Genomic DNA, 57,097 nt, shown 5'->3' with positions numbered 1-57,097 from the left:
GTACGGAAGAACATGTCACCATCGATGCCGTCGAACTGGATGCTCAGGCCGCAGAGCAGGCGAGTGACAACATGGCCGAATCTCCCTGGGCTGCCCGAATGAAGGTGGAATGCGCAGATGTGCTGGCCTGGGCACCTGAACAAACCGCGCGTTACGATCTGATCGTCAGTAACCCTCCCTACTACGAGCCCGGCGTTGAGTGCGGGACACCCGAGCGTGAACAGGCGCGTTATACCGGCTCCCTCGATCATAAAGCGCTGCTCACCAGTGCGGCGGAACTCATCTCCGAAGAAGGTTTTTTCTGCGTGGTCCTGCCTGAGAGTACCGGCAACACGTTCATCGGTATCGCGCAGGAGATCGGCTGGACGTTACGTCTGCGTACCGATATTTCGGATACGGAAGGACGACTGCCGCACCGCGTGCTGCTGGCGCTCTCGCCAAAAGAGGGTGAATGCTTTAATGACCGAATGGTGATCCGTGGGCCAGACCAGCGTTATTCCGAAGATTACACTGCTCTGACCCAGGCGTTTTATCTGTTTATGTAAACCTGAGGGGCAAGGATCGAGGGGCCGGATTCAGCAAGCTGATCCGGGTAGTCCAGCGTATAGTGCAGTCCACGGCTCTCTTTACGCATCATCGCGCAGCGAACGATCAGCTCGGCAACCTGCACCAGATTGCGCAGCTCCAGCAGGTTATTGGATACGCGGAAATTGGCATAATATTCATCAATTTCCTGCTGCAGCATGGTGATGCGGCGCAAGGCGCGCTCCAGGCGTTTCGTGGTGCGCACAATCCCCACGTAGTCCCACATAAACAGCCGTAGCTCATGCCAGTTGTGCTGGATCACGACCAGCTCGTCCGGATTATCCACGCGGCTTTCATCCCAGGCAGGCAGATGCTCTGTTTCACGGGCATAAGGCATGCGCTTCGCGATGTCTTCCGCTGCTGACCAGCCGTACACCAGGCACTCAAGCAGTGAGTTAGAGGCCATACGGTTCGCGCCGTGTAGCCCGGTATAGCTGACCTCACCGATAGCATACAGACCATCCACATCGGTACGCCCATGATCGTCAACCATGACCCCACCGCAGGTATAGTGGGCCGCCGGCACAATCGGCACCGGATCGCGCGTTAAATCAATGCCAAGATTGAGCAGCTTTTCGTAGATCATCGGGAAATGCTGACGAATGAACTCTGCTGGCTTATGGCTGATATCGAGATACATGCAGTCCACGCCAAGACGCTTCATTTCATGATCGATGGCGCGGGCAACGATATCGCGCGGGGCCAGTTCACCCCGGGCGTCAAAGTCCGGCATAAAGCGGGAGCCGTCAGGGCGTTTCAGATAAGCACCTTCACCGCGCAGGGCTTCCGTCAGCAGGAAGTTGCGCGCCTGAGGGTGGAACAGGGCGGTTGGGTGAAACTGATTAAACTCGAGGTTCGCCACCCGGCAGCCGGCGCGCCAGGCCATAGCGATACCGTCGCCGGAGGCAATGTCCGGGTTCGTGGTGTACTGATACACCTTGGAGGCGCCGCCCGTCGCCAGTACCACAGCCTTCGCCTGACAGGTCTCCACCTTCTCTTTATTGCGGTTCCAGACCCAGGCGCCCACCACGCGACGCGTCCCCGGCAGCCCAATCTTGTCGGATATAATCAGGTCAACGGCGTTACTTCGTTCAAGCACCCGAATATTAGGATGGCTCAGCGCCTTGCCGACCAGCGTGGTCTCCACTTCTTTACCGGTGGCATCCGCTGCGTGCAGGATGCGGCGGTGGCTATGGCCGCCTTCGCGCGTCAGGTGGTAGCTCTCTTCGCCGTTGGGTTGAACCTGCGTATCGAATAAGACGCCCTGGTCGATGAGCCACTGCACGCAATGGCGGGCATTGCTGGCGACAAACTCTGCGGCATGCGCATCCACGATCCCGGCCCCGGCAATCAGCGTATCGTCGACGTGGGAAGCAATGCTGTCTGTCTCATCAAACACGGCGGCAATGCCACCCTGGGCATAAAACGTGGAACCTTCACTTATCGGTCCTTTACTCAGAACGATAACGTTTTGATGCTCGGCCAGGCGCAGCGCCAGAGAGAGACCGGCAGCGCCGCTGCCGATGATCAGTACATCACAATGGAGTTCAGGTGTTGTGTTCATGATTGTTGTTTAATTTACTAAACAGTGTTGGGTCAGAATAGCACTCGAATGCGATATATCGCACGTTTTTTTTAGAGGCTGTTGCAATGGCTAAACGCGTAAGCGGAGGTAAACGGAGGGTAAATGAGTGAAATTATTTTGCGAAGCAGATCGTTAGCGTCAGATTTTGTGGTGAAATAAAGCCTGTGTTGCGTTACTCTTCTGGCGGGAAAAAGATGTTTCTTGTCAGAAAGTGGTGCGTATCGTGAACAGACTTATAATGAGAGAAAATGAACGGTCTGCGGCGCGATGAACAAAAACAAAGGCGTTATGGAACTTATTGAAGATCAGACACTCTAATTCGGTGCTTGCTCAAAGTGCGGTATTTTTAGAGTGGCGTTTCGATAACGCGTGGAATTTAGGTTTGGGGAGACATTACCTCGGATGAGCGAGCAGTTAACGGACCAGGTCCTGGTTGAACGGGTCCAGAAGGGAGATCAGAAAGCCTTTAACTTACTGGTGGTGCGCTACCAGCATAAGGTGGCGAGCCTGGTTTCCCGCTATGTACCGTCAGGCGATGTGCCTGATGTGGTGCAAGAGTCTTTTATTAAGGCCTATCGCGCGCTGGATTCGTTCCGGGGAGATAGTGCTTTTTATACCTGGCTGTACCGTATTGCGGTCAATACGGCAAAGAATTATCTGGTCGCTCAGGGCCGTCGTCCGCCTTCTAGTGATGTGGACGCAATCGACGCCGAAAACTTCGAAAGTGGCGGCGCATTGAAAGAAATTTCGAACCCTGAGAACTTAATGTTGTCAGAAGAACTGAGACAAATCGTTTTTCGCACGATCGAGTCGCTCCCGGAAGATTTACGCATGGCAATTACGTTACGGGAGCTTGATGGTCTGAGCTATGAAGAGATAGCCGCTATCATGGATTGTCCGGTCGGCACGGTACGTTCACGAATTTTCCGTGCGCGAGAAGCTATTGATAATAAAGTTCAACCGCTTATCAGGCGTTGACGATAGCGGGATACTGGAAAAGGTATTAGGCATGCAGAAAGAAAAACTTTCCGCTTTAATGGATGGTGAAACGGTTGATAGTGAGCTGCTCAACGAGCTGTCTCATTCTCCCGAAATGCAAGAGACCTGGGAGAGTTACCATCTCATCCGTGACACCCTTCGCGGTGACACCGGCGAGGTTCTCCATTTCGATATCTCAGCCCGCGTCATGGCGGCGATTGAGAATGAGCCTGTTCATCAGACCACTCCGCTGATTCCTGAAGCTCAACCCGCACCTCACCAGTGGCAGAAAATGCCGTTCTGGCAAAAGGTGCGTCCGTGGGCCAGCCAGCTTACCCAAATGGGTGTGGCTGCATGCGTATCGCTTGCAGTTATCGTTGGCGTCCAGCACTATAATACTCAGTCTGAAACTAATCAGCAGCCAGAAGCGCCAGTGTTTAACACACTGCCGATGATGGGCAAAGCCAGCCCGGTAAGCCTGGGCGTACCGGCTGATGCTTCCGCCAGCGGCGGTCAGCAGCAGCAGGTTCAGGAGCAGCGCCGTCGCATTAATGCGATGTTGCAGGATTACGAGTTGCAGCGTCGCCTGCACTCTGAACAGCTTCAGTTTGAGCAGGCCCAGACACAGCAAGCTGCTGTGCAGGTGCCCGGAAACCAAACTTTAGGAACGCAATCGCAGTAATGAAGCAACTTTGGTTCGCCATGTCTCTGATGGCGGGTAGCCTGTTCTTCTCTGCCAACGCCTCGGCTGATGTATCATCCGGGGCGTTGTTGCAGCAAATGAATCTGGCCAGCCAGTCACTCAATTACGAGTTGGCATTTATCAGCATCAATAAGCAGGGCGTCGAGTCGTTACGCTATCGTCATGCCCGTCTTGATAACCAGCCGCTCGCCCAGCTTTTACAGATGGATGGCCCGCGTCGGGAAGTTGTCCAGCGTGGTAATGAAATCAGCTATTTCGAGCCAGGCCTGGAACCTTTCACGCTGAATGGCGATTATATCGTTGATTCTCTGCCGTCACTCATTTACACCGATTTCAAACGGCTTGCCCCTTACTACGATTTTATTTCGGTAGGGCGTACCCGCATCGCGGACAGACTGTGCGAGGTGATTCGGGTTGTTGCCCGGGACGGAACGCGCTATAGCTATATTGTCTGGATTGATGCGGAAACCAAACTCCCCATGCGTGTTGACCTCCTCGACCGTGACGGTGAAACGCTGGAACAGTTCCGCGTTATCTCCTTCAGCGTGAACAATCAGGTTGGTAACAGCATGCAGAACCTGGCTAAGGCCAGCCTGCCGCCGCTGCTTTCTGTTCCGGCAGGAGACTCCGTTAATTTCAACTGGGTACCTGCCTGGATCCCGCAAGGGTTTAGCGAAGTGTCCAGCAGCCGTCGTCAGCTTCCAACGATTGAAACGCCGGTGGAATCGCGCCTCTATTCCGATGGTTTGTTCAGTTTCTCGGTGAATATTAATCGCGCAACGGCAAACAGCGCCGAACAAATGCTGCGTACCGGTCGTCGTACGGTAAGTACAACGGTACGCGATAACGCGGAGATCACCATTGTGGGTGAACTTCCTCCGCAAACGGCGAAGCGCATCTCCGACAGCATTAAATTCAGGGCCGCACAATGATCAAAGAGTGGGCGACGGTTGTCTCGTGGCAGAACGGCATTGCGCTGGTGAGCTGCGATGTAAAAGCCTCATGTAATAGCTGTGCATCCCGCGCCGGCTGCGGTAGCCGCGTGCTGAATAAGCTCGGGCCGCAAACATCGCACACGATTTCTGTGCCAAGTGAACAGCCGCTGATGGCCGGGCAGAAGGTTGAACTGGGCATCGCGGAAGGCAGTCTGCTCAGCTCCGCCATGCTGGTCTATCTCTCTCCGCTGATCGGGCTGTTTATCATGGGCGGCGTTTTCCAGATGCTGTTTGGCACCGACGGAGCCGCCATGTGCGGTGCCGCATTAGGTGGTCTGGGGGGATTCTGGCTCGCCAAAGGCCTCTCCCCGACGCTCGCCGCACGCGAGGAGTGGCAGCCTGTCATTCTCAGCGTTGGGCTGGCGCCAGACCAGCTTCGTGTTGAAACGCTCTCTTCTGAGGCCCGGTGATCCATCGGGCTTTATCATTTTTTACGTTCCAAAACAGAAAACGTCCTTTCTTCACGCTATAGCTGCCTCTAAGTGCATTTCCAGGTAGCGAGGATGTAGTGTAGAATGCTGCGTTTTCGCACTGAAAAACGTCAGGCTAAGAACAGCGGCCTCCAGGAATTCGTAAGGCATAATTATTTAACTATATGAAGAACATACGTAACTTTTCGATCATTGCTCACATTGACCACGGTAAGTCGACGCTGTCTGACCGTATTATCCAGATTTGCGGTGGCCTGTCTGATCGTGAAATGGAAGCCCAGGTTCTGGACTCCATGGACCTGGAACGCGAACGCGGTATCACCATTAAAGCGCAGAGCGTTACGCTTGATTACAAAGCGGCTGATGGTGAAACCTATCAACTGAACTTTATCGACACCCCAGGCCACGTTGACTTCTCCTATGAGGTTTCACGTTCGCTCGCGGCCTGTGAAGGCGCGCTGCTGGTGGTGGATGCCGGGCAGGGCGTAGAAGCCCAGACCCTGGCAAACTGCTACACCGCGATGGAAATGGATCTCGAAGTTGTGCCGGTTCTGAACAAGATCGACCTGCCAGCCGCCGATCCTGAGCGCGTTGCGGAAGAGATTGAAGATATTGTCGGCATTGACGCGACCGATGCCGTGCGCTGCTCCGCGAAAACCGGTGTGGGCGTGACCGACGTGCTGGAACGCCTGGTGCGTGACATTCCGGCCCCGGAAGGCGATCCGGATGCCCCGCTGCAGGCGCTGATTATCGACTCCTGGTTCGATAACTATCTGGGCGTTGTCTCCCTGGTGCGTATTAAAAACGGCACCATGCGCAAAGGCGACAAAATCAAGGTGATGAGCACCGGACAGGTCTACAACGCCGACCGTCTGGGCATCTTCACGCCAAAACAGGTTGACCGTACCGAGCTGACATGCGGCGAGGTAGGCTGGCTGGTCTGCGCCATCAAAGACATCCTCGGTGCGCCGGTGGGCGATACCCTGACCGGTGCGCGTAACCCGGCAGATAAAGCGCTGCCAGGCTTTAAAAAAGTAAAACCGCAGGTCTACGCGGGTCTGTTCCCGGTTAGCTCTGACGACTACGAAAACTTCCGTGACGCGCTCGGTAAACTGAGCCTGAACGATGCGTCCCTGTTCTACGAGCCAGAAAGCTCAACGGCGCTGGGCTTCGGCTTCCGCTGTGGCTTCCTCGGTCTGCTGCACATGGAGATCATTCAGGAGCGTCTGGAGCGTGAATACGATCTGGACCTGATCACCACGGCACCGACCGTAGTCTATGAAGTTGAAACCACCTCGAAAGAAGTGATCTACGTCGATAGCCCGTCCAAGCTGCCGCCGCTGAACAACATTCAGGAACTGCGTGAGCCTATTGCAGAGTGTCACATGCTGCTGCCGCAGGAATTCCTGGGTAACGTCATTACGCTGTGTATTGAGAAGCGTGGCGTGCAGACCAACATGGTTTACCACGGTAACCAGGTGGCGCTGACCTATGAGATCCCGATGGCGGAAGTGGTACTCGACTTCTTCGATCGTCTGAAGTCCACCTCCCGTGGCTATGCGTCGCTGGATTACAACTTCAAACGCTTCCAGGCCTCCAACATGGTGCGTGTGGACGTGCTGATCAACGGCGAGCGTGTGGATGCGCTGGCGCTGATCACCCACAACGACAATGCGCCGTACCGTGGCCGCGAGCTGGTTGAGAAGATGAAAGATCTGATCCCGCGTCAGCAGTTCGATATCGCGATTCAGGCGGCCATTGGCAACCATATTATCGCGCGTTCCACCGTGAAACAGCTGCGTAAAAACGTTCTGGCGAAGTGCTATGGCGGCGACGTCAGCCGTAAGAAAAAGCTGCTGCAGAAGCAGAAAGAAGGTAAGAAGCGTATGAAGCAGGTCGGTAACGTCGAGCTGCCGCAGGAAGCATTCCTTGCCATCCTTCATGTTGGTAAAGACGGCAAATAACCCTAAGGAGTTGGCATGGCGAACATGTTTGCCCTGATCCTGGTCATTGCTACCCTGGTGACAGGTCTGCTGTGGTGTCTGGATAAGTTTATCTTCGCCCCAAAACGTCGTGAACGTCAGGCTGCCGCACAGGCAGCCACTGGCGATGGGATTGACGCGAAAACCCTGAAGAAAGTCGGCCCGAAACCGGGCTGGCTGGAAACGGGTGCCTCGGTATTTCCGGTGCTGGCGATTGTGCTGGTGGTACGTTCGTTTATTTACGAGCCGTTCCAGATCCCATCAGGTTCAATGATGCCAACGCTGCTGATTGGTGATTTTATTCTGGTAGAGAAGTTTGCCTACGGCATTAAAGACCCGATCTACCAGAAAACGCTGATCGAAACCGGTCATCCGAAACGTGGCGACATCGTGGTGTTCAAATATCCGGAAGATCCGCGTCTGGACTACATCAAGCGCGCGGTAGGTCTGCCGGGTGATAAAGTGACTTACGATCCGGTTGCGAAAGAAGTCACCGTTCAGCCGGGCTGCAGCTCCGGTACTGCATGTGAAAACGCGCTGCCAATCACCTACTCAAACGTTGAGCCAAGTGATTTTGTGCAGACCTTCGCCCGTCGTAACGGCGGCGAAGCGACCAGCGGATTCTTCCAGGTACCGAAAGGTGAAACCAAAGAGGACGGCATCCGTCTGGTTGAGCGCAAAGAGACGCTGGGCGATGTGACGCACCGGATCCTCACCGTGCCAATCGCGCAGGATCAGCTGGGTATGTACTATCGCCAGCCGGGCCAGCAGCTGGCGAGCTGGATTGTACCGCCAGGACATTACTTCATGATGGGTGACAACCGCGATAACTCTGCGGACAGCCGCTACTGGGGCTTTGTGCCGGAAGCGAATCTGGTCGGTAAAGCCACCGCGATCTGGATGAGTTTTGAGAAACAGGAAGGCGAATGGCCGACCGGTGTTCGCCTGAGTCGTATCGGCGGAATCCATTAATTCTCACTAAATGAACGTGTAGCCGCTAATTAAAGCGGCTACACGAATTATTTCACCGATAAATCTCTTTGAACTAACGACATCCCCTGTCGTTGTGTATAGAATATTCCCCCGAAGTTTAAGGTTGGCCCTGCAAGGGTGCCACGGCACACGAAACCGCGTTGGTTTTCTCAGGTCGGTTTCGTGTGCTGCATTTTTGACGCATTCATTTATTGGTATCGCATGAACCCCATCGTAATTAATCGGCTTCAACGGAAGCTGGGCTACACTTTTCATCATCAGGAGTTGTTGCAACAGGCATTAACCCACCGCAGTGCCAGCAGCAAACATAATGAGCGTCTCGAGTTTTTAGGCGACTCTATTTTAAGTTTCGTGATTGCGAATGCGCTTTATCATCGTTTCCCGCGCGTGGATGAAGGTGATATGAGCCGCATGCGTGCCACGCTGGTTCGGGGTAATACTCTTGCGGAAATCGCGCGCGAATTTGAACTGGGCGAATGTCTGCGTCTTGGACCGGGTGAACTGAAAAGCGGCGGCTTCCGTCGTGAATCTATTCTTGCCGATACGGTCGAAGCATTAATTGGTGGTGTGTTCCTGGACAGCGATATCCAGACCGTAGAAAAGCTGATCCTGAACTGGTATCAGACCCGTCTGGACGAAATCAGCCCGGGCGATAAACAAAAAGATCCGAAAACGCGTCTGCAGGAATATTTGCAGGGTCGTCATCTGCCGCTGCCATCTTATCTGGTGGTGCAGGTTCGTGGCGAAGCGCACGATCAGGAATTTACCATCCATTGCCAGGTCAGTGGCCTGAGTGAACCGGTGGTGGGCACAGGTTCAAGCCGTCGTAAGGCTGAACAGGCTGCCGCCGAACAGGCGTTAAAAATGCTGGAGCTGGAATGAGCATCGACAAAACCTATTGCGGATTTATTGCCATCGTCGGGCGCCCGAACGTCGGCAAATCCACCCTGCTGAATAATCTGCTTGGGCAGAAGATTTCTATCACCTCGCGTAAGGCGCAGACCACGCGTCACCGTATCGTCGGCATCCATACTGAAGGTGCGTATCAGGCGATCTACGTCGATACCCCGGGCCTGCACATGGAAGAGAAGCGCGCCATCAACCGCCTGATGAACAAGGCGGCGAGCAGCTCGATTGGCGACGTGGAGCTGGTGATTTTCGTTGTGGAAGGCACCCGCTGGACGCCGGACGACGAGATGGTGCTGAACAAGCTGCGTGACGGCAAAACGCCGGTCATCCTTGCGGTCAACAAAGTTGATAACGTGCAGGAAAAGGCCGACCTGCTCCCGCATCTGCAGTGGCTCGGTAGCCAGATGAACTTCCTCGATATCGTCCCGCTGTCTGCGGAGACGGGGCTGAACGTGGACACCATCGCGGGCATCGTGCGTAAGCATCTGCCGGAAGCGATTCATCACTTCCCGGAAGACTACATCACCGATCGCTCTCAGCGCTTTATGGCGTCTGAAATCATCCGTGAAAAGCTGATGCGTTTTCTGGGCGCTGAACTGCCGTACTCTGTGACGGTGGAGATCGAGCGTTTCCAGACCAACGAGCGCGGTGGCTACGACATCAACGGCCTGATCCTCGTTGAGCGCGAAGGGCAGAAGAAGATGGTGATCGGCAACAAAGGGGCCAAAATCAAAACCATCGGCATTGAAGCCCGTAAGGACATGCAGGAGATGTTTGAAGCGCCGGTTCACCTCGAACTGTGGGTGAAAGTGAAATCTGGCTGGGCCGATGATGAGCGTGCTCTGCGCAGCCTCGGTTACGGCGAAGACCAGTAACTTAAGACGACGAGCATATGGATGGATGGCAGCGCGCTTTCGTCCTGCATAGTCGCCCCTGGAGCGAAACCAGCCTGATGCTGGACGTCTTCACGGAAGAGTCGGGTCGCGTGCGCCTGGTTGCGAAAGGCGCACGTTCCAAACGTTCTAATCTGAAAGGTGCCCTACAGCCTTTCACGCCGCTGCTGGTTCGCTTTGGCGGGCGAGGGGAAGTCAAAACCTTGCGCAGCGCCGAAGCCGTCTCCCTGGCGCTTCCTCTTTCTGGTATCACGCTCTACAGCGGCCTGTATATCAACGAACTCATCTCACGGGTTCTTGAGCATGAGACTCGCTTCTCTGAACTTTTCTTCGATTATCTGCACTGTATCCAGTCGCTGGCTGGCGCAACCGGCACGCCCGAACCCGCCTTGCGTCGTTTTGAACTGGCGCTGCTGGGCCATCTTGGGTACGGGGTCGATTTTTTGCACTGTGCGGGCAGCGGTGACGAAGTGGAAGACACCATGACCTACCGCTACCGCGAAGAAAAGGGCTTCATTGCCAGTATCGTGATAGACAACAGCACCTTTACCGGGCGCCAGCTCCGGGCGCTGTATGAGCGCGAGTTTCCCGATCAGGATACCCTGCGCGCAGCAAAACGCTTTACCCGGATTGCCCTCAAGCCGTATCTTGGCGGCAAGCCCTTAAAGAGCCGCGAATTATTCAGGCAGTTTGTACCGAAACGTTAGACCACAGAATCGAAAAGAAAACCGAGGATTGTCATGGCTGAATTACTGTTAGGCGTCAATATCGATCACATCGCCACGCTGCGTAATGCGCGCGGTACGGCGTATCCCGATCCGGTTCAGGCGGCGTTCATCGCTGAACAGGCTGGCGCCGACGGCATTACCGTTCACCTGCGTGAAGACCGTCGCCACATCACTGACCGCGACGTGCGCATTCTGCGTCAGACGCTGGACACCCGTATGAATCTTGAGATGGCGGTCACCGAAGAGATGCTGGCCATCGCCTGCGAGACCCAACCGCATTTCTGCTGCCTGGTGCCGGAAAAACGCCAGGAAGTCACGACCGAAGGCGGGCTGGATGTGGCCGGTCAGCTCGACAAAATGCGCGATGCCTGCAAGCGCCTGGCGGATGCCGGTATCCTGGTTTCGCTGTTTATTGACGCCGATTTCACCCAGATTAAAGCGGCAGCCGACGTGGGCGCGCCGTATATCGAAATCCACACCGGCTGCTATGCCGATGCCAAAAACGATGCCGAGCAGGCCAAAGAGCTGGAGCGTATTGCTAAAGCGGCCACCTACGCGGCGAGCCTGGGGCTGAAGGTTAACGCCGGTCACGGCCTGACCTACCACAACGTGAAAGCCATTGCCGCCCTGCCTGAAATGCACGAGCTGAACATCGGCCACGCCATCATTGGCCGCGCGGTGATGAGCGGCCTGAAAGAGGCGGTTTCAGAAATGAAACGCCTGATGCAGGAAGCGCGTCAGTAATGGCCATTCTGGGCTTAGGCACCGATATCGTTGAAATAGCCCGCATAGAAGCGGTGATCGCCCGTAGCGGCGATCGCCTGGCGAGACGCGTGCTGAGCGATAACGAATGGGCCATCTGGGAAGCGCATCAGCAGCCGGTGCGCTTTCTGGCAAAGCGCTTTGCGGTAAAAGAGGCGGCCGCTAAAGCCTTCGGAACCGGCATTCGTAACGGTCTGGCGTTCAACCAGTTTGAAGTGTTTAACGATGAGCTGGGTAAGCCAAGCCTGCGTTTATGGGGTGAGGCGCAAAAGCTGGCAGAAAAGCTGGGGGTGAATCACGTGCACGTGACGATCGCCGATGAACGCCACTATGCCAGCGCGACGGTGATCATCGAAAGTTAAAGCTTGTCCGCGTGGTGCATCAGGACAAATTTATCCCACAGCTGTTCTTCGCTCTCGACGTGTGCCGGATCCTTCAGGATGGTATTCGGGATCGGGCACACTTTTTGACAGGTCGGCGTTTCATAGTGGCCGATGCATTCCGTGCAGCGGTCGCTGTTAATCTCATAAATGCTGTCGCCCATCGAAATCGCCTGGTTTGGGCATTCGGGCTCGCACATATCGCAATTAATGCATTTTTTGGTAATTAACAGCGCCATCAGGAAATTCTCAGAAACAACACAAACTGGGCGGGCATTATACGCGTCAAACCAGTTTCTTTACCAGTTCTTCGCTGTGGCGAATACGTTCTGGCGCACGCTCCAGATCCTGCTGCACCAGCGCCATAAACAGCAGGTCCGTCAGCATCATTTGTGCGCTGGTGGACGAGATAGCCGCGCTGCGCGTGGCCTGCTCCTCGGCAATGGTATATAAACAGCGCGTGGCCCGCTGCTGCAGGGCATTCGGCGTAAAACCGGTGATCGCCAGAATTTTACCGCCGACGCGCAGCGCTTCATCGGTGGCCATGTTGATCTCGCGGCGCTCGCCGGAATAGGAGATCGCCAGCAGCAGATCGTCAGGATCCATCGCCTGTACGGTCGCCAACAGGGCATGCATATCCTGCTCGACGATGGCGTTAAGCCCAATTTTTGTCAGCTTCCAGCCAAAGTTACGCGCCACAAGCCCGGACGCGCCGATGCCGGTCAGAATGATCCGCCGCGCGCCGCGCAGCATCGCAACGCTCTCCAGCAGCTTCTCTTCCGTATTCACATCGAGCGTCGCATGCATGGCCGCCACGTTCTCTTTGATCAGCTTTTCGCCGACCAGCCGCATCGGGTCATCGCCGCGAATCTGATTATGCACCGGCATGGACTGCGGGTTGGGGTTACTGACCAGCGCTTCACTGATCGCCAGCTTGAGGGCGGGGAACCCTTTAAAGCCAATCTTCTGCGCAAATTTCACTACGCTGGACTGGCTCACGCCGGCCTCACTCGCCAGCTGCTGCGAGCTGAGATGGCGCGCGCGATCGGGTTGAGAAAGCAGAAAATCCGCCAGCTTCTTGTCGCTTTGGGCAAAGCCTGCGTAGCGCTGGCGAATGCGAATTAAACAGTTCATACGGTCTCCTGGCGAAAATGTGATTATCTGCGCAAATACGGATTTTGCTCGCCTGAATGAATTTTATATTCCATTATAGTGTGATTATTATGAATTAAAAATTCTTGAGGTACAAAAATGAATCTTGGCTCACTTGTTTCTGAAACGCGTAACCCGCAAACCATGGATCTGGATGCGCTCTCCACCCTGGAGCTGGTTCACCGCTTTAATCAACAGGATACGCTGGTCGCGCAGGCTGTGAAAGAGACATTACCCGAGGTGGCGAAAGCGGTCGATGCGGCGGCGAAATCCCTCAAGGCCGGTGGACGCATTATTTACATGGGCGCGGGCACCAGCGGGCGTCTTGGGGTCCTGGACGCGTCAGAATGCCCGCCAACCTTTGGGGTGCCGCATGGTCTGGTGGTTGGGCTGATTGCCGGTGGACCCGGTGCGCTGCTGAAAGCCGTTGAAGGGGCGGAAGATAACAAACAGCTGGGCGAGGATGACCTGAAGGCGCTGAATCTGACGGCAAAGGATCTGGTGGTTGGGCTGGCAGCATCCGGGCGCACGCCGTACGTCATTGGCGGGCTGGAATACGCTAACCAGACCGGTTGCACGACGGTCGCCATCTCCTGTAACCCAGGATCACCGATTGCACAGGTGGCCGCTATCGCTATCTCTCCGGTGGTTGGGCCGGAAGCGCTCACCGGCTCCACGCGCCTGAAATCCGGGACCGCGCAAAAGCTGGTGCTCAATATGATCTCCACCGGAGCGATGGTGAAGTTCGGAAAGGTGTATCAGAACCTGATGGTGGATATGCAGGCCACCAACGTCAAGCTGGTGGACAGAGCCTGCCGCATGGTGATGGAGGCGACGGGCGCAGGACGTGAAGAGTCAGAAGCGGTACTCAAGCAGACCGATCACGATGTTAAACCGGCCATTCTGATGATCTTAAGCGGGCTGGATGCGGCAAGCGCCAGAGCCAAACTCGATGCGCATAACGGCTTCTTACGGGCGGCATTAGAAAACTAACAGAGGCGTGTATGGACAAAACAGCAGCGCTCGCCAGCGGTATCCTGCAGGGGATCGGTGGGGAAAAAAATATTCAGCGTCTCGAAAACTGCATGACGCGCGTGCGCGTCGAGGTGCATAACGACGACCAGCTTGACGTGCCGCGCCTGAAGCAACTGTCCGGCGTCAGCGGCTACGTGAAACAGGGCCAGCAGCATCAGCTGATCGTCGGGCCGGGGAAAGCGGCGCAGGTTGTCGATGCCATGCGAGCGCTGATGGGCGTTAGCGCGAGCGTGTCGATTGACGATGCGGAGCGCACCAAAGCGCAGGCAAAGGCCAAATACAAAGCCCCGATGAGCGATGCGCTGCGTCAGCTGGCAAACGTCTTCATTCCGCTGATCCCGGCGTTTATTGCCTCAGGCCTGATCACCGGGATCATCAATATTCTCAAGCGGCCGGATATTGTGGGGGATTTCGCCACGCAGTATCCGAACCTGCTGGGGATTCTGGGGATCTTCGGCAGCGCTGTTTTCGCCATCATGAACATTCTCGTCGGGGTGAATACCGCGAAGGTGTTTGGCGGATCGCTGGCCATGGGCGGCGTGATGGCGGGCATCTTGTCCAGCCCGCAGCTGGCGCAGATCTCGCTGTTTGGTGAGGCGCTCCAGCCGGGGCGCGGCGGGGTGATCGCCGTGCTGCTGGTGGTCATCCTGATGTGCTGGATCGAGAAAAGGCTTCGCGCGATCCTGCCTGGCTCGATTGAGCTTATCCTCAACCCGCTGCTGACCACGCTGATTACCGGTAGCGTAGCGATTGTGGCCCTCCAGCCGTTAGGCGGGTGGATCTCTGAAGCCATCGCCCACGGCGCGTCGCTGGCGATTGATCGCGGCGGCCTGTTAGTGGGGGCGGTGCTGTCGGGTACCTTCCTGCCCCTGGTGCTGACGGGCCTGCACCAGGGGCTGGTGCCGATCCACGTCGAGCTGGTGCAGTCGCACGGCTATAACGCGCTGTTGCCTATCCTGTCGATGGCGGGCGTGGGGCAGGTCGGCGCGGCGATTGCCGTACTGATGAAAACCCGCAACGCGCGACTGAAGAAAGTGATTAAAGGCGCACTCCCGGTTGGACTGCTCGGCATTGGCGAGCCGCTGATTTTCGGCGTTACGCTGCCGCTGGGTAAACCGTTCCTCGCCGCCTGTCTGGGCGGCGCGGTAGGCGGGGCGCTTATTAGCTACTGGAAGGTCGCCACCGTGATCACCTTTGGGCTTTCCGGTTTACCGCTGGCATTAACCATCGTGACCGGAAAAGTGATGCTCTATCTGTTAGGCTATTTAGTAGCGGTGATCGCCGGGTTCCTGTTTACCTGGCTGTTAGGTTTCAACGATCCAGAGGAGTAAGGTTTGGCAAATCACGCGCGTCGCGTTGTCTTTTTCGACCTGGATGGAACGCTGCATCAGCAGGATATGTTTGGTACGTTTATGCGTTACCTGCTGCGGCGTCAGCCCCTGAATGCGTTGCTCGTGCTACCGCTCTTACCGGTTATCGGTATCGCGCTGCTGGTGAAAGGCCGTGCGGCGCGATGGCCGATGAGTCTGCTGCTGTGGGGATGTACCTTTGGGCACAGCGAAGTGCGCCTCAAACAGCTCGAAAAGGATTTTGCGCACTGGTTCCGTGGCCACGTCGCCGCCTTTCCGGTGGTGCAGGCGCGCCTGACTGGCTACCTCGACGCGAACGATGCCGACATCTGGCTGATTACCGGTTCCCCGCAGACGCTGGTGGAGCAGGTCTATTTTGATACCCCCTGGCTTCCGCGCGTGAATCTTATTGCCACGCAAATTGCCCGCGGTTACGGCGGTTGGGTGCTGACACTGCGCTGCCTGGGGCATGAAAAAGTGGTCCAGCTGGAGAAACGCATCGGTACGCCGCTGCGCCTGTACAGCGGCTACAGCGACAGTAAACAGGACAACCCGCTGCTCTATTTCTGCCAGCATCGCTGGCGCGTTACGCCATCAGGTGAACTCCAGCAACTCGAATAGTCTTATCCATAATGGGCGTGTATAATGCCGCCCGCTTTTCGACTGGAGTATCAACCGTTGTCCAACCCTGAACTAGACCATGAATACTGGATGCGCCATGCGCTGACGCTGGCTCAGCGTGCCTGGGACGAGGGCGAAGTGCCCGTAGGTGCCGTGCTGGTCCACAATAACCAGGTGATTGGTGAAGGGTGGAACCGTCCGATTGGCCGCCACGATCCTACTGCACATGCCGAAATCATGGCGCTTCGCCAGGGCGGTCTGGTGCTGCAAAACTATCGCCTGCTTGATACTACGTTGTATGTGACGCTGGAGCCGTGCGTGATGTGCTCCGGCGCGATGGTGCACAGCCGGATCGGGACTCTGGTCTTCGGTGCGCGGGATGAAAAAACCGGTGCGGCCGGTTCGCTGATGGACGTGCTGGGTCACCCGGGGATGAACCACCAGGTGAAGACTATCGGCGGGGTGCTTGCACCAGAGTGTTCGGAGCTATTAAGCGATTTCTTTCGAATGCGCCGTCAGCAGAAAAAGCAGCAAAAGGCAGAATTGAAGCTGTCGGACGATTAAGCTCGTCCGGCGCCACGACCGGGTAACTTTGAGCCAGCTGTTTGGCCTCCGTTGCCTCTTTCTCTTTCTCCAGCAGATACCCGACCAGGCTAATCTGATATTTACGGATATTTTCCACGTAGGCGTAGGCTTCATGTCCGCGCGCGTAGCCGTATGTCAGCTTGTTATACCATGGCTTCTGGCTCAGCAGCGGCAGCCGCTGCTTTACGTCTGACCAGCTGTCCGGGTTGCCTTTCGTTTTGGCCGTCAGCGCCCGCGCATCCAGCATATGCGCATAGCCCATATTGTAGGCCGCCAGCGCAAACCAGATCCGCTCCTCTTCCGGCACCGTTTCCGGGACTTTGGCCATCATATCCTGCAGATAGCGCGCGCCGCCGCTGATGCTCTGTTCCGCATCGGTACGGTCATTGACGCCCAGGCTCAGCGCGGTATTTTTGGTTAACATCATCAAACCACGTACGCCCGTGGGCGACGTGGCCTGGGTATCCCAGTGGGATTCCTGATACGAAATAGCCGCCAGCAGTTTCCAGTCAATCTCCTGGGCGTATTTTTCGAACAGCGGCTGCAGATCTGGCAGGACGCTGTCTACCGCGCGCAGGAAGCTGCGGGTGTCAACGTAGTCAAAGTCGTCACCGTGACCGAGGTACTTCTCCTCCAGACGTGCCAGAGTACCGTCTTCATTGATGGTGTTGAAGAAATCAAGCATCGCGGCAGAGAAGGTCTGATCGTCATCAAGCTGGCTAAACCAGGTCACGGGCTGCTCGTCGGTGACGTCCAGCGCCACGGCGATTTCAGGATGCACCCGCTGGAACAGGCTGATCGCGACCGAATCGGCGATGGTGTAGGGCACTTTCTGGTCTTTTACCTGCTCCAGCAGCTCCGTCGTGCCGAGTTTCGGATCCACCGTCCAGCTCAGGTCGGGATATTTCTTCTCCTTGAGCTCACGCAGATCGTCAATCACCACGTGGCCAGGCGCAATCGTCAACTGCCGATCGTCAATCGAGGCCAGCGAACGCGGGCGCAGGCCCCCGACGCGGTAAACCAGCTGCTGCGAAACGGAGTAGTAGGTCGGGCCTGGCTGGTAGTTTTTGCTGCGCTCGCTATTATACACCAGCCCGGCGGCAAGCATATCGGCATCGTCGTTATCGAGGTCGTCAAACAGCTGGTTGATATTCTGGCGGACGGTGATTTTAAGCTTCACGCCAAGATAATCGGCGAACTGTTGTGCCAGCTCGTAATCCAGACCAATGATTTTACCGTTGATGTCGCTGTAAATCAGCGGAGAGTTGAGGGTACTGACGCGCAATTCCCCCCGCTCCTGAATGGCGGCGATACGGTTTTCGGCTTTGCCGAACCAGGGGATGGAAGGCCAGAGGGCCACTGCCAGCAGCAACGTTACAATGCCGATGAGCAGATAATTAATCTTTAATTTTTTCAATTAGTTAATTCTCTGCGACGCCGGTTGCCTCAGTCTGCTGTAGCCATGTTAATCATAAGGTTTGCCATTGAATGAGCGGCATTTTGCGTAAACTTGCGCCACTTGGCAACCAATTAGAGAGACTGGTCACATCTATTGTTAAATCTCTGTGCAAATTTTATTTCGACGCAAACGGTTTCGTCGGCGCTCAGGATTCTCTATAATGACGCCCGTTTTCCCCCCTTGCGCACACTGTAAGCGCCCCGGCGCTTCGAAGACGAGAGACTTATGATGGAAATTCTGCGTGGTTCGCCTGCACTGTCTGCCTTCCGTATCACTAAACTGCTGGCACGTTTTCAGGCGGCCGACCTTCCGGTAAGCAATATTTACGCTGAGTATGTCCATTTTGCTGACCTGAATGCCCCCCTGAATGCAGAGGAGCGCGTACAGCTGGAACGCCTGCTCAAGTATGGCCCAAGCCTGAGCAGCCATACGCCAACCGGCAAACTGATCCTTGCGACGCCTCGTCCGGGCACCATCTCCCCCTGGTCTTCCAAAGCCACCGACATCGCCCACAACTGTGGCCTGAGCCAGATTAACCGTCTGGAACGCGGCGTGGCGTACTACGTGGAAGCCTCTACCCTGAGCGAAGCACAGTGGCAGGCGGTTGCGGCTGAACTGCACGACCGCATGATGGAGAGCGTATTTGCCTCTCTCGATGACGCGCAGAAGCTTTTCTCTCACCATCAGCCTGCGCCGGTACAGAGCGTAGACCTGCTGGGGCAGGGCCGTCAGGCGCTGATTGACGCCAACCTGCGTCTCGGCCTGGCGCTGGCAGAAGACGAAATCGACTACCTGCAGGATGCGTTCGTTAAGCTCAACCGTAACCCGAACGACATCGAACTCTACATGTTCGCGCAGGCGAACTCTGAGCACTGCCGCCACAAGATTTTCAACGCCGACTGGATTATTGACGGCGAACAGCAGCCAAAGTCGCTGTTCAAAATGATCAAAAACACCATGGAGCAAACCCCTGACCACGTGCTGTCTGCCTATAAAGACAACGCCGCGGTGATGGAAGGTTCCGAGGTGGGCCGCTTCTTCGCCGATCGCGAAGCAGGGCGCTATGACTTCCATCAGGAGCCCGCGCATATCCTGATGAAAGTGGAAACCCACAACCACCCGACGGCGATCTCCCCGTGGCCGGGTGCGGCGACCGGCTCCGGCGGTGAAATCCGTGACGAAGGGGCGACCGGTCGTGGTGCAAAACCAAAAGCGGGTCTGGTCGGTTTCTCCGTCTCCAACCTGCGTATCCCGGGCTTTGAACAGCCGTGGGAAGAAGATTTCGGCAAGCCAGAGCGCATTGTGACCGCGCTGGATATCATGATCGAAGGCCCGCTGGGCGGCGCGGCGTTTAACAACGAATTTGGTCGTCCGGCGCTGAACGGTTACTTCCGTACCTATGAAGAGAAAGTGGACAGCCACAACGGCGAAGAGCTGCGCGGCTACCACAAACCGATCATGCTGGCGGGCGGGATCGGCAACATCCGTGCCGATCACGTGCAGAAAGGCGAGATCGTCGTCGGCGCGAAGCTGATCGTGCTCGGCGGCCCGGCGATGAACATCGGTCTGGGCGGCGGAGCGGCCTCTTCTATGGCCTCCGGCCAGTCTGACGCGGATCTCGATTTCGCCTCCGTGCAGCGTGACAACCCTGAGATGGAGCGTCGCTGCCAGGAAGTGATCGACCGCTGCTGGCAGCTGGGCGACGCTAACCCGATTCTCTTTATCCACGACGTGGGGGCGGGCGGTCTGTCCAACGCCATGCCGGAGCTGGTGAGCGACGGCGGCCGCGGTGGTCGTTTCAACCTGCGCGATATCCTGAGCGATGAGCCGGGCATGAGCCCGCTGGAAATCTGGTGTAACGAATCCCAGGAGCGCTACGTGCTGGCGGTTGCCGCGGACCAGCTTCCGCTGTTTGACGAGCTGTGCCGCCGCGAGCGCGCGCCGTATGCCGTCATCGGTGAAGCGACCGAAGAGCAGCACCTGACTCTGAGCGACACCCATTTCGACAACCAGCCTATCGATCTGCCGCTCGACGTTCTGCTCGGTAAAACGCCGAAGATGACCCGCGACGTAACAACCCGTAAAGCGGCGGGCAAAGCGCTGGATCGCCAGGGCATTACCGTAGCTGAAGCCGTTAATCGCGTGCTGCACCTGCCTGCTGTTGCTGAGAAAACCTTCCTGGTGACCATCGGCGACCGTACCGTGACCGGTATGGTATCGCGCGATCAGATGGTTGGCCCGTGGCAGATCCCTGTGGCGAACTGCGCCGTGACCACCGCGAGCCTCGACAGCTACTACGGCGAAGCGATGGCGCTGGGCGAACGCACCCCGGTGGCGCTGCTGGACTTCGCGGCCTCTGCCCGTCTGGCGGTCGGTGAAGCGCTGACCAACATCGCCGCGACGCAGATTGGCGACATCAAACGTATCAAACTCTCCGCAAACTGGATGGCCGCTGCCGGTCACCCTGGCGAAGATGCAGGCCTGTATGAAGCCGTGAAGGCGGTGGGCGAGGAGCTGTGTCCTGCTCTCGGCCTGACCATTCCGGTGGGTAAAGACTCCATGTCGATGAAAACCCGCTGGCAGGAAGGCAGCGAGCAGCGCGAGATGACCTCTCCGCTGTCGCTGGTGATTACCGCGTTTGCCCGCGTGGAAGACGTGCGTCATACCGTTACGCCGCAGCTTTCCACCGAAGACAACGCCCTGCTGCTGATTGACCTGGGTAAAGGCAACAACGCGCTGGGTGCCACCGCTCTGGCGCAGGTTTACCGTCAGCTCGGCGACAAGCCAGCCGACGTGCGCGACGTGGCGCAGCTGAAAGGCTTCTACGACGCCATCCAGGCGCTGGTGGCGCAGCGTAAGCTGCTGGCCTACCATGACCGTTCCGACGGCGGCCTGCTGGTGACGCTGGCAGAGATGGCCTTCACCGGCCACTGTGGGGTTGAAGCCAACATTGCAACGCTGGGCGAAGACCGTCTGGCGGCGCTGTTTAACGAAGAGCTGGGCGCCGTGATTCAGGTGCGCGCGGCAGATCGCGACGCGGTTGAAGCGATTCTGGCGAAGCACGGTCTGGCAGACTGCGTGCACTATCTGGGTAAAGCCGTTCAGGGCGACCGCTTCGTCATTGAAGCAGACGGTCACGCCGTGTTCAGCGAAAGCCGCACCACGCTGCGTATGTGGTGGGCGGAAACCACCTGGCAGATGCAGCGCCTGCGTGATAACCCGGAATGTGCCGATCAGGAGCACAACGCGAAGGCCAATGACCAGGATCCTGGCCTGAACGTGAAGCTCTCCTTCGACATCAACGAAGACATTGCCGCGCCGTACATTGCGACCGGCGCGCGTCCGAAAGTGGCCGTGCTGCGCGAGCAGGGCGTTAACTCCCACGTTGAGATGGCGGCTGCCTTCCACCGCGCGGGCTTTGACGCTATCGACGTTCACATGAGCGACCTGCTGGCCGGACGTACCGGTCTGGAAGATTTCCAGGCGCTGGTGGCGTGCGGCGGCTTCTCCTACGGCGACGTGCTGGGCGCGGGCGAGGGCTGGGCGAAGTCCATCCTGTTCAACAGCCGCGTGCGTGACGAGTTCGAAACCTTCTTCCACCGTCCGCAGACCCTGGCGCTGGGCGTGTGTAACGGTTGTCAGATGATGTCCAACCTGCGCGAGCTGATCCCGGGCAGCGAAGCCTGGCCGCGCTTTGTGCGTAACCAGTCTGACCGCTTCGAAGCGCGCTTCAGCCTGGTGGAAGTGACCCAAAGCCCGTCTCTGCTGCTGCAGGGAATGGTCGGTTCACAGATGCCAATCGCGGTCTCCCACGGCGAAGGTCAGGTAGAAGTGCGTGATGCCGCGCATCTGGCTCAGCTGGAGAGCAAAGGTCTGGTGGCGCTGCGCTTTGTCGATAACTTCGGCAAGGTCACGGAAACCTACCCGGCCAACCCGAACGGCTCCGCCAACGGTATTACCGCGGTGACCAGCGAAAGCGGTCGTGCGACCATCATGATGCCGCACCCGGAACGCGTGTTCCGCACCGTGAGCAACTCCTGGCACCCTGAAAACTGGGGCGAGGACAGCCCGTGGATGCGTATCTTCCGCAACGCCCGTAAACAGCTGGGTTAAGTTTTAGGCAACACCTGCAGGCCCGGTAAGCGCGAGCGCTACCGGGCTTTTTTGTCTCTGTCGCAAAATCGCGACAACCCTCTGGTTTGAGTGTCTCCAAAAGGAGACATTTAACTTATTGATTTATATATGGCAGTAAAGGTTCCCATTAAGGTGTTGCTTAATAGCGACACTTAGCCTGGAAATCATTCAACCGATAATTAACAGGTTTAACAAGTAAAAATCATATATTTCAATGATTTAATATTTTATTTTGCGTTCTGGCACGGGTGTTGCATAATATTAACCAGTGGCTCATTCACCTTCTTATGTCAGCCCCTTCGGGACGCGCTACATAAACTTCGAATGACGCACAAAAAGGTGCCTGCCGTCCAACTACTGATCATAGCGATGCTTTATCAGGCCAGGGCGAAACGTCGAGTTAGGCACCGCCTCATTCCATGACAAAGCCGGGTTTTTACCCGGCTTTGTTGTATCTGAAGGGCAGACTCAGTTACGCTCTGCGTAAACCCCCATTAAGAGAGTAATGCGTTGAAACGCTGGCCCGTTTTTCCCCGCTCCCTGCGACAGCTTGTCATGATGGCCTTCCTGCTGATCCTGCTGCCGCTGCTGATCCTTGCCTGGCAGGCGTGGCAAAGTCTGAACGCGCTGAGCGCGCAGGCGGCTTTGACCAACCGCACGACGCTTATCGACGCCAGACGCAGTGAAGCGATGACCAACGCCGCGCTGGAGATGGAACGTAGCTATCGTCAGTATTGCGTGCTTGACGATCGGACGCTGGAAAAGGTGTACCAGAGTCAGCGCAAGCGCTACAGCGAAATGCTGGATGCCCACGCCGGCGTATTGCCTGACGACAAGCTCTATCAGGCGTTACGTCAGGATTTAAACGATCTTGCGCAGCTACAGTGCAGTAACAGCGGCCCGGATGCCGCCGCCGCCGCGCGTCTTGAAGCTTTTGCCAGCGCCAACACCGAGATGGTGCAGTCAACGCGCACGGTGATTTTCTCTCGCGGCCAGCAGCTCCAGCAGGAGATTGCCGAGCGCGGCCAGTTCTTCGGCTGGCAGGCGCTGGTGCTGTTCCTCGTGAGCCTCGGGCTGGTTCTGCTCTTTACCCGCATGATCATCGGCCCGGTGAAGGGCATTCAGCGGATGATCAACCGCCTGGGTGAAGGGAAATCGCTCGGAGATACGGTCACCTTTAAAGGTCCGCGCGAGCTGCGATCCGTAGGCCAGCGCATTATCTGGCTGTCCGAGCGCCTGGCGTGGCTTGAATCACAGCGTCATCAGTTCCTGCGCCATATCTCCCATGAGCTTAAAACGCCGCTGGCCAGCATGCGCGAAGGGACGGAGCTGCTGGCGGACGAAGTGGCAGGACCCCTTACGCCAGAACAGAAAGAAATTGTCGAGATCCTGGATAACAGCAGCCGCAATCTGCAAAAGCTGATTGAGCAACTGCTGGATTACAACCGCAAGCTGGCTGACGGGGCGGTCGTACTGGAAAACGTTGAGATTGAGCCGCTGGTGGATATGGTGATATCCGCCCATAGCTTGCCAGCAAGAGCTAAAATGATGCATACCGGTGTAGAACTGAATGCGCCGACCTGTCTCGCTGAACCCATGCTCTTAATGAGCGTGCTGGATAATCTTTATTCCAATGCGGTGCACTATGGTACTGAATCCGGTAACATTTATATCCGAAGTTATACGAAGGGTTCCCGGGTGTTTATAGACGTCGCTAACACCGGCACCCCGATCCCCGATGACGAAAAAACCATGATCTTCGAGCCCTTTTTCCAGGGGAGTCATCAGCGGAAAGGTGCGGTGAAAGGCAGTGGTCTGGGCTTGAGCATCGCCCGGGACTGCATACGACGCATGCAGGGTGAGCTAAACATTGCCACGGACGAACGTTCGGATGTTTGCTTCCGTATTGAACTGCCCCTGAGCCGGAAAAATCAATAAAATGAATCTATGTCTGGTGAGTATGTCACACGTCTTTTCCCGCGCCGTACGCGCGGTGTTTTCCCGCAACACGCTTCGCCTGAGCCTGCCCTGTTTATTTCTGGCAGGGTGTGTTTCCCATGCGCCACAAAGTGCAATTAGCGATAAACAAGAAGATAAATGGCCCGATAACCAGCTGGCCGATTTCCTCTCAACCCGCTGTGACGATATCTGGAACCTGTCAGGTCATGACGTTGAAAGCAACCCGCTGTTCTGGCTGCGTGGAATAGATTGCGCCCAGCGTCTGGCCCCGGTAGACGCTCGCTCCAAGGCGGCGATGCTGGATGACGACACCTGGCAGGACGCTTTCAAGCGCGGCATTTTGCTGGCTGATGCGAAAATCACCCCCGTCGAACGGCGCGCCAACGTGACCCGACTGGACACGTTCGTGGTCAATCTTCCCGTGCAGGTACGCCCGGTATACCAGCTCTGGCGCGATGGGCAGACATTACAGCTTCAGCTGTCTGAAGAGCGCTCCCGCTACAGCAAGCTGCAACAGTCAACCGACAGCGAGCTTGATACGCTGCGTCAGCAGCAGCAACATTTACGTACGCAGCTCGATACCACAACGCGTAAGCTGGAAAACCTGACCGATATCGAAAGGCAGCTCTCGTCGCGCAAATATCAGCCGGGGAGTTCATCTGCGGCACCGGACAGCGATACGCCGAAACAAGAGGATGTGAAGCATGACGAGCCGTAAACCTGCCCATCTGTTACTGGTGGATGACGATCCCGGGCTGTTAAAGCTGCTGGGCATGCGTCTGGTGAGTGAAGGTTACAGCGTCGTGACCGCGGAAAGCGGGCTCGAGGGGCTGAAAATTCTCAGCCGCGAGAAGATCGATCTGGTGATAAGCGACCTGCGGATGGACGAAATGGATGGCCTGCAGCTGTTCGCGGAGATCCAGAAACAGCAGCCGGGGATGCCCGTGATTATCCTGACCGCGCACGGGTCGATCCCGGATGCGGTTGCCGCGACGCAGCAGGGAGTATTCAGCTTCCTGACCAAGCCGGTAGATAAAGACGCGCTGTATAAGGCAATCGACAGCGCGCTGGAACACGCCGTCCCGGCGGGGGATGAAGCGTGGCGGGAGTCCATCGTCACCCGCAGCCCCGTGATGCTGCGTCTGCTTGAACAGGCCAGGATGGTGGCGCAGTCCGACGTCAGCGTGCTCATCAACGGCCAGAGCGGCACCGGGAAAGAGATCCTCGCGCAGGCGATCCATAACGCCAGCCCGCGAAGTAAAAACGCCTTTATCGCCATTAACTGCGGCGCGCTTCCGGAACAGCTGCTCGAATCTGAACTGTTTGGTCACGCCCGCGGCGCATTCACCGGGGCGGTAAGCAGCCGGGAAGGGCTGTTCCAGGCCGCGGAAGGCGGCACGCTGTTCCTGGACGAGATTGGCGATATGCCCGCGCCGCTGCAGGTTAAGCTGCTGCGCGTGTTGCAGGAGCGCAAAGTTCGCCCGCTGGGCAGCAACCGCGACATTGATATTAATGTGCGAATTATTTCCGCCACCCACCGCGATCTGCCGAAAGTGATGGCCCGCAACGAGTTTCGTGAAGATCTCTACTACCGCCTGAACGTGGTGAACCTGAAGATCCCGGCGCTGGCGGAGCGTGCGGAAGACATTCCGCTGCTGGCGAACCACCTTTTACGCCAGGCGGCCGATCGCCATAAACCATTCGTGCGCGCGTTTTCCACCGATGCAATGAAGCGGCTGATGGCCGCAAGCTGGCCGGGTAACGTGCGTCAGCTGGTCAACGTGATTGAGCAGTGCGTGGCGCTGACCTCTTCACCGGTCATCAGCGACGCGCTGGTGGAGCAGGCGCTGGAAGGGGAAAACACGGCGCTGCCGACGTTTGCCGAAGCGCGGAATCAGTTTGAGCTCAACTATCTGCGCAAGCTATTGCAGATCACCAAAGGCAATGTGACCCACGCCGCGCGCATGGCCGGACGCAACCGCACCGAGTTCTACAAGCTGCTGTCGCGCCACGAGCTGGAAGCAAACGATTTTAAAGAGTAATGCCGTATGGTACTGTGAGCAATCGATTACGAGGCAGCTTACAGGCAAGAGTTTAAGGACCCACCATGAAAAAGATTGATGCGATTATTAAACCTTTCAAACTGGATGATGTGCGTGAAGCGCTGGCGGAAGTCGGCATCACCGGGATGACCGTGACGGAAGTGAAAGGTTTTGGTCGTCAGAAGGGCCACACCGAGCTTTACCGTGGCGCAGAGTACATGGTCGACTTTCTGCCGAAAGTGAAAATTGAAATCGTGGTCAGCGACGATATCGTTGATACCTGTGTGGATACCATTATCCGCACCGCGCAAACCGGCAAAATTGGCGACGGTAAAATCTTCGTCTTTGACGTGGCGCGCGTGATCCGTATCCGTACCGGCGAAGAAGACGACGCCGCGATTTAACGTTCTTGCCGGGTGGCGCCGCGCTTACCCGGCCTACAAAACTCTTCGTAGGCCCGCGCAAGCGAAGCGCCGCCGGGCGATTACAGCACCTTATGCGGGCCGAAGCACTCGTAATGAATGCTGTCTTTGTTCACGCCCAGCTCAACCAGCTGCTGAGCGGCATACTGCATAAACGCCACCGGCCCACAGACGTAGAACTGCATGTCCGGCGCGCTAAACGCCCCTTCCATCTGGCTTAAATTCATCAGACCTTCGCTGTCAAAGCGGGCATCTGCGCGGTCTGCCTCCGTCGGCAGGCGATACCAGGTGTGCGCGGTGAAGCGCGGCAGGGACGCCCCGAGCGTTTTCACCTCATCCGCAAAGGCGTGTACATCGCCGTTCTCGGCGGCATGGAACCAGTTAACCTGCGCGCCGTGGCGAGATTTCGCCAGCGTATCGAGCATCGCCAGCATTGGCGTTTGGCCGACGCCCGCAGAGATCAGCGTGACCGGTGTATTAGTGTCAACGGCCATAAAGAAGTCGCCCGCCGGCGCGGCCAGATGGACCACGTCGCCCACGTTCGCTTCGTTGTGCAGCCAGCTGGAAACCTGACCGCCGTCCTCACGCTTCACCGCAATGCGGTAGCCTTTACCGTTTGGCTTGCGGGTAAGAGAATACTGACGGATCTCCTGATGCGGGAAGCCTTCTGGCTTCAGCCACACGCCCAGATACTGGCCAGGCTGGTAATCGGCCACCGGCTGTCCGTCCACCGGCTCAAACTCAAAGCTGGTAATCAATGCGCTGCGCGGGGTTTTCTCGACGATGCGGAACGCCCGCGTGCCTTCCCAGCCGCCGTTCTTACTGGCGTTTTCACTGTAGATCTGTGCTTCACGGTTGATAAACACGTTTGCCAGCACGCCGTAGGCTTTACCCCACGCGTCCAGCACCTCCTGGCCCGGGCTAAACATCTCGTCCAGCGTGGCCAGCAGGTGGCCGCCCACAATGTTGTACTGCTCGGGTTGGATCTGGAAGCTGGTGTGCTTCTGCGCGATTTTTTCCACCGCGGGCAGCAGTGCAGCCAGGTTTTCAATATTGCTGGCATAGGCCGCGATGGCGTTGAACAGCGCTTCACGCTGATCGCCGTTACGCTGGTTGCTCATGTTGAAAATGTCTTTGAGCTCCGGGTTGTGCGTGAACATGCGATCGTAGAAATGGGCGGTGAGTTTAGGGCCGGTTTCCACCAGCAGAGGAATGGTGGCTTTTACGGTAGCGATGGTTTGAGCGTCGAGCATGAGCGCGTCCTTCTGATGTCACTTTAATGATGTATTTTAAATGCATCTTATAAAAAATACCCCTGCGTTGTAAATGGTTCTTTGCAAGATGAAAAATATGCATCACAAACCTGAAAAGAAATCCGCTGGAAAGGGCGAGAGCTTTATTCCTCAAACCCTTGCGTGGCGGGTAGGAAAACGTTTGCGTAAAATCGTTTGTCAAGACCTGTTATCACAGAACTAATCAGTTATACTGTTGCCCGTCGTCCAACAGGACTGCCTTTTCAGGCCAAAATTTACTTGTTAGCTGAGTCAGGAGATGCGGATGTTAAAGCGTGAAATGAACATTGCCGATTATGATGCCGAACTGTGGCAGGCTATGGAGCAGGAAAAAGTACGTCAGGAAGAGCACATCGAACTGATCGCCTCCGAAAACTACACCAGCCCGCGCGTCATGCAGGCGCAGGGTTCTCAGCTGACCAACAAATATGCTGAAGGTTACCCTGGCAAACGCTATTACGGCGGTTGCGAGTACGTTGATATCGTTGAGCAGCTGGCTATCGACCGTGCGAAAGAACTCTTTGGCGCTGACTACGCGAACGTGCAGCCGCACTCTGGCTCTCAGGCTAACTTCGCGGTCTACACCGCGCTGCTGCAGCCGGGCGATACCGTTCTGGGTATGAACCTGGCGCAGGGCGGCCACCTGACTCACGGCTCCCCGGTTAACTTCTCCGGCAAACTGTACAACATCATCCCTTACGGTATTGATGAGTCCGGTAAAATTGACTACGAAGACATGGCGAAGCAGGCTAAAGAGCACAAACCGAAGATGATCATCGGTGGCTTCTCTGCTTACTCCGGTATCGTTGACTGGGCAAAAATGCGTGAAATCGCAGACAGCATCGGTGCTTACCTGTTCGTTGATATGGCGCACGTTGCGGGTCTGATCGCCGCAGGCGTTTACCCGAACCCGGTTCCGCACGCTCACGTTGTGACCACCACCACCCACAAAACCCTGGCGGGTCCACGCGGTGGCCTGATCCTGGCGAAAGGCGGTGACGAAGAGCTGTACAAAAAACTGAACTCCGCGGTGTTCCCAAGCGCGCAGGGCGGCCCACTGATGCACGTTATCGCGGCAAAAGCGGTCGCGCTGAAAGAAGCGATGGAGCCTGAGTTCAAGGTTTACCAGCAGCAGGTTGCTAAGAACGCCAAAGCGATGGTGGAAGTGTTCCTGAACCGTGGCTACAAAGTGGTATCCGGCGGTACTGAAAACCACCTGTTCCTGCTGGATCTGGTTGATAAGAACCTGACCGGTAAAGAAGCTGACGCTGCCCTGGGCCGCGCCAACATCACCGTGAACAAAAACAGCGTGCCAAACGATCCGAAGAGCCCGTTCGTGACCTCCGGTATCCGTATCGGTTCTCCGGCCGTGACTCGCCGCGGCTTCAAAGAAGCGGAAGTGAAAGAGCTGGCTGGCTGGATGTGTGACGTTCTGGACAACATCAATGACGAAGCGGTTATCGAGCGCGTCAAAGGAAAAGTTCTGGATATCTGCGCACGCTTCCCGGTATACGCATAATTCCTCTGCTTTGCAGAAATAAAAAAGGCCGCGCTTGCGGCCTTTTTTTATGGCTTAACGCCGGTCAAGGGAAATCGCGCCGGGACCAACAATCGCCAGCAAAATAAAGGCGCCAGCAATACTGATATTCTTGTAGAAGTTAATCATATTCGGTACGACCGCATCACCGGTCATATCCCAGTAGTGATGCCCAATCACCGCCGTTCCGAGGGTGTAGAACACAAACAGTACCGCGAGAGGACGGGTGAAAAAGCCCAGTACGATCAGGATAGCGGCAGGCACTTCCATCACCACCGCAATAATGGCCGCCAGCATGGGCATCGGCGTCCCCAGCGAGGTCATGTATTGTACGGTGCCGCTAAATCCCGTCAGTTTTGGATAACCAAAGATAATAAACAGCACGACAAGTGCGATGCGGCCGATCAACAGCATCAGGTGACGTGACTGGCCGAAATCGAGATAACGTAGTGAGTTCATGGCAGAAAACCTCTGCAAGTGGAGTAATTTAAACGTAATACATATTTCCATTCCCTGCCATAAGCCAGGCGATTGCACAAGATGTTAATTTTTCGTTAATTTATAGCAGGCTATCTACTTGCTTAATTTTTATATTCTCGCCAGACTATGGCCTCGATTTCGGGAGGGATTCATGGTCTTGCATTCCACGCGCTGGCTGGCGCTCAGTTATTTCACCTATTTCTTTAGCTACGGTATTTTTCTGCCCTTCTGGAGCGTCTGGCTCAAGGGTATCGGCCTGACGCCCGAGACCATCGGCGTCCTGCTGGGGGCCGGGCTGGTGGCGCGTTTCCTCGGCAGCCTGCTGATTGCCCCGCGCGTCAGCGATCCCTCCTTACTGATCAAGGCCGTGCGCATTCTTGCTCTGCTGACCCTGGTCTTTGTGGCCTGCTTCTGGGTCAGCCACCAGTTTGCCTGGCTGATGGTGGTGATGGTCGGCTTTAACCTGTTCTTCTCACCGCTGGTGCCGCTGACGGATGCCCTGGCGAACACCTGGCAAAAGCAGATCACCATGGACTATGGTCGCGTGCGCCTGTGGGGCTCTATCGCCTTTGTGATTGGCTCGGCGCTGGTGGGCAAACTGGTCAGCCTTTACGATTATCGCGCCATTCTTGCCCTGCTGAGCATCGGTATTGCCTCGATGCTGCTGGGCATGCTGCTGCGACCGTCGGTGATGCCACAAGGGGAAAGCCGCCATCAGGAGAGCGCCGGCTGGCCCGCATGGCGGAGCCTGGTCGCACAGAGCTGGCGTTTTCTGGCGTGCGTGTGCCTCCTTCAGGGGGCGCATGCGGCGTATTATGGCTTCAGCGCCATCTACTGGCAGGGGGCAGGGTATTCCGCTTCCGCTGTGGGCTATCTATGGTCGCTGGGCGTGGTGGCCGAAGTCATTATCTTTGCCCTGAGCAAAAAACTGTTCCGTCGCTTTGGCGCGCGTGACCTGCTGCTGCTTTCCGCCGTGTGTGGGGTGGCGCGCTGGGGGATTATGGGCTGGACGACCGATCTACCGTGGCTGATTGTGGCGCAAATTCTTCACTGCGGCACCTTTACCGTGTGCCATCTGGCGGCGATGCGCTATATCGCAGCGCGCGAGGGCGGGGATGTGATTCGTCTGCAGGCCGTCTATTCGGCAGTGGCGATGGGGGGCAGTATCGCGATCATGACGGTGTTTGCGGGGTTCCTCTATCAGCATCTGGGGCACGGCGTCTTCTGGGTGATGGCGCTGGTCGCCTTGCCCGCCATCGTTGTTCGCCCTAAGGTGGCTCCCCGCGCGTCGCTATGATTCCAGCATGGCGCGAATATGTTCTTGCTGCTGCGCGTTCAATGTCTCAACTGCATGAATCAATGGCGGCGAGAACAGCGGCAGGGCCGTAGGGTAGGGGGTGATAACCAGCGCGGCTTCGCGCGGCGCCCCCTCTTTCTGAAAGGCCTGTAGCGTCAGGTAGCGAATATTGAGCGGCAGCAGCGTCAGCTCGCGAAGCTGCTGTTCGATCTGCTCCTCGCTGGCTTTATCGTCTCCCGTCAGCAGGATCACCTGTTTTTCATGCAGGTCAGTCTCCTGCATCAGCCAGGCACCAAAAATCACCGCCACGAGGCTCATCTCTTCATCGGAAAAACGTAGCCCAAATTCCGCCTCCAGCTCAAACAGCGCCTCTTTCGTGGTGCGTAACAGTCGGGGATAAAGGCGGTGGATCTCCTCCGGCAGGTTATTGTCGATGCCGATCTCAAACAGCGAACGGTCCAGCGCCTGAGCCAGATGGATATACAGCTGATCGGTCAGCCCTTGTTCATCGCTGAAGTTCATCCCGGTCTGGGAACGAAAGCGGGCCACCATGCGCACGATGGCCCGACGTAGACGCTGATCCTGCTGGTGCTTATCAAGCACCGGATCGGGAGTGCGGAGCATCATAAACAGCAGCGCCAGAAACAGCTGTTCATCCCCGTGGGCACCCTGCGGGACGCGCCGTCTCCAGTGGCGCACGATCTCCTGGGCCGTAAAGTACTCCCCTCTCGACTGGGTCCAGCTGCGCTGAACGTGGGAAAACTGCGGCGTATTCCCGAGCTGGTGCTGAATAAGGCAGTATTGCAGATAAAGCTGTAAAAACTGGACGTCACGGCATTCAAACTGGCGCTGGAGCTTGCGTGAGCAGAAGCCGATCAGCGCCCGCAGGTTCGCATCGTCGTAAAGCGGACGCGCGATGCCGTGTTGTTTAAGCGCGGTTTTTAATGCGGGGGTAAACTGGTGCGAGACAAACTGCGGGCAAAGCCGCAGCGCCCGGCGCAGCCAGTGCAGCAGGCATAAACGCTGATTCAGGGCTGTGCCTTCAATCCGGTAGCAGCCGTCGTGGTGCGTAACGATATCCAGCCGGTGATAGCGCTGGATTTCATCGCGCGTCTCGGCTATATCTTGCCGTGCCATCGCGTCGTCCACGCCGTTGGCAGCGATTATGCTCTGTGCGGTGACGGCAGCATCGGGCAGGTAAAGCATTAAAAGCACCTGGCAGCGGCGCTGCGAACTGGAAAGCACAGATGGAATTTCAAGCGTCGTCATCATCTGTCGGGTATCCAGTGTGAATGTTTGATAAGAATAGCTAAAGGATGAGCGCTGAAAAGCGCGCCGGCAGGCCTTTCACTCAGGATTGCTGGGGAACATCACAGAATTTTTGACGTGAGGAATTGATGCAAACAGTTAAACAATGTGCGATGGCGTTATTTTTGGCGGTTATCAGCTTCACCGCCAGCGCACACCCTCACAGCTTTATTGACCTCAAAACCGAGCTGGTCACCGACGGCACGCAATTGAGCGGCCTGAAAATGCGCTGGACGATGGATGAAATCACCTCGGCCGATCTGCTCTACGATGCGGGAAATGCGAAGCCCGGCGATGAAATCTGGAAAAAGCTGGCGGCGGAAGTAATGGCCAACGTGCTCGGCCAGCACTACTTCACTGAATTCTGGCACAACGGGCAAAAGGTCAAATTTCTGAACCGACCCACGGAATACGGGATGACGCGTGAAGGGCACCAGGCTGTGCTGACGTTCGTGCTTCCGCTGGCGCATCCGCAGCCGCTGGCGGGGCAAACGTACCGCTTTTCCACCTTTGACCCTACCTACTATGTTGACATGCGCTATGACAAAGACAGCGACGTACGGCTGCCGGACGCGCTGCAAAAAAGCTGCAAAATTGGCGTGCACACCCCCAAACCCAGCGAAGAGACGCTGAACTTTGCGGTCTCGCTTGATAAAGAAGATGCACCGCCCGAGGATATGGAATTGGGTAAACAGTTTGCGCAGGAGGTGACGTTACAATGTCAGTGATCTCCTCTCCGGTTCGGAAACCGCGCCGCTGGCTGCACCTCTGGCCGCTGGCGCTCTTTTTACTGTTAGCAACTGGCGGTGCGCTGTGGCTGTGGCAGGCCTGGCCGCAGGTCATGATGAAAAGCATTATCTGGCAGCGTGAGGTTAACCAGCAGATGAGCGGTCTGCTGAAGGCGGTGGCGGAGAACCCGACCAAAGCGGGTGGTTCCCTGCTGGCGTTCAGTTTTGTCTATGGCGTTCTGCACGCCCTGGGGCCGGGGCACGGCAAAATCGTGATTACGACCTGGCTCGCCACCCATCCGTCAAAGCTGAAATCGAGCATCGGCCTGACGCTGGCCTCCTCGCTGCTGCAGGGCGGCGTGGCGATTGCGCTGGTCGTTGTTGTGCTTTCACTTTTGCAGCTTCCGGCGCGTCAGCTGCACGTGAGCAGCTTCTGGCTGGAGAAGGGCAGCTACGCGCTGGTGGGTTTGCTGGGGCTGCTCCTGTGCTGGCGTGCGCTGAAAAAGCTGCGCGTGCTGCTGCAAAAGCCGAAATTCAAAACCTTTACGCCGCACCACGTTCATGATGAAAACTGCGGCTGCGGACATCAGCATTTGCCCACGCAGGAACAATTACAGAACGGCGACGACTGGCGCGCGCGGCTGGTGATTGTTCTCTCTATGGGCATGCGCCCGTGTTCGGGTGCCATCATGGTGCTGCTGTTCAGTAAGGTGATAGGCGTGTTCGGCTGGGGCATGCTGTCCGCGCTGGCGATGGCGGCAGGAACCTCTCTCACCATTTCGTCTTTAGCGCTGCTGGTACACAGCTTCCGTCAGCTGGCGGTCAAACTCAGCGGCAATAAAACGCCGGTGCTGTGGCGGCAGGTTGGCTGGACAACGCTCGCGCTGGCGGGCGGGGTGATTCTGCTGGTAGCGGCGGTAACGATGTGGATGAGTGCGGTGCCGGTGGGAAGGGGATTGCGGCCGTTTTAGTTTCAATTCCCTCTCCCACAGGGAGAGGGAATTACCGGGATTAACGCTTCAGCGCATCGCTCAGTTCATCACGCATGTTTGCCAGCATGGCTTTAACAACGCGTGGGTTACCCGCAACGATGTTGCCGGTAGACAGATAGTTATGGCCGCCGGTGAAGTCGCAAACAATGGCGCCTGCTTCACGTGCGATCAGCTCGCCCGCAGCAAAATCCCATGGCTTCAGTGAGAGTTCGAAGTAACCGTCAACGCGGCCGGTTGCCACGTAGGCCAGATCCAGCGCAGCAGAACCGGTGCGACGGAAGTCCGCGCATTCGGTGAACAGTTTACCCAGGATATTCATATAGGTGGTCGCGTGCTGTTTCGCCTTGAACGGGAAACCGGTCGCCAGGATGGTGCCGTCCAGATCGCGTGCGTTGCTGCAGCGCAGACGGTAGCCGTTCAGCTGCGCGCCCTGACCGCGGGTCGCGGTGAACAGTTCGTTACGCATTGGATCGTACACAACGGCGACTTCAGTACGGCCTTTAATGCGTACTGCGATAGACACAGAGAAGTGTGGCAGGCGTTTGACGAAGTTGGTGGTGCCATCCAGTGGATCGATAACCCATTGAACATCCTGATCGGTACCTTCATGTTCACCGCTTTCTTCGGTGATGATGGTGTGCTGTGGGTAAGATTTGCGGATCGTTTCGATAATAATCGCTTCTGCGGCTTTATCGACGTTTGTCACGAAATCATTGCTGCCTTTCTGGCTGGTTTCTACGGAGTCTGGCGTTTCGTAGTGTTTGGCAATTACATTACCCGCCTTGCGCGCTGCGCGCACGGCGATGGTCAGCATCGGATGCATCGGTCTCTCTCACTGGATGTTAAAGAACAGGAAAATCGGCGCAGAGTATAGCAGCGGGATCGGATTATGTCTCCCGTTTATGATAATATGCCCGAATATTCTTCAGACACTGAATTCAGACATTAAAAATTATGCTGCAAAACATTCGAATTGTGCTGGTCGAAACATCGCATACCGGCAACATGGGCTCCGTTGCCCGCGCTATGAAAACCATGGGCTTAACGAACCTGTGGCTGGTTAACCCGCTGGTGAAACCTGACTCGCAGGCTATCGCGCTGGCGGCCGGGGCCAGCGACGTGATCGGCAATGCCCAGATCGTCGATACTCTTGACGAAGCGCTGGCTGGCTGCAGCCTCGTTGTTGGTACCAGCGCGCGTTCGCGCACGCTGCCGTGGCCAATGCTCGATCCGCGTGAATGCGGCCTGAAAAGTGTCTCGGAAGCAGAACAGGCACCGGTTGCACTGGTGTTTGGCCGCGAACGCGTTGGCCTGACCAACGATGAACTGCAGAAGTGTCATTATCACGTCGCGATTGCGGCAAACCCGGAGTACAGCTCGCTGAACCTGGCGATGGCGGTGCAGGTTATCGCCTATGAAGTGCGTATGGCGTGGCTGGCAACGCAGGAAAAAGAGGTTGAGCCTAAAGAAGAGACGGCTTACCCGCTAGTGGACGACCTTGAGCGTTTCTACGGTCACCTGGAGCAGACGCTGCTCTCGACCGGCTTTATCCGCGAAGGCCACCCGGGTCAGGTGATGAATAAGCTGCGCCGTCTGTTCACCCGCGCGCGTCCGGAAAGCCAGGAGCTGAACATCCTGCGCGGGATCCTGGCGTCGATTGAGCAGAAGAATAAAGAGTAGTGTCGTCTGTTCGCCGGGTGGCGCTTTGCTTACCCGGCCTACAAAACCGTCGGTCGGGTACGCGAAGCGTCACCCGACAAAAAACGGCACGGAAGGTTAAATACCTGACTAAAACAGTCAAGTAAATAGTTGACCATTTTAGTCAGGAATGTCAGACTTGGCCCTGCTATGCAATACCCCATTTTACAATAAAAAACCCCGGGCAGGGGCGAGTTTGAGGTTAAGTAAGACATGAGACTGACATCTAAAGGGCGTTATGCCGTGACCGCGATGCTGGACGTTGCGCTCAACTCCGAAGCGGGCCCGGTTCCGTTGGCTGATATTTCTGAACGACAAGGGATCTCCCTCTCTTATCTGGAACAGCTGTTCTCCAGACTGCGTAAAAATGGACTGGTTTCCAGCGTTCGTGGCCCAGGCGGCGGTTATCTGCTGGGTAAAGACGCGGGCAGTATTGCAGTTGGCGAAGTGATCAGCGCAGTTGACGAATCCGTTGACGCGACCCGTTGCCAGGGTAAAGGCGGCTGCCAGGGCGGCGATAAGTGCCTGACCCACGCGCTGTGGCGCGATCTGAGCGACCGTCTGACCGGCTTCCTGAACAACATCACCCTCGGTGAGCTGGTGAACAACCAGGAAGTTCTGGACGTATCGGGCCGTCAGCACGGCCATGATTCCCAACGCAGCACCCGCGCGCAGGACGCTATCGACGTCAAATTACGCGCGTAATAAAACGATAAGTATTTCAGAATCAGGCCGGGGCGAAGACTCGCCCCGTGTACTCGGTCGTACATCCAGCCGGTTGCCTGATTCCTTGCATTGAAGCGATGTACGGAGTTTATAGAGCAATGAAATTACCGATTTATCTCGACTACTCCGCAACCACGCCGGTGGACCCGCGTGTTGCCGAGAAAATGATGCAGTGTCTGACCCTGGACGGAAACTTTGGTAACCCAGCTTCCCGTTCACACCGTTTTGGCTGGCATGCTGAAGAGGCGGTTGATATCGCCCGTAATCAGATTGCTGACCTGGTGGGTGCCGACCCGCGTGAGATTGTTTTCACCTCCGGTGCGACCGAATCCGACAACCTGGCGATCAAAGGTGCAGCCAACTTTTATCAGAAAAAAGGCAAGCACATCATCACCAGCAAAACCGAACACAAAGCCGTGCTGGACACCTGCCGTCAGCTGGAGCGTGAAGGGTATGAAGTCACCTACCTGGCGCCACAGAGCAACGGCATTATCGATCTGAAAGAGCTCGAAGCGGCCATGCGTGATGACACCATTCTGGTCTCCATCATGCACGTCAACAACGAAATCGGCGTGGTACAAGACATCGCGACCATCGGCGAAATGTGCCGCGCGCGCGGTATCATCTACCACGTGGACGCGACCCAGAGCGTGGGCAAACTGCCTATCGACCTGAGCCAGCTGAAAGTGGACCTGATGTCCTTCTCCGGCCACAAAATCTATGGCCCGAAAGGGATTGGCGCGCTGTACGTTCGTCGTAAACCACGTATCCGCATCGAAGCGCAGATGCACGGTGGTGGTCACGAGCGCGGCATGCGTTCCGGTACGCTGCCTGTTCACCAGATCGTGGGCATGGGCGAAGCCTACCGCATTGCAAAAGAAGAGATGGAAACCGAGATGGCACGCCTGCGCACGCTGCGTAACCGTCTGTGGGACGGCGTGAAAGATATGGAAGAAGTGTATCTGAACGGCGATCTCGAGCAGGGCGCACCGAACATCCTCAACGTCAGCTTCAACTATGTTGAAGGCGAGTCGTTGATCATGGCGCTGAAAGACCTGGCGGTTTCTTCCGGTTCTGCCTGTACGTCTGCAAGCCTTGAGCCATCCTACGTGCTGCGTGCGCTGGGTATGACTGACGAGCTGGCACACAGCTCTATCCGTTTCTCTTTAGGTCGTTTCACTACCGAAGAAGAGATTGACTACACCATCAAGCTGGTTCGCAACTCCATTGGCCGTCTGCGCGACCTTTCTCCACTGTGGGAAATGTTCAAGCAGGGCGTGGATCTGAACAGCATTGAATGGTCACATCACTAATCGGTACATAAGGAGAATTCAATCATGGCATACAGCGAAAAAGTCATCGATCATTACGAAAACCCGCGCAATGTTGGCTCTTTTGACAACAGCGACGAATCTGTTGGTAGCGGCATGGTCGGTGCGCCAGCGTGTGGCGACGTGATGAAGTTGCAGATTAAAGTCAACAATGAAGGTATCATTGAAGACGCGCGCTTCAAGACCTACGGCTGCGGTTCTGCTATCGCGTCCAGCTCCCTGGTCACCGAATGGGTGAAGGGCAAGTCTCTGGACGAAGCACAGGCAATCAAGAACACGGATATTGCTGAAGAACTCGAACTGCCACCGGTGAAAATTCACTGCTCAATTCTGGCAGAAGACGCGATCAAAGCCGCCATTGCGGATTACAAAAGCAAACGTGAAGCAAAATAATTGAGGTTTGAGTATGTCGATTACCCTTAGCGACAGCGCTGCCGCGCGAGTAAGCTCTTTTCTGGCGAACCGTGGTAAAGGCTTTGGCCTGCGACTGGGCGTACGTACCTCCGGCTGTTCTGGTATGGCTTACGTACTGGAGTTTGTTGACGAACCGGCGTCTGACGACACCGTGTTTGAAGACAAGGGCGTGAAGGTGGTGGTCGATGGCAAAAGCCTGCAATTCCTCAACGGCACTCAGCTGGACTTCGTTAAAGAAGGCCTGAACGAAGGGTTCAAATTCACGAACCCGAACGTCAAAGACGAGTGTGGTTGCGGCGAAAGCTTCCACGTTTAACCGCGCGTCATCCGAAACCCCACCGTGGCGTTACCCGCTACGCGTGGGGTTTGTTTTAACAGGCTACCCCTGAGATTGTTATGGATTACTTCACTCTCTTCGGACTACCCGCTCAATACCCGATTGATCTCCAGGCGTTGACGATCCGTTTTCAGGATCTGCAGCGTCAGTACCATCCGGACAAATTCGCGAGCGGTACTCAGGCAGAGCAGTTGGCTGCGGTTTCCCACTCTGCCACCATCAACCAGGCCTGGCAGACGCTGCGCCATCCGCTGGCGCGCGCTGAATATCTGCTCTCGCTCCACGGTTTTGATCTGGCGAGCGAACAGCATACCGTGCGTGACACGGCGTTTCTGATGGAGCAGCTGGAGCTTCGCGAAGAGCTCGATGAGATTGAACAGGCCAAAGACGAAGCGCGTCTGGAAAGCTTTATTACGCGCGTAAAGGGCATGTTCGATACCCGCCATCAGCAGATGGTGGAGCAACTGAACAACGAGACCTGGGACGTGGCGGCAGATACTGTGCGCAAACTCCGTTTTCTCGATAAACTGCGAAGCAGTGCTGAACAACTCGAAGAAAAGCTGCTCGATTTTTAATTTCGGAAGCAATTATGGCCTTATTACAAATTAGTGAGCCTGGCTTAAGTGCCGCACCGCACCAGCGTCGTCTGGCGGTGGGTATTGATCTGGGCACCACCAATTCCCTCGTGGCGACCGTGCGCAGCGGCCAGGCGGAAACGCTGGCTGACGAGCAGGGGCGCCATCTGCTGCCTTCCGTGGTCCACTACCAGCAGCAGGGTCACGCGGTAGGCTATGACGCCCGCGCGAATGCCGCGCGCGATCCGGCGAATACCATCAGCTCCGTCAAGCGCATGATGGGCCGCTCGCTGGCCGATATTCAGACCCGCTACCCGCATCTGCCGTATCAGCTGCAGGCAAGTGAAAACGGCCTGCCGATGATTGCGACCGCGGCCGGTCTGCTGAACCCGATTCGTGTTTCTGCTGACATCCTCAAAGCGCTGGCTGAGCGCGCTACGGCAACGCTCGGTGGCGATCTGGACGGCGTGGTGATCACCGTTCCTGCCTACTTTGACGATGCACAGCGTCAGGGCACCAAAGACGCCGCGCGTCTGGCGGGCCTGCATGTGCTGCGTCTGCTGAACGAACCGACGGCGGCGGCGATTGCCTACGGCCTCGATTCCGGTCAAGAAGGGGTGATCGCGGTTTACGATCTTGGCGGCGGGACGTTTGATATCTCTATCCTGCGCCTGAGCCGCGGGGTGTTTGAAGTGCTGGCGACCGGCGGGGATTCCGCGCTGGGCGGTGATGACTTCGACCATCTGCTGGCGGACTACATCCGCGAGCAGGCGGGCATCAGCGATCGCAGCGATGCCCGCGTACAGCGTGAACTGCTGGATGCGGCCATCGACGCCAAAATCGCCCTGAGCGATGCGCAGACGGTTACCGTCAATGTTGCGGGCTGGCAGGGTGAGATCACCCGCGACCAGTTCAGCGATCTGATTGCCCCACTGGTGAAACGCACCTTACTGGCCTGCCGTCGCGCATTGAAAGATGCGGGCGTTGAGGCGAACGAGGTGCTGGAAGTGGTCATGGTGGGCGGCTCGACCCGCGTGCCGCTGGTGCGCGAGCGCGTGGGCGAATTCTTTGGCCGCACGCCGCTGACCTCCATCGACCCGGACAAAGTGGTTGCCGTAGGTGCCGCGATCCAGGCCGATATTCTGGTTGGCAACAAGCCGGACAGCGAAATGCTGCTGCTGGACGTCATCCCGCTGTCGCTGGGCTTAGAAACCATGGGCGGCCTGGTGGAGAAAGTGATCCCGCGTAACACCACCATTCCGGTGGCGCGCGCGCAGGAGTTCACCACCTTTAAAGACGGCCAGACCGCGATGTCCATCCACGTGATGCAGGGCGAACGCGAGCTGGTGCAGGACTGCCGTTCTCTGGCGCGCTTTGCGCTGCGCGGTATCCCGGCGCTGCCTGCGGGCGGGGCGCATATTCGCGTCACCTTCCAGGTGGATGCCGACGGCCTGCTGAGCGTCACGGCGATGGAAAAATCCACCGGTGTGGAATCGTCCATCCAGGTGAAGCCGTCCTACGGCCTGACCGATGGCGAAATCGCCTCCATGATTCAGGACTCAATGAGCTACGCCGAGCAGGATGTGAAGGCGCGTATGCTGGCGGAACAAAAAGTGGAAGCCGCACGCGTGCTGGAGAGCCTGAACGGCGCGCTCGCTGCCGACGCCGCGCTGTTAAGCGCCGCTGAGCGTCAGGTGATTGACGAAGCCGCCGCGCGCTTAAGCGCCGTGGCCGAAGGTAATGACGCTGACGCAATAGAAGAAGCCATTAAAAACGTTGATAAACAAACCCAGGACTTTGCTGCTCGCCGCATGGACAAATCTGTCCGCGTCGCGCTGAAAGGCCAGTCCGTGGACGAGGTTTAATATGCCAAAGATTGTAATTTTGCCTCATGCGGACCTCTGTCCGGATGGCGCTGTTCTGGAAGCGAAGACCGGTGAAACCATTCTCGATGTTGCCCTGCGTGCAGGTATCGAAGTGGAACACGCCTGTGAAAAATCCTGTGCCTGCACCACCTGCCACTGCATCGTGCGTGAAGGTTTTGACTCTCTCGCCGAGAGCACCGAAGACGAAGACGACATGCTGGATAAAGCATGGGGTCTGGAGCCAGACAGCCGCTTAAGCTGCCAGGCTGCGGTGACCGATGAAGATCTGGTCGTGGAGTTCCCACGCTACACCATCAACCACGCACGCGAGCATTAATATGGGACTGAAGTGGACAGACAGCCGTGAAATCGGCGAAGCGCTCTACGACGCGAACCCGGATCTCGATCCGAAGACCGTACGATTCACCGATATGCATCAGTGGATCTGCGATCTGGAAGATTTCGACGACGATCCAAACGCATCCAATGAAAAAATTCTGGAGGCGATTCTGTTAGTCTGGTTAGATGAAGCAGAATAAATAACAAAACGGGCTGCCTTCAGGCGGCCCGTTTGCTAGTTGCTAATAAGGAAAAATAAAATGACCGAAGCGATGAAGATTACGCTCTCTACGCAGCCCGCCGACGCGCGCTGGGGCGAGAAAGCCAGCTACAGCATCAACAACGACGGTATTACCCTGCACCTGACGGGCAACGATGATTTGGGCCTGATCCAGCGCGCCGCGCGTAAAATTGACGGTCTGGGCATTAAGCATGTCTCGCTGGAAGGCGAAGGCTGGGACACTGACCGCAGCTGGGCGTTCTGGGCGGGTTACAAAGGGCCGAAAGGCACCCGCAAAATTGAGTGGGCGAACCTCGACGAAGCCGGTCAGAAAGAGCTGGAAAGCCGTCTGCAAATCATCGACTGGGTACGCGACACCATTAACGCTCCGGCGGAAGAGTTAGGCCCTGAGCAGCTGGCGCAGCGCGCCGTTGACCTGCTGTGCGGCGTGGCGGGCGACAAGATGTCCTACCGCATCACCAAGGGTGAAGACCTGCGCGAGCAGAACTACATGGGTATCCACACCGTGGGCCGTGGTTCTGAGCGTCCACCGGTGCTGCTGGCGCTGGACTACAACCCAACCGGCGATAAAGACGCCCCTGTCTTTGCCTGCCTGGTAGGTAAAGGTATCACCTTCGACACCGGCGGCTACAGCCTGAAGCAGAGCGCGTTCATGGACTCCATGAAGTCCGACATGGGCGGCGCGGCCACCATCACCGGTGCGCTGGCGTTTGCCATCACCCGCGGTCTGAAAAAGCGCGTGAAGCTGTACCTGTGCTGCGCGGACAACATGGTGAGCGGTAACGCCTTCAAGCTGGGCGACATCATTCGCTATCGCAACGGCAAAAACGTCGAAGTGATGAACACCGACGCCGAAGGCCGTCTGGTGCTGGCCGATGGCCTGATCGACGCGTCTGCCCAGAAGCCAGAGCTGATTATCGATATGGCGACCCTGACCGGCGCGGCGAAAACCGCGCTGGGTAACGACTACCATGCGCTGTTCAGCTTCGACGACAAGCTGGCCGCTCGCCTGCTGGCCAGCGCCGCGGCGGAAAACGAACCGTTCTGGCGTCTGCCGCTGGCCGAGTTCCACCGCAGCCAGCTGCCGTCCAATTTTGCCGAGCTGAACAATACCGCCAGCGCGGCGTACCCGGCGGGCGCAAGCACCGCGGCAGGCTTCCTGTCTCACTTCGTTGAGAATTATCATGAAGGCTGGCTGCACATCGACTGCTCCGCAACGTACCGTAAAGCCGCGGTTGAGCAGTGGTCTGCGGGCGCAACCGGTCTGGGTGTGCGTACCGTGGCGAACCTGCTGACGGCTGAGTAATCTTTTTAGCCGGGTGGCGCTACGCTTACGCGCGCCTTCGGAGTCATCATATTGCCCGGCGGCGCTGCGCTTGCACGGGCCTACGGTTTTGTAGGCCGGGTAAGCGAAGCGCCACCCGGCGTTTTTTGAAGTAGCCAAACTATGTCAGATACCAAAAACGAATTAGAAACCCTGCTGGAGCAGGCTGCGACCGAGCCCGCCCACCGTCCGGCTTTTTTCCGCACGCTGCTGGAATCCACCGTCTGGGTGCCGGGCACCGCGGCGGAAGGTGAGCAGGTTGTCGAAGACAGCGCGCTGGATCTGCTGCACTGGGAGAAAGATGACGGCACGTCGGTGATCCCGTTCTTTACTTCGCTGGAAGCCCTGCAGGAAGCGGTAGAAGACGAACAGGCGTTCGTGGTAATGCCGGTGCGTACCCTGTTTGAAATGACGCTGGGCCAGACGCTGTTCCTCAACGCTAAATTGCCGACCGGGAAAGAGTTCACGCCGCGTGAAATCAGCCACCTGATAGGTGAAGAGGGCAACCCGCTCAGCACCCAGGAAGTGCTTGAAGGGGGGGAAACGCTGCTGCTGTCTGAGGTGGCCGAGCCGCCCGCGCAGATGATTGATTCCCTGACGACGCTGTTCAAAACGCTCAAGCCCGTCAGGCGCGCGTTTCTCTGCTCTATCAAAGAGCGCGCGGACGAAAAGCCGGTGCTGTTGATCGGTATTGAGGCCGATGGCGATTTCGACGAGATCGTTCAGGCTGCGGGCAGCGTGGCGACCGACACGCTACCGGGCGATGAGCCGATTGATATTTGTCAGGTGAAAAACGGTGAGAAGGGTATCAGCCACTTTATTACCGAGCACATCACCCCGTTCTACGAGCGTCGCTGGGGCGGCTTCCTGCGCGATCTCAAAACCAACCGCATCATCTGATTTCAGCGGGGTGAATGTCACCCCGTTGCTTCCAGCAGCAGTAAATCCATCAGCAGCACCAGATTCGACTCAAACGACGTCACCCCTGCGGCTTCGGCGGCGTAGTGTACCGCTTCGTCATAGAGCGCAAAGTGAACGTCGGCCATCTCTGCCAGCGTGTTGGCCGAGGCGCGGGTAAACGCGACGATGGTCATGCCGACGTTTTTGGCAATCCGCGCTTTATCCAGCACCTGCTCCGTTTCGCCGCTGCGCGAGACGGCAATAAACACCTGATAGCGCGCGGCGTTGCTGAGGAAAATATTCCTGCTGTCCCCCGGTCCGGAGATAAACGCCGTTTTGCCCAACACCTGCAGCTTCTTGGTCAGGTACTCCGCAAAGAGATAGGAAAACCCGGCGCCGTAGAGAAAGAAGCTCTCTTTCTGGCGCAGCAGGTCGGCAAACTGCTGTCGCTTCTCCTGCGTGACCCACTGAAAGGTGTGCTGATAGTTGGCGATAAACTGATTAAACAGCGCCGGAAGCTCGGGACGCGATTGCCCCTGAACGGCAATGTGCGGCGTGTCGGAGAGCAGCTGCTTGCAGTGCCAGATAAACTCGCTAAAGCCGCTGAGCCCCAGCTTCTGACACAGCCGCATGATGGTGGCGGTAGAAACAAACGTCGCCTGAGCAAGCTCTCGCACCGTGATGTTGCCCACCAGCAGCGGATGCTCCGTGAGGTGGGCGAGGACGCGATACTCCGCGCGGGTCAATGACGCTCCGCGCGTCAACAGCGTGGCCAGGCGGTTATCCATTATTTCGCGGGTTCGACAGGCAGGTCGTCTCGCGCACCCCATTCGCTCCAGGCGCCGTCGTAGAGCGTGACGTCGTTCGCGCCGAGCGTGGCGAGCGCCAGGATCACCACGCAGGCCGTGACGCCGGAGCCGCAGCTGGCAATAATCGGACGATGTAAATCCACGCCAGCACGGTCAAAAATGGCGCGCAGCTCGTCGGTGGTTTTCAGCTCGCCCTCAAACACCAGGTCGCCCCACGGCACGTTCAGCGCGCCCGGAATATGTCCGCGCTTCAGCCCCGGACGCGGTTCATCCGCTTGGGCATTGAAGCGTGGAGCAGGACGGGCATCGACGATTTGCGCCGTTTTTTCATGGCTCACGACCAGCACGTCGGTCAGGCGTTTTACCACGTGGGTGTCAAAGGTCGCGTCGAATTCACCTTCCGGCAGCGTCACGTCGCCCTGCTGAAGCGGCAGCTCGTCGCGCTTCCAGCCCGCCAGCCCGCCGGCAAGAATCGAGACTTTTTCCACGCCGAAGTTTTTCAGCATCCACCACGCGCGCGGCGCGGAGAAGAGGTTACCTTCATCATAGACAACGAGGTGTTTGTCTTTGCTGATGCCCAGCTCGCGCATCGCCACGGAAAACGCTTCCGGGCGCGGCAGCATGTGCGGCAGGGGAGAGGTGTGATCGGAGAGGGCTTCAATATCAAAAAATACCGCCCCCGGCAGATGCCCGGCACGGTATTCACCGGGCACGTCACGATGCTCTTGTCCCGGAGGGGCCATACGCGCGTCGATAATCTGAACTTCCGGATCGTCGCCGTGCTCAATCAGCCAGTCGGCAGCGACAAAATATGAGGTGGACATGGGTTGCCTCCATTCTTTTCCGTAAAAAAGGATTGTCGGTGTTTTTTCTGACACCGACAAGCAAACCACGTTCAACTCGCGAGCAAGCCCCTATTTTTTCACCGTTTCGCCGTCCTGCCAGGCTTTTTGCAGCGCAGGCCAGTAGTCGCGGTTGGCCTCGATCATCTCATCCAGAATTGCTTTCGCATGTTCCATGGTCGGCACGGTGCGGTTGAGGGTGAATGCCTGCAGGGCTTTCTCATAGCTGCCTTCTATGGTCGCCTCCACCAGCAGCTGTTCAGAGGCGAGCTGCTGTTGCAAAAGGGTCTGATGGAACAGCGGCACCTGACCGACGCGAATCGGTTCCGGGCCTTCGGAGGTGATATAAGCGGGCACTTCTACCACGGCATCGTAAGGCAGGTTGGCGATCGCGCCGCGGTTTTCCACCATCACCAGATGGCGGCTTCGCAGGTTAAAGGCCAGCGAGCGGGCGACATCGACGATAAACTCGCCGTGCACGCCCACGTGGAAGGCATCCGGCAGGATCCCGGTGCGCTTATACTCTTCGGCGGCGGCGAACAGCTTTTTCTCGCGCCCGTCCATCACTTCATTGGCGCGGGTATAGTCCGGGTTCTGGTGCGCCACAATCTGGTTCGGCATCAGGTAATACTGCAGATACGGGTTCGGCAGATACTCCGGGAAGTTGTCCATAATCGGCTTAATGTTGCGCCAGGTCTTCACCCAGGAGGGATCGGAATGCTGCGGGTCGGTTTTAGCCGCATCTTCCGTCAGCAGGCCAAATTTCGCGATATGCTTACGCAGCGCCGGGAGCTTGTCTTCGCCGTCCACCAGCACGCGGGTAAACCAGCCGAAGTGGTTCAGGCCGAAGTAGTCGACTTCGAGCTTGTGGCGATCGACGCCCAGAATCGCCCCCATATTGCGCATCGCGGCTACCGGCATATCGCAGATGTTCAGCACCCGCGCGTTCGGGCGCAGGCGGCGTACGCCCTCCGCGACGATCGCCGCCGGGTTGGAGTAGTTCACGATCCAGGCCTTCTCGTGCGCGTAGCGATCCACCAGATCGATAAGCTCCACCATCGGCAGGATCGTGCGCAGTCCGTACGCCAGACCCCCGGGTCCGCACGTTTCCTGGCCGACCACGCCGTGACGCAGCGGGATCTTCTCATCCTGCTCGCGCATTTTATACTGGCCGACGCGCATCTGGGCGAAGACGAAATGCGCGCCGCGGAAGGCCACTTCCGGGTCGCTGGTGACGGTAAATTTGATACTCTGGCTGTGGTCGCGAATGACCTTCTCGACGACGGGCGCAATAGTGTTCTGACGCGCCTCGTCGATGTCATAAAGGCGAATTTCGGCCAGCGGGAAATCCTGGAGGCGCACCATCAGGCTTTTCACAATACCCGGCGTGTAGGTGCTGCCGCCGCCGGCAATCGACAGGACAAATGGGGGTGTAAACATCTTTAGCTCCTTTCAGAGAAACGTCTCAACGGCTTCTCGCATTTTTTTGACGTGCAGCCCGTAGACCACCTGAACGTTGTTACCTTGTTTGATAATCCCTTTCGCGCCGGTCGCCTTCAGCCGCGGCTCGTCGATGATGGCGACGTCCTTCACCGTGACGCGTAAGCGGGTGTAGCAGTTGTCCACCACTTCAATGTTTTCCCGACCGCCCAGACCCACCACGATGGACTCGCCCAGCCCGTCGTTATTGCCTTTAGCCTGGTACTCCTGCTTGCTGTAGAGGCGCGTCTCCTGGTCCTCATCTTCACGGCCCGGCGTTTTCATGTTGAAGCGCAGGATCAGGAAGCGGAACACCACGAAGTAGAGAGCAAACATGATCAGCCCGACCACGATGTACATCGGCCAGTTGGACTTCTTCGTGCCGAGCGGCAGGTTGTAGAGGATGAAGTCGATAATCCCGTTGGCACCGATGGCGTGAACGCCCAGCAGCGAGAACAGCATCATGCCGATGCCGGTCAGCACCGCGTGCACCACGAACAGCAGCGGGGCGACGAACAGGAAGGAGAACTCAATCGGCTCGGTCACGCCGACCAGCAGCGACGTCAGCGCCGCCGGGATCAGAATGGCTTTCGCAACGGCTTTACGCTCCGGCTTTGCGGTCATATACATCGCCAGCGCGGCGGCAGGCAGGCCGAACATCTTGCTGATGCCGCGTGCATCCCACACCACGGTGCTGCTGAGCTGCTTCACGTCCGGACAGGCCATCTCGGCGAAGTAGATATTGCGCGCGCCCTGATAGGTTGCTCCGCATACCTCCTGCGTGCCGCCCAGCTCGGTATAGAGGAACGGTGTATAAACCAGATGGTGCAGTCCGGTGGGGACCAGAATGCGTTCCAGGAAACCGTAGATTGCCACGCCGAACGGCCCGGAGCCTTTGATGGCCAGCGCCAGGGCACTAATGCCGTGCTGGGCAAACGGCCACAGTTCGCTCATCACCACACCGAGCAGCATGGAGACGGGGAGCATGACGATAGCGACAAAACAGTGGCCGGAGTAAATCGCCATCGCGCCGTTAAACTGTACGCCGGAGTATTTGTTGTACAGATAGCCGGAGAGCGCACCGGTCAGGATCCCGGCAAAAACGCCCATCTCCAGCACCTGCACGCCCAGCACCATGGTTTGTCCGGCCGCTTTCATCTGAGCAACTGGCGCCAGCGCGCCCTGCAGCTGCAGCGTGACATTCATGGCGTTGATGAATACGACAAAGGTCACCAGACCAATCAGCGCGGCATAGCCTTTATCACGCGTCGCCAGACCAATCGGGATCCCTACGGCAAACACCAGCGCCAGGTTCACCAGCACCGACACGGCAGATTTCGCGATAAGCTGACCAATATGCTGAATCAGGGGATGGCCAAGAAACGGCAGATACTCCGCGAGATTACCGTTACCCAGCACGTTACCAAAGGCGATAAACAGACCGACGATCGGTAAGATAAGTACCGGTCCGTACAATGATTTTCCGAAATTTTGTAGGGCGTTCACGGCTCGTTTCATGGCTTTCTCTCTTATTGAACCGCGCACTCGGGGTGCGTCATGGTCATAAAACTAGCAGTCTTCAGGCGCGCTTATCCAGCTATCTTCTTGTTTTAAAAACAAATGACGTAAAAGGTTACATGTGACGTTATGTGCTGTGATCGCGGTTCCATCACGGCGTAGCGGCGTGTTGCCATTCTGCGAGGCGCTTTCCAGATTCTAAAATTGGACTTTTTGAATTAATGAAACTTGCGGATAATACTTATCCGGACGACGACCAACAGGCCCCCTCAGGGCCAGGGACAAAGGATGAAACCGTTTCGCTTAGCCGCGCTCTCCCTTGCGCTGCTTACCACGTTTACGCTTGTCGGCTGTGATAACAGCGACGATAAATCTCAGGCTGCGGCTCCCGCGGCATCCACCGCATCCACACCGAAAGCCGCGGAAAAGCCAAATGCTGAAACGCTGGCTAAGCTCGCCGCCCAGAGTCAGGGAAAAGCGCTGACCCTGCTGGATGCCTCTGAAGTTCAGCTCGACGGTGCCGCCACGCTGGTGCTGACATTCTCGGTTCCGCTGAATCCCGAGCAGGATTTCGCGAAAACCGTGCACGTCGTGGATAAAAAAAGCGGCAAAGTTGACGGGGCGTGGGAACTTGCGCCTAACCTGAAAGAGCTTCGCCTGCGCCATCTGGAGCCCAACCGCAACCTGGTCGTCACCGTTGAACGGGGCCTGCAGGCGCTGAACAAGGCGACGTTCGGCATTGATTATGAGAAAGCCCTGACCACGCGGGACGTTGAACCCACCGTTGGTTTTGCCAGCCGCGGCTCGCTGCTGCCGGGTAAGGTGGTGGAAGGTCTGCCGGTGATGGCGCTCAACGTCAACAATGTTGACGTCAACTTTTACCGCGTGAAGCCTGAATCGCTGGCCTCTCTTGTCAGCCAGTGGGAGTACCGCAACTCGCTGACCAACTGGGAGTCCGATAACCTGCTGAAGATGGCGGAGTTGGTTTACACCGGTCGATTCGATCTTAATCCGGCGCGCAATACGCGCGAAAAATTGCTGCTGCCTCTGAAGGATATTAAACCTCTCCAGCAGTCTGGCGTTTATATCGCGGTCATGAACCAGGCCGGGCACTACAACTACAGCAACGCCGCGACGCTCTTTACCCTGAGCGATATCGGCTTGTCCGCTCACCGTTATCACAACCGCCTGGACATCTTCACCCAGAGCCTGGAAAACGGTGCGGCGCAGTCCGGCGTCACCGTCACCCTGTTGAACGATAAAGGGCAGACGCTTGCCGAAGCGAAAAGCGACGGCGATGGCCACGCAAAGCTTGAGACCGACAAAGAGGCCGCGCTGATCCTGGCCAGTAAAGATGGTCAGACCACGCTGCTCGATCTCAAGCTGCCGGCTCTTGATCTGGCGGAGTTTGATATCGCAGGGAGCCCGGGCTATAGCAAGCAGTTCTTCATGTTTGGCCCACGCGATCTCTACCGCCCGGGTGAAACGGTGATCCTCAACGGCCTGCTGCGCGATAGTGACGGTAAGCCACTTCCGGATCAGCCCGTGAAGCTCGACGTGCTGCGTCCGGATGGACAGGTCGCCCGTACGATTGTCGTCAAGCCAGAGAACGGTCTCTATCGCTTTAACTATCCGCTGGACAGCGGGGCGCAGACCGGTATGTGGCATATCCGCGCCAACACCGGCGATAACCTGCAGCGCCTGTGGGACTTCCACGTCGAAGACTTCATGCCAGAGCGCATGGCGCTCAACCTGAGCGGACAAAAAACGCCGGTTTCACCGCAGGATAACGTGGACTTTAACGTGGTGGGCTATTACCTGTATGGCGCTCCGGCCAACGGTAATTCTCTGCAGGGCCAGCTCTTCCTGCGTCCGCTGCGTGACGCGGTGGCAGCGCTGCCGGGCTTCCAGTTTGGCGATATCGCCGAGGAGAACCTGAGCCGCAGCCTGGATGAGGTGCAGCTTACGCTGGATGAGAAGGGGCGTGGACAGGTTTCTACCGAAAGCCAGTGGAAAGAGGTGCACTCTCCGCTGCAGCTGATTCTGCAGGCCAGCCTGCTGGAGTCCGGCGGCCGCCCGGTAACGCGTCGTGCTGAGCAGGCCATCTGGCCGGCGGCTGAGCTGCCGGGTATTCGCCCTCAGTTCGCCAGTAAAGCCGTTTACGACTACCGCACCGATACCACCGTCAACCAGCCGATTGTTGACGAGAACGGCAACGCCAGCTTCGATATCGTTTACGCCGATGCCAGCGGCGCGAAAAAAGCGGTGTCCGGTTTGCAGGTTCGCCTGATCCGCGAGCGCCGTGACTACTTCTGGAACTGGTCTGAGAGCGAAGGCTGGCAGTCTCAGTTCGATCAGAAAGACCTGGTTGAAGGCGAGCAGGAGCTGACGCTCAAGGCCGACGAGACGGGTAAAGTCACCTTCCCGGTGGAGTGGGGCTCTTATCGTCTCGAAGTGAAAGCACCTGATGAGATGGTCAGCAGTGTACGCTTCTGGGCAGGGTATAGCTGGCAGGATAACAGCGACGGCACCGGGGCTGCGCGCCCTGACCGCGTGACGCTGAAGCTGGATAAGCCAGCCTATCAGCCGGGTGACACCATCAACCTGCACATTGCCGCGCCAGCCGCAGGCAAGGGCTATGCGATGATCGAGTCCAGCGAAGGGCCGCTGTGGTGGAAGGAGATCGACGTACCGGCAAACGGGCTGGATCTCGCTATCCCGGTCGACAAGGCCTGGAAACGTCACGATCTCTACCTGAGTACGCTGGTGGTACGGCCTGGGGATAAATCCAAATCCGCCACGCCGAAGCGCGCGGTTGGCCTGCTTCATCTGCCGATGGGCGACGAAAATCGCCGCCTGAATATTGCGCTCGATAACCCGCAGAAGATGCGTCCAAACCAGACGCTCTCGGTGAAGGTGAAAGCCAGCGTGAAAGAGGGGGCCGTGCCGCAGAAGGTGAACGTTCTGGTCTCGGCGGTGGACAGCGGCGTGCTGAACATTACCGATTACGTCACGCCGGATCCGTGGCAGGCTTTCTTTGGTCAGAAGCGCTACGGCGCGGATATTTACGATATCTACGGCCAGGTCATTGAAGGGCAGGGCCGTCTGGCCGCGCTGCGCTTTGGTGGCGATGGGGATGAACTGAAGCGTGGCGGCAAACCGCCGGTGAACCACGTCACCATTATTGCCCAGCAGGCGCAGCCGGTCACGCTGGATGCCAACGGGGAAGGCACGATTACGCTGCCGATTGGTGATTTCAACGGCGAGCTGCGTCTGATGGCGCAGGCCTGGACGGAAGACGATTTCGGCAGCAGTGAAAGCAAGGTTATTGTGGCCGCGCCGGTCATTACCGAGCTGAATACCCCGCGCTTCCTGGCAAGCGGAGATACCTCGCGGCTGACGCTGGATATCACCAACCTGACCGACAAGCCGCAAACGCTGCACGTTGCCCTGACCTCTACCGGCAAACTGGTGCTGGAAGGCGCGCAGCCGCAGCCGGTTCAGTTGCCGCCAGGTGCGCGCAGCACGCTGTTTATTCCGGTACGCGCACTGGAAGGCTATGGTGACGGTGAAGTGACCGCGCAGGTGACCGGCCTGCAGCTTCCGGGCGAGACTTTCGCACCGCAGCAAAAGAGCTGGAAAATCGGCGTGCGTCCGGCGTTCCCGGCGCAGACGGTCAATACCGGTGCCATGCTGAACCCTGGCGAATCGTGGACCGCACCGGCGCAGCATAGCAAAGGTTTCTCTCCTGCCACCCTGCAGGGGCAACTGTTGCTGAGCGGCAAACCACCGCTCAACCTGGCGCGTTATATTCGTGAACTGCAGGCCTACCCGTACGGATGCCTGGAGCAAACCACCAGCGGACTGTTCCCGTCGCTCTACACCAACGCGGCGCAGCTTACTGCACTTGGCATCAAGGGCGACACCGATGACAAGCGCCGTGCAGCGATTGATATTGGCATCTCCCGTCTGCTGCAGATGCAGCGTGAAGACGGCGGGTTCGCGCTGTGGGATAAAAACGGTCCGGAAGAGTACTGGCTGACGGCCTACGTGACCGACTTCCTGGTGCGCGCGGGCGAGCAGGGTTACAGCGTGCCTGCAGATGCAGTGAATAACGCCAATAGCCGCCTGCTGCGCTATCTGCAGGACCCGGGCATGATGTCCATTCGCTATAGCGACGATACTCAGGCCAGCAAGTTCGCCGTGCAGGCCTATGCCGCGCTGGTGCTGGCACGTCAGCAAAAAGCGCCGCTGGGCGCGCTGCGTGAAATCTGGGATCGTCACGGACAGGCGGCTTCCGGTCTGCCGCTGATGCAGCTGGGCATGGCGCTCAAACTGATGGGCGATGCGCCGCGCAGCCAGCAGGCGCTGGACCTGGCACTTAAAACGCCGCGTAACGACAGCAAAAACTGGATGGCCGATTATGGCAGCCAGCTTCGCGATAACGCGCTGATGTTCTCTCTTCTCGAGGAGTACAAGCTGCTGCCGGATGCGCAAAATACGCTGCTGAATGCCCTGTCTGAACAGGCCTTCAGCCAGCGCTGGCTGTCAACGCAGGAGAGCAACGCGCTGTTCCTGGCAGGACGTTCGCTGCAAACCTTGTCCGGTACGTGGCAGGCGAAAACCTCTCTGTCTGAGACAGCATCAGGCGGCGATAAGTCACTGGTGCAAAACGTGAACGGCGACGAGCTTGGCGCGCTGCAGGTCACCAATACCGGAACGACACCGCTGTGGGTGCGTCTGGACAGCACCGGTTACCCTGACTATGCCCCTCAGCCGAGCTCGAACGTGCTGCAGGTTGAACGTCATATCCTGGCAACCGATGGCAGCAGTAAATCGCTCTCTTCCCTGAAGAGCGGCGAACTGGTGCTGGTGTGGCTGGAAGTTAAAGCCAGCCAGAACGTGCCGGACGCGCTGGTGGTGGATCTCCTCCCTGCGGGTCTGGAGCTGGAAAACCAGAACCTGGCAAGCAGCAGCGCCAGCCTGCAGGACAGCGGTAGCGAAGTGCAGAACCTGCTCAGCCAGATGCAGCAGGCGGATATTCAGCATATGGAATTCCGCGATGACCGCTTTGTGGCTGCCGTGCCGGTAAACGAAGGTCAGCCGGTCACGCTGGTCTATCTGGCCCGTGCCGTGACGCCAGGAACCTACCAGGTGCCGGTGCCGGTGGTCGAGTCTATGTATGTGCCGCAGTGGCGGGCAACGGGGGCGGCCAGTGGCCCGCTGATTGTTGTTCCGTAATATGCGAATGGCACGTTTGACACGCTCCCGCTGGCTGTGGCTGGCGGGAGCGCTTCTCGTTTTATGGGGGCTGATTGTCGCCGCCGACCGCCTGTGGCCGTTACCGCTGAAAGAGGTTAACCCCGCCCGGGTCGTGGTGGATGAGAAGGGCACGCCGCTGTGGCGCTTTGCGGACAGCGACGGGATCTGGCGCTATCCGGTGACGATCGAAGAGGTCTCTCCCCGTTATCTTGAGGCGCTGATCCAGTACGAAGATCGCTGGTTCTGGGATCACCCCGGCGTAAACCCGCTCTCTGTCCTGCGCGCCGCCTGGCAGGATCTCAGTTCTGGCAAAGTCGTTTCTGGCGGCAGTACGCTGACCATGCAGGTGGCACGCCTGCTGGACCCGCATCCGCGCACCTTTGGCGGCAAAATTCGTCAGCTCTGGCGGGCGATGCAGCTGGAGTGGCACCTCTCTAAACGCGACATCCTGACGCTCTATCTCAACCGCGCGCCGTTTGGCGGTACGCTGCAGGGCGTCGGGGCGGCAAGCTGGACGTATCTTGGCAAGCCGCCGTCGCAGCTCAGCTATTCCGACGCGGCGCTGCTGGCGGTGCTGCCGCAGGCACCCAGTCGTTTACGCCCGGATCGCTGGCCTGAACGGGCCGAAGCGGCGCGCAATAAAGTGCTCGACCGCATGGCGGCGCAGGGCGTCTGGTCCGCGAAGCAGGTCAAAGAATCACGGGAAGAATCGGTATGGCTGGCACCCCGGCAGATGCCGCAGCTGGCGCCGCTCTTTGCGCGCATGATGCTCGGCAAAAGTCGCGACACGAAAATTGTCACCACGCTGGATGCCGGGCTACAGCGGCAGCTGGAAGAGCTGGCGATGAACTGGAAATCCCGCCTGCCGGCACGCAGCTCGCTGGCGATGATCGTGGTCGATCATACCGATATGAAAGTGCGCGGCTGGGTCGGATCGGTGGATATTAACGATGACAGTCGTTTTAGCCACGTGGATATGGTCAATGCGATCCGCTCCCCGGGATCGGTGTTGAAGCCCTTTATCTACGGTATGGCGCTGGACGATGGCCTGATCCATCCCGCCTCGCTGCTTCAGGACGTTCCCAGAAAAACCAGTGATTATCGCCCAGGGAATTTTGACAGCGGGTTCCACGGGCCGGTCAGCATGAGTGAAGCGCTGGTGCGCTCCCTCAACCTGCCCGCGGTACAGGTGCTGGAAGCCTACGGACCAAAACGATTTGCCGGTATGCTCAGTAACGCAGGTTTGCCGCTGATCCTGCCCGCGGGGGCGCAGCCGAATCTTTCTCTGATCCTCGGCGGGGCAGGCGCGCGGCTGGCAGATATCGCCGCTGCCTACAGTGCCTTTGCCCGACACGGTAAGGCGGGACGGCTGCGCCTGCAGCCGGGCGATCCGCTGACTGAACGTCCGCTGTTATCATCAGGCTCGGCGTGGATTATTCGCCGTATTCTGGCCAATGAAGCGCAGCCGCTACCGGATAATGCGCTACCGCAGGTTGCGCCCCTGGCGTGGAAAACCGGCACCAGCTACGGCTACCGTGATGCCTGGGCCATTGGTCTGAATGCCCGCTACGTGATTGGCATCTGGACCGGACGACCGGACGGCACGCCGGTGGCGGGGCAGTTTGGTTTCGCCAGCGCGGTTCCGCTATTAAACCAGGTCAATAACCAGCTTCAGTCGCGCTCAACGGTAGACGAAGCCCGCCTGCCTCGCGATCCGCGTCCGGAGAGTGTCGGGCGGGGCGTGATCTGCTGGCCGGGTGGCCAACCGCTGCCGGAAGGCAGTGAAAACTGTCGACGTCGCCTGTCGACCTGGCTGCTGGAAGGCAGTGAACCGCCCACGCTGCTGTTGCCGGAGCAGGAAGGCATACGCGGCATTCGTTTCCCGGTCTGGCTGGATAAAACGGGTAAACGTGTCGCGGCAGATTGCCCTGATGCAACTGAAAAAGTCCTGGATGTCTGGCCGCTACCGCTGGAACCGTGGCTGCCCGCAACCGAGCGTCGCGCGGTACGGATCCCGCCTTCATCAACAACCTGTCCTCCGCTGTCGCAGGACTCACCTGCGCCACTCATCCTGACAGGCGTACGCGAAGGGGCCGTTATCAAACGTCTGCCGGGTGAATCCCGCGTTTCGCTGCCGCTTCAGGCGACCGGCAACAGCGGTGAGCGCTGGTGGTTTTTGAACGGTGAACCGCTGAGTGTGAAGGGAAGGGTTTACACATTACAGCTTGATAAGTCGGGCGATTATCAGTTACTCGTTATGGATGAGACCGGGCAGGTCGCGACGGTGAATTTTACGCTGCAGTGATCTGAAAATAGCTTTCAGATGTGAGCTGTTGCTAAAACTCGTCTTATTTTAAAAAAATGTTACCTGAATCCATAGGCAATGGCGCTATTGCTCATTATAATCCGCGCCACACCATACTCAGGTATGCAAAACAACAGAACATTGACAGAGGTTATCATGGCTATTGAACGTACTTTTTCCATCATCAAACCAAACGCGGTGGCAAAAAACGTTATTGGCAGCATCTTCGCTCGCTTTGAATCTGCAGGGTTCAAAATTGTTGGCACCAAAATGCTGCACCTGACCGTTGAGCAGGCTCGCGGCTTCTATGCAGAGCACGAAGGTCGTCCATTCTTTGACGGCCTGGTGGAGTTCATGACCTCCGGTCCAATCGTGGTATCCGTGCTGGAAGGCGAAAACGCAGTACAGCGTCACCGCGACCTGCTGGGCGCAACCAACCCGGACAACGCGCTGGCCGGTACTCTGCGCGCTGACTACGCTGACAGCTTCACCGAGAACGGCACCCACGGTTCTGACTCTGTTGAATCTGCTGCACGCGAAATCGCTTTCTTCTTCGCAGAAGGCGAAGTGTGTCCACGTACCCGTTAATTTAACGGTTTCGTTTACACATTATTTTCGTAAATGCCGCGTCCAGACGTGGCATCCCTGCGCCAGACTTTGTACAATGCAACGCCCCGGACGAGCAGACCGCTTTCCGGGGCGTTTCTATTCAACCCTCCATGGGCCATAACGTGTAACAACGAGGCCGGAAAATATTATGTCTGAACTAGTGAATACCTCCGAAGTCGCCATTCCTGCGGTTCCCAATAAAAATGG

At 57.5% G+C, this 57,097-nt stretch carries 52 protein-coding genes (2 of these 52 only partly in view); 40 read left to right on the top strand and 12 right to left on the bottom strand.

Annotation, left to right across the window (positions count from 1 at the left end; translation table 11 throughout):
* On the top strand, positions 1 to 545 hold the 3' portion of the coding sequence (locus GXP72_RS17335; protein WP_208763176.1) for a tRNA1(Val) (adenine(37)-N6)-methyltransferase. It extends 193 nt beyond the left edge of the window; the window shows 545 of its 738 coding nt (coding positions 194-738); the start codon falls outside the window, past its left edge; the stop codon is at positions 543 to 545.
* On the opposite strand, the gene nadB is transcribed toward GXP72_RS17335, so the two are convergent.
* Positions 530 to 2,149 (bottom strand): L-aspartate oxidase, encoded by a 1,620-nt coding sequence (gene nadB, locus GXP72_RS17330; protein WP_208763175.1) that lies wholly within the window; start codon positions 2,147 to 2,149, stop codon positions 530 to 532. The two genes, GXP72_RS17335 and nadB, sit on opposite strands and share 16 nt — an antisense overlap.
* Before the next feature lie 423 nt (positions 2,150 to 2,572).
* On the opposite strand from nadB, the gene rpoE reads away from it, so the two are divergent.
* The 11 genes from rpoE (at position 2,573) to acpS (ending at position 11,906) form a co-directional block, all read left to right on the top strand.
* A complete protein-coding gene (gene rpoE, locus GXP72_RS17320) occupies positions 2,573 to 3,148 on the top strand; it encodes an RNA polymerase sigma factor RpoE (protein WP_006176728.1) in 576 nt (191 codons plus the stop codon).
* 31 nt (positions 3,149 to 3,179) lie between these two features.
* Positions 3,180 to 3,830 carry an anti-sigma-E factor RseA gene (gene rseA / locus GXP72_RS17315; RefSeq protein WP_008502186.1) on the top strand — a complete coding sequence of 217 codons (651 nt, stop codon included), beginning with the start codon at positions 3,180 to 3,182 and terminating at the stop codon, positions 3,828 to 3,830.
* Positions 3,830 to 4,783 carry a sigma-E factor regulatory protein RseB gene (gene rseB / locus GXP72_RS17310; protein ID WP_023308851.1) on the top strand — a complete coding sequence of 318 codons (954 nt, stop codon included), beginning with the start codon at positions 3,830 to 3,832 and terminating at the stop codon, positions 4,781 to 4,783. The genes rseA and rseB overlap by 1 nt, the downstream gene beginning before the upstream one ends.
* Positions 4,780 to 5,256, top strand: coding sequence for a SoxR-reducing system protein RseC (rseC, locus tag GXP72_RS17305; protein WP_032653064.1), 477 nt, complete (start codon positions 4,780 to 4,782; stop codon positions 5,254 to 5,256). The genes rseB and rseC overlap by 4 nt, the downstream gene beginning before the upstream one ends.
* A gap of 185 nt (positions 5,257 to 5,441) precedes the next feature.
* On the top strand, positions 5,442 to 7,241 hold the full coding sequence (gene lepA, locus GXP72_RS17300; protein ID WP_024908619.1) for a translation elongation factor 4: 1,800 nt from the start codon (positions 5,442 to 5,444) through the stop codon (positions 7,239 to 7,241).
* 15 nt (positions 7,242 to 7,256) lie between these two features.
* Positions 7,257 to 8,231 carry a signal peptidase I gene (gene lepB / locus GXP72_RS17295; RefSeq protein WP_024908620.1) on the top strand — a complete coding sequence of 325 codons (975 nt, stop codon included), beginning with the start codon at positions 7,257 to 7,259 and terminating at the stop codon, positions 8,229 to 8,231.
* Between the two features lie 222 nt (positions 8,232 to 8,453).
* The gene (gene rnc, locus GXP72_RS17290; protein ID WP_003860711.1) at positions 8,454 to 9,134 is read left to right on the top strand and encodes a ribonuclease III; all 681 of its coding nucleotides are present in this window, start codon (positions 8,454 to 8,456) and stop codon (positions 9,132 to 9,134) included.
* Positions 9,131 to 10,036 carry a GTPase Era gene (era, locus tag GXP72_RS17285; RefSeq protein WP_116343318.1) on the top strand — a complete coding sequence of 302 codons (906 nt, stop codon included), beginning with the start codon at positions 9,131 to 9,133 and terminating at the stop codon, positions 10,034 to 10,036. The genes rnc and era overlap by 4 nt, the downstream gene beginning before the upstream one ends.
* Before the next feature lie 17 nt (positions 10,037 to 10,053).
* The gene (gene recO, locus GXP72_RS17280; RefSeq protein ID WP_048991368.1) at positions 10,054 to 10,761 is read left to right on the top strand and encodes a DNA repair protein RecO; all 708 of its coding nucleotides are present in this window, start codon (positions 10,054 to 10,056) and stop codon (positions 10,759 to 10,761) included.
* Positions 10,762 to 10,794: 33 nt separating this feature from the next.
* A complete protein-coding gene (pdxJ, locus tag GXP72_RS17275) occupies positions 10,795 to 11,526 on the top strand; it encodes a pyridoxine 5'-phosphate synthase (RefSeq protein WP_061714621.1) in 732 nt (243 codons plus the stop codon).
* On the top strand, positions 11,526 to 11,906 hold the full coding sequence (acpS, locus tag GXP72_RS17270; RefSeq protein WP_008502178.1) for a holo-ACP synthase: 381 nt from the start codon (positions 11,526 to 11,528) through the stop codon (positions 11,904 to 11,906). Before pdxJ ends, acpS begins: the two co-directional genes overlap by 1 nt.
* On the opposite strand, the gene GXP72_RS17265 is transcribed toward acpS, so the two are convergent.
* Both GXP72_RS17265 and GXP72_RS17260 read right to left on the bottom strand, forming a co-directional pair.
* Positions 11,903 to 12,163, bottom strand: a complete 261-nt coding sequence (locus GXP72_RS17265) for a YfhL family 4Fe-4S dicluster ferredoxin (protein ID WP_008502177.1) — start codon at positions 12,161 to 12,163, stop codon at positions 11,903 to 11,905. The two genes, acpS and GXP72_RS17265, sit on opposite strands and share 4 nt — an antisense overlap.
* 46 nt (positions 12,164 to 12,209) lie before the next feature.
* Positions 12,210 to 13,058, bottom strand: a complete 849-nt coding sequence (locus GXP72_RS17260) for a MurR/RpiR family transcriptional regulator (protein WP_023333056.1) — start codon at positions 13,056 to 13,058, stop codon at positions 12,210 to 12,212.
* Between the two features lie 117 nt (positions 13,059 to 13,175).
* Between GXP72_RS17260 and murQ the strand changes: the two genes are divergently transcribed.
* The 4 genes from murQ to tadA are packed head-to-tail and all read left to right on the top strand — an operon-like array spanning position 13,176 to position 16,645.
* A complete protein-coding gene (gene murQ / locus GXP72_RS17255) occupies positions 13,176 to 14,069 on the top strand; it encodes an N-acetylmuramic acid 6-phosphate etherase (protein WP_208763174.1) in 894 nt (297 codons plus the stop codon).
* Between the two features lie 11 nt (positions 14,070 to 14,080).
* On the top strand, positions 14,081 to 15,442 hold the full coding sequence (locus tag GXP72_RS17250; protein ID WP_208763173.1) for a PTS transporter subunit EIIC: 1,362 nt from the start codon (positions 14,081 to 14,083) through the stop codon (positions 15,440 to 15,442).
* Between the two features lie 3 nt (positions 15,443 to 15,445).
* Positions 15,446 to 16,081: a phosphatidylglycerophosphatase C gene (gene yfhb / locus GXP72_RS17245; protein ID WP_061714624.1), complete on the top strand. Its 636-nt coding sequence runs from the start codon at positions 15,446 to 15,448 to the stop codon at positions 16,079 to 16,081.
* A gap of 24 nt (positions 16,082 to 16,105) precedes the next feature.
* Positions 16,106 to 16,645: a tRNA adenosine(34) deaminase TadA gene (gene tadA, locus GXP72_RS17240; RefSeq protein ID WP_090420227.1), complete on the top strand. Its 540-nt coding sequence runs from the start codon at positions 16,106 to 16,108 to the stop codon at positions 16,643 to 16,645.
* On the opposite strand, the gene mltF is transcribed toward tadA, so the two are convergent.
* The gene (gene mltF / locus GXP72_RS17235; RefSeq protein ID WP_032648672.1) at positions 16,533 to 18,083 is read right to left on the bottom strand and encodes a membrane-bound lytic murein transglycosylase MltF; all 1,551 of its coding nucleotides are present in this window, start codon (positions 18,081 to 18,083) and stop codon (positions 16,533 to 16,535) included. The genes tadA and mltF overlap by 113 nt on opposite strands.
* A 267-nt stretch (positions 18,084 to 18,350) precedes the next feature.
* Between mltF and purL the strand changes: the two genes are divergently transcribed.
* The 5 genes from purL to glnB all read left to right on the top strand — a co-directional run bounded on the left by purL (position 18,351) and on the right by glnB (position 26,664).
* Positions 18,351 to 22,238, top strand: a complete 3,888-nt coding sequence (purL, locus tag GXP72_RS17230; protein ID WP_090420225.1) for a phosphoribosylformylglycinamidine synthase — start codon at positions 18,351 to 18,353, stop codon at positions 22,236 to 22,238.
* Between the two features lie 531 nt (positions 22,239 to 22,769).
* Positions 22,770 to 24,197, top strand: a complete 1,428-nt coding sequence (qseE, locus tag GXP72_RS17225) for a two component system sensor histidine kinase QseE/GlrK (RefSeq protein WP_208763172.1) — start codon at positions 22,770 to 22,772, stop codon at positions 24,195 to 24,197.
* A gap of 1 nt (position 24,198) precedes the next feature.
* On the top strand, positions 24,199 to 24,936 hold the full coding sequence (gene qseG, locus GXP72_RS17220; protein WP_024908631.1) for a two-component system QseEF-associated lipoprotein QseG: 738 nt from the start codon (positions 24,199 to 24,201) through the stop codon (positions 24,934 to 24,936).
* On the top strand, positions 24,923 to 26,260 hold the full coding sequence (gene glrR, locus GXP72_RS17215; RefSeq protein ID WP_090420222.1) for a two-component system response regulator GlrR: 1,338 nt from the start codon (positions 24,923 to 24,925) through the stop codon (positions 26,258 to 26,260). Before qseG ends, glrR begins: the two co-directional genes overlap by 14 nt.
* Positions 26,261 to 26,325: 65 nt before the next feature.
* Positions 26,326 to 26,664 carry a nitrogen regulatory protein P-II gene (gene glnB / locus GXP72_RS17210; protein WP_003860685.1) on the top strand — a complete coding sequence of 113 codons (339 nt, stop codon included), beginning with the start codon at positions 26,326 to 26,328 and terminating at the stop codon, positions 26,662 to 26,664.
* Positions 26,665 to 26,744: 80 nt separating this feature from the next.
* Here the strand turns inward: glnB and hmpA are convergent, their stop codons facing one another.
* Positions 26,745 to 27,935: an NO-inducible flavohemoprotein gene (gene hmpA, locus GXP72_RS17205; protein WP_090420219.1), complete on the bottom strand. Its 1,191-nt coding sequence runs from the start codon at positions 27,933 to 27,935 to the stop codon at positions 26,745 to 26,747.
* A gap of 304 nt (positions 27,936 to 28,239) precedes the next feature.
* Here hmpA and glyA point away from each other — a divergent pair, with 304 nt between their 5' ends.
* A complete protein-coding gene (glyA, locus tag GXP72_RS17200; protein WP_008502165.1) occupies positions 28,240 to 29,493 on the top strand; it encodes a serine hydroxymethyltransferase in 1,254 nt (417 codons plus the stop codon).
* Positions 29,494 to 29,547: 54 nt separating this feature from the next.
* Here glyA and GXP72_RS17195 read toward each other — a convergent pair whose 3' ends face one another.
* On the bottom strand, positions 29,548 to 29,970 hold the full coding sequence (locus GXP72_RS17195; protein WP_090420216.1) for a DoxX family protein: 423 nt from the start codon (positions 29,968 to 29,970) through the stop codon (positions 29,548 to 29,550).
* Between the two features lie 172 nt (positions 29,971 to 30,142).
* Between GXP72_RS17195 and GXP72_RS17190 the strand changes: the two genes are divergently transcribed.
* Positions 30,143 to 31,288, top strand: a complete 1,146-nt coding sequence (locus GXP72_RS17190; protein WP_024908635.1) for a 3-phenylpropionate MFS transporter — start codon at positions 30,143 to 30,145, stop codon at positions 31,286 to 31,288.
* Here GXP72_RS17190 and csiE read toward each other — a convergent pair.
* A complete protein-coding gene (csiE, locus tag GXP72_RS17185) occupies positions 31,283 to 32,560 on the bottom strand; it encodes a stationary phase inducible protein CsiE (protein WP_032648681.1) in 1,278 nt (425 codons plus the stop codon). The genes GXP72_RS17190 and csiE overlap by 6 nt on opposite strands.
* A gap of 125 nt (positions 32,561 to 32,685) precedes the next feature.
* Between csiE and GXP72_RS17180 the strand changes: the two genes are divergently transcribed.
* Positions 32,686 to 33,324 (top strand): DUF1007 family protein, encoded by a 639-nt coding sequence (locus GXP72_RS17180; RefSeq protein WP_208763171.1) that lies wholly within the window; start codon positions 32,686 to 32,688, stop codon positions 33,322 to 33,324.
* A complete protein-coding gene (locus GXP72_RS17175; RefSeq protein ID WP_208763170.1) occupies positions 33,315 to 34,295 on the top strand; it encodes a nickel/cobalt transporter in 981 nt (326 codons plus the stop codon). Before GXP72_RS17180 ends, GXP72_RS17175 begins: the two co-directional genes overlap by 10 nt.
* Positions 34,296 to 34,335: 40 nt before the next feature.
* Here the strand turns inward: GXP72_RS17175 and suhB are convergent, their stop codons facing one another.
* A complete protein-coding gene (gene suhB / locus GXP72_RS17170; protein WP_024908639.1) occupies positions 34,336 to 35,139 on the bottom strand; it encodes an inositol-1-monophosphatase in 804 nt (267 codons plus the stop codon).
* Between the two features lie 131 nt (positions 35,140 to 35,270).
* Here suhB and trmJ point away from each other — a divergent pair, with 131 nt between their 5' ends.
* The 11 genes from trmJ (at position 35,271) to sseB (ending at position 44,066) form a co-directional block, all read left to right on the top strand.
* Entirely contained in the window at positions 35,271 to 35,996 is a 726-nt protein-coding gene (trmJ, locus tag GXP72_RS17165) for a tRNA (cytosine(32)/uridine(32)-2'-O)-methyltransferase TrmJ (protein ID WP_008502159.1), read from the top strand.
* A gap of 231 nt (positions 35,997 to 36,227) precedes the next feature.
* Positions 36,228 to 36,719 carry a Fe-S cluster assembly transcriptional regulator IscR gene (gene iscR / locus GXP72_RS17160; RefSeq protein ID WP_045399615.1) on the top strand — a complete coding sequence of 164 codons (492 nt, stop codon included), beginning with the start codon at positions 36,228 to 36,230 and terminating at the stop codon, positions 36,717 to 36,719.
* A 119-nt stretch (positions 36,720 to 36,838) separates the two neighbouring features.
* A complete protein-coding gene (iscS, locus tag GXP72_RS17155) occupies positions 36,839 to 38,053 on the top strand; it encodes a cysteine desulfurase (RefSeq protein WP_008502157.1) in 1,215 nt (404 codons plus the stop codon).
* A gap of 24 nt (positions 38,054 to 38,077) precedes the next feature.
* Complete coding sequence (gene iscU, locus GXP72_RS17150; RefSeq protein WP_003860661.1) at positions 38,078 to 38,464, top strand: Fe-S cluster assembly scaffold IscU; 387 nt, start codon at positions 38,078 to 38,080, stop codon at positions 38,462 to 38,464.
* A gap of 13 nt (positions 38,465 to 38,477) precedes the next feature.
* Entirely contained in the window at positions 38,478 to 38,801 is a 324-nt protein-coding gene (iscA, locus tag GXP72_RS17145; protein ID WP_003860659.1) for an iron-sulfur cluster assembly protein IscA, read from the top strand.
* A gap of 80 nt (positions 38,802 to 38,881) precedes the next feature.
* Positions 38,882 to 39,397, top strand: coding sequence for a co-chaperone HscB (gene hscB, locus GXP72_RS17140; protein ID WP_024908642.1), 516 nt, complete (start codon positions 38,882 to 38,884; stop codon positions 39,395 to 39,397).
* 14 nt (positions 39,398 to 39,411) lie between these two features.
* Entirely contained in the window at positions 39,412 to 41,262 is a 1,851-nt protein-coding gene (gene hscA / locus GXP72_RS17135) for a Fe-S protein assembly chaperone HscA (RefSeq protein ID WP_208763169.1), read from the top strand.
* Position 41,263: 1 nt separating this feature from the next.
* Positions 41,264 to 41,599 carry an ISC system 2Fe-2S type ferredoxin gene (fdx, locus tag GXP72_RS17130; RefSeq protein WP_003860652.1) on the top strand — a complete coding sequence of 112 codons (336 nt, stop codon included), beginning with the start codon at positions 41,264 to 41,266 and terminating at the stop codon, positions 41,597 to 41,599.
* Position 41,600: 1 nt separating this feature from the next.
* Positions 41,601 to 41,801, top strand: a complete 201-nt coding sequence (gene iscX, locus GXP72_RS17125) for a Fe-S cluster assembly protein IscX (RefSeq protein WP_003860650.1) — start codon at positions 41,601 to 41,603, stop codon at positions 41,799 to 41,801.
* Positions 41,802 to 41,861: 60 nt separating this feature from the next.
* Positions 41,862 to 43,148: an aminopeptidase PepB gene (gene pepB, locus GXP72_RS17120; protein WP_024908644.1), complete on the top strand. Its 1,287-nt coding sequence runs from the start codon at positions 41,862 to 41,864 to the stop codon at positions 43,146 to 43,148.
* A gap of 141 nt (positions 43,149 to 43,289) precedes the next feature.
* Complete coding sequence (gene sseB / locus GXP72_RS17115; protein WP_032648693.1) at positions 43,290 to 44,066, top strand: enhanced serine sensitivity protein SseB; 777 nt, start codon at positions 43,290 to 43,292, stop codon at positions 44,064 to 44,066.
* Positions 44,067 to 44,083: 17 nt separating this feature from the next.
* Here sseB and GXP72_RS17110 read toward each other — a convergent pair whose 3' ends face one another.
* The 4 genes from GXP72_RS17110 to GXP72_RS17095 form a co-directional block, all read right to left on the bottom strand.
* Complete coding sequence (locus tag GXP72_RS17110; protein ID WP_208763168.1) at positions 44,084 to 44,854, bottom strand: MurR/RpiR family transcriptional regulator; 771 nt, start codon at positions 44,852 to 44,854, stop codon at positions 44,084 to 44,086.
* On the bottom strand, positions 44,854 to 45,699 hold the full coding sequence (gene sseA, locus GXP72_RS17105) for a 3-mercaptopyruvate sulfurtransferase (RefSeq protein WP_208763167.1): 846 nt from the start codon (positions 45,697 to 45,699) through the stop codon (positions 44,854 to 44,856). Before sseA ends, GXP72_RS17110 begins: the two co-directional genes overlap by 1 nt.
* A 90-nt stretch (positions 45,700 to 45,789) precedes the next feature.
* Positions 45,790 to 47,157 carry a 6-phospho-alpha-glucosidase gene (locus GXP72_RS17100; protein WP_208763166.1) on the bottom strand — a complete coding sequence of 456 codons (1,368 nt, stop codon included), beginning with the start codon at positions 47,155 to 47,157 and terminating at the stop codon, positions 45,790 to 45,792.
* Between the two features lie 12 nt (positions 47,158 to 47,169).
* A complete protein-coding gene (locus GXP72_RS17095) occupies positions 47,170 to 48,714 on the bottom strand; it encodes a PTS transporter subunit EIIC (RefSeq protein WP_208763165.1) in 1,545 nt (514 codons plus the stop codon).
* A 288-nt stretch (positions 48,715 to 49,002) separates the two neighbouring features.
* Between GXP72_RS17095 and GXP72_RS17090 the strand changes: the two genes are divergently transcribed.
* The 4 genes from GXP72_RS17090 to GXP72_RS17075 all read left to right on the top strand — a co-directional run.
* Positions 49,003 to 53,955: an alpha-2-macroglobulin gene (locus GXP72_RS17090; RefSeq protein ID WP_208763164.1), complete on the top strand. Its 4,953-nt coding sequence runs from the start codon at positions 49,003 to 49,005 to the stop codon at positions 53,953 to 53,955.
* 1 nt (position 53,956) lies between these two features.
* The gene (gene pbpC / locus GXP72_RS17085; RefSeq protein WP_208763163.1) at positions 53,957 to 56,281 is read left to right on the top strand and encodes a peptidoglycan glycosyltransferase PbpC; all 2,325 of its coding nucleotides are present in this window, start codon (positions 53,957 to 53,959) and stop codon (positions 56,279 to 56,281) included.
* A gap of 156 nt (positions 56,282 to 56,437) precedes the next feature.
* Positions 56,438 to 56,869: a nucleoside-diphosphate kinase gene (gene ndk, locus GXP72_RS17080; RefSeq protein WP_003860625.1), complete on the top strand. Its 432-nt coding sequence runs from the start codon at positions 56,438 to 56,440 to the stop codon at positions 56,867 to 56,869.
* A gap of 169 nt (positions 56,870 to 57,038) precedes the next feature.
* Positions 57,039 to 57,097, top strand: partial view of a bifunctional tRNA (adenosine(37)-C2)-methyltransferase TrmG/ribosomal RNA large subunit methyltransferase RlmN gene (locus GXP72_RS17075; protein WP_014171168.1) — the start only. 1,108 nt of this gene lie beyond the right edge of the window; only the first 59 of its 1,167 coding nucleotides appear in the window; it begins with the start codon at positions 57,039 to 57,041; its stop codon lies off the right edge, out of view.

This window comes from Enterobacter sp. SES19, assembly GCF_011765665.1.
GTDB lineage: Bacteria > Pseudomonadota > Gammaproteobacteria > Enterobacterales > Enterobacteriaceae > Enterobacter > Enterobacter pseudoroggenkampii.
The sequence above is the reverse complement of the archived record's forward strand: the minus strand, read 5'-3'. Positions and strand labels throughout refer to the sequence as shown.

Excerpts from the sequence above, each read along its gene's own strand:
- murQ (WP_208763174.1), top strand. The coding sequence starts at position 13,176 with ATGAATCTTGGCTCACTTGTTTCTGAAACGCGTAACCCGCAAACCATG.
- recO (WP_048991368.1), top strand. The coding sequence starts at position 10,054 with ATGGATGGATGGCAGCGCGCTTTCGTCCTGCATAGTCGCCCCTGGAGC.
- pbpC (WP_208763163.1), top strand. The coding sequence starts at position 53,957 with ATGCGAATGGCACGTTTGACACGCTCCCGCTGGCTGTGGCTGGCGGGA.
- rnc (WP_003860711.1), top strand. The coding sequence starts at position 8,454 with ATGAACCCCATCGTAATTAATCGGCTTCAACGGAAGCTGGGCTACACT.
- tadA (WP_090420227.1), top strand. The coding sequence starts at position 16,106 with ATGCCGCCCGCTTTTCGACTGGAGTATCAACCGTTGTCCAACCCTGAA.
- GXP72_RS17260 (WP_023333056.1), bottom strand. The coding sequence starts at position 13,058 with ATGAACTGTTTAATTCGCATTCGCCAGCGCTACGCAGGCTTTGCCCAA.
- hscA (WP_208763169.1), top strand. The coding sequence starts at position 39,412 with ATGGCCTTATTACAAATTAGTGAGCCTGGCTTAAGTGCCGCACCGCAC.
- GXP72_RS17175 (WP_208763170.1), top strand. The coding sequence starts at position 33,315 with ATGTCAGTGATCTCCTCTCCGGTTCGGAAACCGCGCCGCTGGCTGCAC.
- fdx (WP_003860652.1), top strand. The coding sequence starts at position 41,264 with ATGCCAAAGATTGTAATTTTGCCTCATGCGGACCTCTGTCCGGATGGC.
- trmJ (WP_008502159.1), top strand. The coding sequence starts at position 35,271 with ATGCTGCAAAACATTCGAATTGTGCTGGTCGAAACATCGCATACCGGC.
- nadB (WP_208763175.1), bottom strand. The coding sequence starts at position 2,149 with ATGAACACAACACCTGAACTCCATTGTGATGTACTGATCATCGGCAGC.
- glrR (WP_090420222.1), top strand. The coding sequence starts at position 24,923 with ATGACGAGCCGTAAACCTGCCCATCTGTTACTGGTGGATGACGATCCC.
- iscU (WP_003860661.1), top strand. The coding sequence starts at position 38,078 with ATGGCATACAGCGAAAAAGTCATCGATCATTACGAAAACCCGCGCAAT.
- suhB (WP_024908639.1), bottom strand. The coding sequence starts at position 35,139 with ATGCATCCGATGCTGACCATCGCCGTGCGCGCAGCGCGCAAGGCGGGT.
- GXP72_RS17195 (WP_090420216.1), bottom strand. The coding sequence starts at position 29,970 with ATGAACTCACTACGTTATCTCGATTTCGGCCAGTCACGTCACCTGATG.
- hscB (WP_024908642.1), top strand. The coding sequence starts at position 38,882 with ATGGATTACTTCACTCTCTTCGGACTACCCGCTCAATACCCGATTGAT.
- rseB (WP_023308851.1), top strand. The coding sequence starts at position 3,830 with ATGAAGCAACTTTGGTTCGCCATGTCTCTGATGGCGGGTAGCCTGTTC.
- iscS (WP_008502157.1), top strand. The coding sequence starts at position 36,839 with ATGAAATTACCGATTTATCTCGACTACTCCGCAACCACGCCGGTGGAC.
- sseA (WP_208763167.1), bottom strand. The coding sequence starts at position 45,699 with ATGTCCACCTCATATTTTGTCGCTGCCGACTGGCTGATTGAGCACGGC.
- glyA (WP_008502165.1), top strand. The coding sequence starts at position 28,240 with ATGTTAAAGCGTGAAATGAACATTGCCGATTATGATGCCGAACTGTGG.
- rpoE (WP_006176728.1), top strand. The coding sequence starts at position 2,573 with ATGAGCGAGCAGTTAACGGACCAGGTCCTGGTTGAACGGGTCCAGAAG.
- ndk (WP_003860625.1), top strand. The coding sequence starts at position 56,438 with ATGGCTATTGAACGTACTTTTTCCATCATCAAACCAAACGCGGTGGCA.
- GXP72_RS17190 (WP_024908635.1), top strand. The coding sequence starts at position 30,143 with ATGGTCTTGCATTCCACGCGCTGGCTGGCGCTCAGTTATTTCACCTAT.
- acpS (WP_008502178.1), top strand. The coding sequence starts at position 11,526 with ATGGCCATTCTGGGCTTAGGCACCGATATCGTTGAAATAGCCCGCATA.
- lepA (WP_024908619.1), top strand. The coding sequence starts at position 5,442 with ATGAAGAACATACGTAACTTTTCGATCATTGCTCACATTGACCACGGT.
- qseG (WP_024908631.1), top strand. The coding sequence starts at position 24,199 with ATGAATCTATGTCTGGTGAGTATGTCACACGTCTTTTCCCGCGCCGTA.
- GXP72_RS17180 (WP_208763171.1), top strand. The coding sequence starts at position 32,686 with ATGCAAACAGTTAAACAATGTGCGATGGCGTTATTTTTGGCGGTTATC.
- rseC (WP_032653064.1), top strand. The coding sequence starts at position 4,780 with ATGATCAAAGAGTGGGCGACGGTTGTCTCGTGGCAGAACGGCATTGCG.
- GXP72_RS17110 (WP_208763168.1), bottom strand. The coding sequence starts at position 44,854 with ATGGATAACCGCCTGGCCACGCTGTTGACGCGCGGAGCGTCATTGACC.
- purL (WP_090420225.1), top strand. The coding sequence starts at position 18,351 with ATGATGGAAATTCTGCGTGGTTCGCCTGCACTGTCTGCCTTCCGTATC.
- rseA (WP_008502186.1), top strand. The coding sequence starts at position 3,180 with ATGCAGAAAGAAAAACTTTCCGCTTTAATGGATGGTGAAACGGTTGAT.
- iscR (WP_045399615.1), top strand. The coding sequence starts at position 36,228 with ATGAGACTGACATCTAAAGGGCGTTATGCCGTGACCGCGATGCTGGAC.
- sseB (WP_032648693.1), top strand. The coding sequence starts at position 43,290 with ATGTCAGATACCAAAAACGAATTAGAAACCCTGCTGGAGCAGGCTGCG.
- hmpA (WP_090420219.1), bottom strand. The coding sequence starts at position 27,935 with ATGCTCGACGCTCAAACCATCGCTACCGTAAAAGCCACCATTCCTCTG.
- lepB (WP_024908620.1), top strand. The coding sequence starts at position 7,257 with ATGGCGAACATGTTTGCCCTGATCCTGGTCATTGCTACCCTGGTGACA.
- GXP72_RS17250 (WP_208763173.1), top strand. The coding sequence starts at position 14,081 with ATGGACAAAACAGCAGCGCTCGCCAGCGGTATCCTGCAGGGGATCGGT.
- GXP72_RS17090 (WP_208763164.1), top strand. The coding sequence starts at position 49,003 with ATGAAACCGTTTCGCTTAGCCGCGCTCTCCCTTGCGCTGCTTACCACG.
- pepB (WP_024908644.1), top strand. The coding sequence starts at position 41,862 with ATGACCGAAGCGATGAAGATTACGCTCTCTACGCAGCCCGCCGACGCG.
- iscX (WP_003860650.1), top strand. The coding sequence starts at position 41,601 with ATGGGACTGAAGTGGACAGACAGCCGTGAAATCGGCGAAGCGCTCTAC.
- csiE (WP_032648681.1), bottom strand. The coding sequence starts at position 32,560 with ATGATGACGACGCTTGAAATTCCATCTGTGCTTTCCAGTTCGCAGCGC.
- GXP72_RS17265 (WP_008502177.1), bottom strand. The coding sequence starts at position 12,163 with ATGGCGCTGTTAATTACCAAAAAATGCATTAATTGCGATATGTGCGAG.
- iscA (WP_003860659.1), top strand. The coding sequence starts at position 38,478 with ATGTCGATTACCCTTAGCGACAGCGCTGCCGCGCGAGTAAGCTCTTTT.
- GXP72_RS17095 (WP_208763165.1), bottom strand. The coding sequence starts at position 48,714 with ATGAAACGAGCCGTGAACGCCCTACAAAATTTCGGAAAATCATTGTAC.
- pdxJ (WP_061714621.1), top strand. The coding sequence starts at position 10,795 with ATGGCTGAATTACTGTTAGGCGTCAATATCGATCACATCGCCACGCTG.
- glnB (WP_003860685.1), top strand. The coding sequence starts at position 26,326 with ATGAAAAAGATTGATGCGATTATTAAACCTTTCAAACTGGATGATGTG.
- era (WP_116343318.1), top strand. The coding sequence starts at position 9,131 with ATGAGCATCGACAAAACCTATTGCGGATTTATTGCCATCGTCGGGCGC.
- GXP72_RS17100 (WP_208763166.1), bottom strand. The coding sequence starts at position 47,157 with ATGTTTACACCCCCATTTGTCCTGTCGATTGCCGGCGGCGGCAGCACC.